General features: G+C 49.9%; 56 protein-coding genes and 1 riboswitch (2 of these 57 cut by a window edge). Of the genes, 11 read left to right on the top strand and 45 right to left on the bottom strand.

What is annotated here, in order from left to right; all coding sequences use genetic code 11:
* The 11 genes from ACEN86_RS16650 to uptA form a co-directional block, all read right to left on the bottom strand.
* Positions 1–1,235: the 5' portion of a glycosyl hydrolase family 18 protein gene (locus ACEN86_RS16650; RefSeq protein ID WP_495634334.1), read on the bottom strand. The gene continues 334 nt to the left of window position 1, outside the view; the window shows 1,235 of its 1,569 coding nt (coding positions 1–1,235); its start codon is at positions 1,233–1,235; its stop codon lies off the left edge, out of view.
* A 255-nt stretch (positions 1,236–1,490) separates the two neighbouring features.
* A complete protein-coding gene (perR, locus tag ACEN86_RS16655) occupies positions 1,491–1,916 on the bottom strand; it encodes a peroxide-responsive transcriptional repressor PerR (protein WP_495631662.1) in 426 nt (141 codons plus the stop codon).
* Between the two features lie 119 nt (positions 1,917–2,035).
* The gene (locus ACEN86_RS16660) at positions 2,036–3,847 is read right to left on the bottom strand and encodes a DUF4097 family beta strand repeat-containing protein (protein WP_495631663.1); all 1,812 of its coding nucleotides are present in this window, start codon (positions 3,845–3,847) and stop codon (positions 2,036–2,038) included.
* Between the two features lie 187 nt (positions 3,848–4,034).
* Positions 4,035–4,493 (bottom strand): GNAT family N-acetyltransferase, encoded by a 459-nt coding sequence (locus ACEN86_RS16665; protein ID WP_495631664.1) that lies wholly within the window; start codon positions 4,491–4,493, stop codon positions 4,035–4,037.
* Between the two features lies 1 nt (position 4,494).
* Positions 4,495–5,934 (bottom strand): Asp-tRNA(Asn)/Glu-tRNA(Gln) amidotransferase subunit GatB, encoded by a 1,440-nt coding sequence (gene gatB / locus ACEN86_RS16670; protein ID WP_495631665.1) that lies wholly within the window; start codon positions 5,932–5,934, stop codon positions 4,495–4,497.
* 24 nt (positions 5,935–5,958) lie between these two features.
* Entirely contained in the window at positions 5,959–7,413 is a 1,455-nt protein-coding gene (gene gatA, locus ACEN86_RS16675) for an Asp-tRNA(Asn)/Glu-tRNA(Gln) amidotransferase subunit GatA (RefSeq protein ID WP_495631666.1), read from the bottom strand.
* A gap of 27 nt (positions 7,414–7,440) precedes the next feature.
* Positions 7,441–7,728, bottom strand: coding sequence for an Asp-tRNA(Asn)/Glu-tRNA(Gln) amidotransferase subunit GatC (gene gatC, locus ACEN86_RS16680; protein WP_495631667.1), 288 nt, complete (start codon positions 7,726–7,728; stop codon positions 7,441–7,443).
* 198 nt (positions 7,729–7,926) lie between these two features.
* Positions 7,927–8,310 carry an ATPase gene (locus ACEN86_RS16685; protein ID WP_495631668.1) on the bottom strand — a complete coding sequence of 128 codons (384 nt, stop codon included), beginning with the start codon at positions 8,308–8,310 and terminating at the stop codon, positions 7,927–7,929.
* A 545-nt stretch (positions 8,311–8,855) separates the two neighbouring features.
* Positions 8,856–9,482 (bottom strand): MBL fold metallo-hydrolase, encoded by a 627-nt coding sequence (locus ACEN86_RS16690; RefSeq protein WP_495631669.1) that lies wholly within the window; start codon positions 9,480–9,482, stop codon positions 8,856–8,858.
* A 3-nt stretch (positions 9,483–9,485) separates the two neighbouring features.
* Positions 9,486–10,055, bottom strand: a complete 570-nt coding sequence (locus ACEN86_RS16695; RefSeq protein WP_495634335.1) for a thioredoxin family protein — start codon at positions 10,053–10,055, stop codon at positions 9,486–9,488.
* A 2-nt stretch (positions 10,056–10,057) separates the two neighbouring features.
* Complete coding sequence (uptA, locus tag ACEN86_RS16700; RefSeq protein WP_495631670.1) at positions 10,058–10,675, bottom strand: undecaprenyl phosphate transporter UptA; 618 nt, start codon at positions 10,673–10,675, stop codon at positions 10,058–10,060.
* Positions 10,676–10,815: 140 nt separating this feature from the next.
* On the opposite strand from uptA, the gene ACEN86_RS16705 reads away from it, so the two are divergent.
* Positions 10,816–11,127, top strand: coding sequence for a dehydrogenase (locus ACEN86_RS16705; RefSeq protein WP_495634336.1), 312 nt, complete (start codon positions 10,816–10,818; stop codon positions 11,125–11,127).
* Here the strand turns inward: ACEN86_RS16705 and ACEN86_RS16710 are convergent.
* The 5 genes from ACEN86_RS16710 to yyaC form a co-directional block, all read right to left on the bottom strand.
* Positions 11,105–14,083: an O-antigen ligase family protein gene (locus ACEN86_RS16710; RefSeq protein ID WP_495631671.1), complete on the bottom strand. Its 2,979-nt coding sequence runs from the start codon at positions 14,081–14,083 to the stop codon at positions 11,105–11,107. The genes ACEN86_RS16705 and ACEN86_RS16710 overlap by 23 nt on opposite strands.
* A gap of 217 nt (positions 14,084–14,300) precedes the next feature.
* Entirely contained in the window at positions 14,301–15,494 is a 1,194-nt protein-coding gene (locus ACEN86_RS16715; RefSeq protein ID WP_495631672.1) for a class I SAM-dependent methyltransferase, read from the bottom strand.
* A 45-nt stretch (positions 15,495–15,539) separates the two neighbouring features.
* Positions 15,540–16,190 (bottom strand): DUF6483 family protein, encoded by a 651-nt coding sequence (locus ACEN86_RS16720; RefSeq protein WP_495631673.1) that lies wholly within the window; start codon positions 16,188–16,190, stop codon positions 15,540–15,542.
* 196 nt (positions 16,191–16,386) lie between these two features.
* Complete coding sequence (locus tag ACEN86_RS16725; RefSeq protein ID WP_495631674.1) at positions 16,387–17,178, bottom strand: alpha/beta fold hydrolase; 792 nt, start codon at positions 17,176–17,178, stop codon at positions 16,387–16,389.
* Between the two features lie 46 nt (positions 17,179–17,224).
* Positions 17,225–17,809 (bottom strand): spore protease YyaC, encoded by a 585-nt coding sequence (yyaC, locus tag ACEN86_RS16730; protein WP_495631675.1) that lies wholly within the window; start codon positions 17,807–17,809, stop codon positions 17,225–17,227.
* Between the two features lie 117 nt (positions 17,810–17,926).
* Here yyaC and ACEN86_RS16735 point away from each other — a divergent pair, with 117 nt between their 5' ends.
* Positions 17,927–18,148 carry a DUF1128 domain-containing protein gene (locus ACEN86_RS16735; RefSeq protein WP_495631676.1) on the top strand — a complete coding sequence of 74 codons (222 nt, stop codon included), beginning with the start codon at positions 17,927–17,929 and terminating at the stop codon, positions 18,146–18,148.
* A gap of 124 nt (positions 18,149–18,272) precedes the next feature.
* On the opposite strand, the gene ACEN86_RS16740 is transcribed toward ACEN86_RS16735, so the two are convergent.
* Both ACEN86_RS16740 and ACEN86_RS16745 read right to left on the bottom strand, forming a co-directional pair.
* Positions 18,273–18,992, bottom strand: coding sequence for a pirin family protein (locus ACEN86_RS16740; protein WP_495631677.1), 720 nt, complete (start codon positions 18,990–18,992; stop codon positions 18,273–18,275).
* Positions 18,993–19,222: 230 nt separating this feature from the next.
* Positions 19,223–20,233 carry an asparaginase gene (locus ACEN86_RS16745; protein WP_495631678.1) on the bottom strand — a complete coding sequence of 337 codons (1,011 nt, stop codon included), beginning with the start codon at positions 20,231–20,233 and terminating at the stop codon, positions 19,223–19,225.
* A gap of 225 nt (positions 20,234–20,458) precedes the next feature.
* Here ACEN86_RS16745 and ACEN86_RS16750 point away from each other — a divergent pair, with 225 nt between their 5' ends.
* The 3 genes from ACEN86_RS16750 (at position 20,459) to ACEN86_RS16760 (ending at position 21,607) form a co-directional block, all read left to right on the top strand.
* Complete coding sequence (locus ACEN86_RS16750; protein WP_495631679.1) at positions 20,459–20,941, top strand: YtxH domain-containing protein; 483 nt, start codon at positions 20,459–20,461, stop codon at positions 20,939–20,941.
* Between the two features lie 90 nt (positions 20,942–21,031).
* Entirely contained in the window at positions 21,032–21,355 is a 324-nt protein-coding gene (locus ACEN86_RS16755; RefSeq protein ID WP_495631680.1) for a DUF5665 domain-containing protein, read from the top strand.
* Between the two features lie 27 nt (positions 21,356–21,382).
* A complete protein-coding gene (locus ACEN86_RS16760; protein ID WP_495631681.1) occupies positions 21,383–21,607 on the top strand; it encodes a hypothetical protein in 225 nt (74 codons plus the stop codon).
* 71 nt (positions 21,608–21,678) lie between these two features.
* Here the strand turns inward: ACEN86_RS16760 and ACEN86_RS16765 are convergent, their stop codons facing one another.
* From ACEN86_RS16765 to ACEN86_RS16815, 11 genes are all read right to left on the bottom strand, one after another.
* Positions 21,679–22,653: a magnesium transporter CorA family protein gene (locus tag ACEN86_RS16765; protein WP_495631682.1), complete on the bottom strand. Its 975-nt coding sequence runs from the start codon at positions 22,651–22,653 to the stop codon at positions 21,679–21,681.
* A gap of 111 nt (positions 22,654–22,764) precedes the next feature.
* Entirely contained in the window at positions 22,765–23,535 is a 771-nt protein-coding gene (locus ACEN86_RS16770) for a sigma-70 family RNA polymerase sigma factor (protein ID WP_127200283.1), read from the bottom strand.
* On the bottom strand, positions 23,532–23,984 hold the full coding sequence (rsbW, locus tag ACEN86_RS16775; protein WP_495631683.1) for an anti-sigma B factor RsbW: 453 nt from the start codon (positions 23,982–23,984) through the stop codon (positions 23,532–23,534). Before rsbW ends, ACEN86_RS16770 begins: the two co-directional genes overlap by 4 nt.
* Positions 23,985–24,002: 18 nt before the next feature.
* The gene (locus ACEN86_RS16780) at positions 24,003–24,341 is read right to left on the bottom strand and encodes an STAS domain-containing protein (protein WP_495631684.1); all 339 of its coding nucleotides are present in this window, start codon (positions 24,339–24,341) and stop codon (positions 24,003–24,005) included.
* A gap of 110 nt (positions 24,342–24,451) precedes the next feature.
* Complete coding sequence (locus ACEN86_RS16785) at positions 24,452–26,122, bottom strand: response regulator (RefSeq protein ID WP_495631685.1); 1,671 nt, start codon at positions 26,120–26,122, stop codon at positions 24,452–24,454.
* A 28-nt stretch (positions 26,123–26,150) separates the two neighbouring features.
* Positions 26,151–27,023 carry a CheR family methyltransferase gene (locus tag ACEN86_RS16790; RefSeq protein ID WP_495631686.1) on the bottom strand — a complete coding sequence of 291 codons (873 nt, stop codon included), beginning with the start codon at positions 27,021–27,023 and terminating at the stop codon, positions 26,151–26,153.
* A 64-nt stretch (positions 27,024–27,087) separates the two neighbouring features.
* Positions 27,088–30,747 carry a response regulator gene (locus ACEN86_RS16795; RefSeq protein ID WP_495631687.1) on the bottom strand — a complete coding sequence of 1,220 codons (3,660 nt, stop codon included), beginning with the start codon at positions 30,745–30,747 and terminating at the stop codon, positions 27,088–27,090.
* Positions 30,731–31,912 (bottom strand): PP2C family protein-serine/threonine phosphatase, encoded by a 1,182-nt coding sequence (locus ACEN86_RS16800; protein ID WP_495631688.1) that lies wholly within the window; start codon positions 31,910–31,912, stop codon positions 30,731–30,733. The genes ACEN86_RS16795 and ACEN86_RS16800 overlap by 17 nt, the downstream gene beginning before the upstream one ends.
* Positions 31,913–32,105: 193 nt before the next feature.
* Positions 32,106–32,447 carry a YflT domain-containing protein gene (locus ACEN86_RS16805; protein ID WP_495631689.1) on the bottom strand — a complete coding sequence of 114 codons (342 nt, stop codon included), beginning with the start codon at positions 32,445–32,447 and terminating at the stop codon, positions 32,106–32,108.
* Between the two features lie 104 nt (positions 32,448–32,551).
* A complete protein-coding gene (locus ACEN86_RS16810) occupies positions 32,552–33,088 on the bottom strand; it encodes a hypothetical protein (RefSeq protein ID WP_495631690.1) in 537 nt (178 codons plus the stop codon).
* A 36-nt stretch (positions 33,089–33,124) separates the two neighbouring features.
* Entirely contained in the window at positions 33,125–33,622 is a 498-nt protein-coding gene (locus ACEN86_RS16815; protein WP_495631691.1) for a DUF948 domain-containing protein, read from the bottom strand.
* A gap of 253 nt (positions 33,623–33,875) precedes the next feature.
* On the opposite strand from ACEN86_RS16815, the gene ACEN86_RS16820 reads away from it, so the two are divergent.
* Positions 33,876–34,049, top strand: a complete 174-nt coding sequence (locus tag ACEN86_RS16820; protein WP_127200292.1) for a DUF1328 domain-containing protein — start codon at positions 33,876–33,878, stop codon at positions 34,047–34,049.
* Positions 34,050–34,336: 287 nt separating this feature from the next.
* Here ACEN86_RS16820 and ACEN86_RS16825 read toward each other — a convergent pair whose 3' ends face one another.
* Positions 34,337–34,897 carry a hypothetical protein gene (locus tag ACEN86_RS16825; RefSeq protein WP_495631692.1) on the bottom strand — a complete coding sequence of 187 codons (561 nt, stop codon included), beginning with the start codon at positions 34,895–34,897 and terminating at the stop codon, positions 34,337–34,339.
* A 153-nt stretch (positions 34,898–35,050) separates the two neighbouring features.
* Between ACEN86_RS16825 and ACEN86_RS16830 the strand changes: the two genes are divergently transcribed.
* On the top strand, positions 35,051–35,419 hold the full coding sequence (locus tag ACEN86_RS16830) for a hypothetical protein (RefSeq protein WP_495631693.1): 369 nt from the start codon (positions 35,051–35,053) through the stop codon (positions 35,417–35,419).
* A gap of 157 nt (positions 35,420–35,576) precedes the next feature.
* Here ACEN86_RS16830 and ACEN86_RS16835 read toward each other — a convergent pair whose 3' ends face one another.
* Both ACEN86_RS16835 and ACEN86_RS16840 read right to left on the bottom strand, forming a co-directional pair.
* Positions 35,577–36,374, bottom strand: coding sequence for a C40 family peptidase (locus tag ACEN86_RS16835; protein WP_495631694.1), 798 nt, complete (start codon positions 36,372–36,374; stop codon positions 35,577–35,579).
* A 240-nt stretch (positions 36,375–36,614) separates the two neighbouring features.
* Positions 36,615–37,535, bottom strand: coding sequence for a cation diffusion facilitator family transporter (locus ACEN86_RS16840; RefSeq protein WP_495631695.1), 921 nt, complete (start codon positions 37,533–37,535; stop codon positions 36,615–36,617).
* 109 nt (positions 37,536–37,644) lie between these two features.
* Here ACEN86_RS16840 and ACEN86_RS16845 point away from each other — a divergent pair, with 109 nt between their 5' ends.
* Entirely contained in the window at positions 37,645–37,833 is a 189-nt protein-coding gene (locus ACEN86_RS16845) for a hypothetical protein (protein WP_127200297.1), read from the top strand.
* 54 nt (positions 37,834–37,887) lie between these two features.
* Here the strand turns inward: ACEN86_RS16845 and ACEN86_RS16850 are convergent, their stop codons facing one another.
* From ACEN86_RS16850 to ACEN86_RS16870, 5 genes are all read right to left on the bottom strand, one after another.
* On the bottom strand, positions 37,888–39,522 hold the full coding sequence (locus tag ACEN86_RS16850) for an ABC-F family ATP-binding cassette domain-containing protein (RefSeq protein WP_495631696.1): 1,635 nt from the start codon (positions 39,520–39,522) through the stop codon (positions 37,888–37,890).
* A gap of 85 nt (positions 39,523–39,607) precedes the next feature.
* Positions 39,608–40,582, bottom strand: a complete 975-nt coding sequence (locus tag ACEN86_RS16855; RefSeq protein ID WP_495631697.1) for an MBL fold metallo-hydrolase — start codon at positions 40,580–40,582, stop codon at positions 39,608–39,610.
* A gap of 133 nt (positions 40,583–40,715) precedes the next feature.
* Positions 40,716–40,820, bottom strand: coding sequence for a cytochrome bd oxidase small subunit CydS family protein (cydS, locus tag ACEN86_RS16860; RefSeq protein ID WP_495631698.1), 105 nt, complete (start codon positions 40,818–40,820; stop codon positions 40,716–40,718).
* A gap of 4 nt (positions 40,821–40,824) precedes the next feature.
* Positions 40,825–41,859 (bottom strand): cytochrome d ubiquinol oxidase subunit II, encoded by a 1,035-nt coding sequence (locus ACEN86_RS16865; protein ID WP_495631699.1) that lies wholly within the window; start codon positions 41,857–41,859, stop codon positions 40,825–40,827.
* Positions 41,856–43,205 carry a cytochrome ubiquinol oxidase subunit I gene (locus ACEN86_RS16870; protein WP_495631700.1) on the bottom strand — a complete coding sequence of 450 codons (1,350 nt, stop codon included), beginning with the start codon at positions 43,203–43,205 and terminating at the stop codon, positions 41,856–41,858. The genes ACEN86_RS16865 and ACEN86_RS16870 overlap by 4 nt, the downstream gene beginning before the upstream one ends.
* 300 nt (positions 43,206–43,505) lie before the next feature.
* Here ACEN86_RS16870 and ACEN86_RS16875 point away from each other — a divergent pair, with 300 nt between their 5' ends.
* Together ACEN86_RS16875 and ACEN86_RS16880 are read left to right on the top strand one after the other, a co-directional pair.
* A complete protein-coding gene (locus ACEN86_RS16875; protein WP_495631701.1) occupies positions 43,506–44,651 on the top strand; it encodes a conserved virulence factor C family protein in 1,146 nt (381 codons plus the stop codon).
* Positions 44,652–44,786: 135 nt separating this feature from the next.
* A riboswitch (Lysine riboswitch) is annotated at positions 44,787–44,983 on the top strand.
* A gap of 108 nt (positions 44,984–45,091) precedes the next feature.
* The gene (locus ACEN86_RS16880) at positions 45,092–46,555 is read left to right on the top strand and encodes an amino acid permease (protein ID WP_495631702.1); all 1,464 of its coding nucleotides are present in this window, start codon (positions 45,092–45,094) and stop codon (positions 46,553–46,555) included.
* Positions 46,556–46,690: 135 nt separating this feature from the next.
* Here ACEN86_RS16880 and ACEN86_RS16885 read toward each other — a convergent pair whose 3' ends face one another.
* Complete coding sequence (locus ACEN86_RS16885) at positions 46,691–47,818, bottom strand: transglutaminase domain-containing protein (protein ID WP_495631703.1); 1,128 nt, start codon at positions 47,816–47,818, stop codon at positions 46,691–46,693.
* A 296-nt stretch (positions 47,819–48,114) separates the two neighbouring features.
* On the opposite strand from ACEN86_RS16885, the gene ACEN86_RS16890 reads away from it, so the two are divergent.
* Positions 48,115–48,312: a hypothetical protein gene (locus ACEN86_RS16890; RefSeq protein WP_127200305.1), complete on the top strand. Its 198-nt coding sequence runs from the start codon at positions 48,115–48,117 to the stop codon at positions 48,310–48,312.
* A 160-nt stretch (positions 48,313–48,472) separates the two neighbouring features.
* Here the strand turns inward: ACEN86_RS16890 and ACEN86_RS16895 are convergent, their stop codons facing one another.
* From ACEN86_RS16895 to ACEN86_RS16925, 7 genes are all read right to left on the bottom strand, one after another.
* Positions 48,473–48,706: a glutaredoxin family protein gene (locus ACEN86_RS16895; protein ID WP_495631704.1), complete on the bottom strand. Its 234-nt coding sequence runs from the start codon at positions 48,704–48,706 to the stop codon at positions 48,473–48,475.
* Positions 48,707–48,757: 51 nt separating this feature from the next.
* Positions 48,758–49,699, bottom strand: coding sequence for a thioredoxin-disulfide reductase (gene trxB, locus ACEN86_RS16900; protein WP_495631705.1), 942 nt, complete (start codon positions 49,697–49,699; stop codon positions 48,758–48,760).
* Between the two features lie 179 nt (positions 49,700–49,878).
* Entirely contained in the window at positions 49,879–51,816 is a 1,938-nt protein-coding gene (locus ACEN86_RS16905) for a heavy metal translocating P-type ATPase (RefSeq protein WP_495631706.1), read from the bottom strand.
* 407 nt (positions 51,817–52,223) lie between these two features.
* Positions 52,224–53,141 carry a fumarylacetoacetate hydrolase family protein gene (locus ACEN86_RS16910; RefSeq protein ID WP_495631707.1) on the bottom strand — a complete coding sequence of 306 codons (918 nt, stop codon included), beginning with the start codon at positions 53,139–53,141 and terminating at the stop codon, positions 52,224–52,226.
* 281 nt (positions 53,142–53,422) lie between these two features.
* Entirely contained in the window at positions 53,423–54,715 is a 1,293-nt protein-coding gene (locus ACEN86_RS16915) for a homocysteine synthase (protein WP_495631708.1), read from the bottom strand.
* Between the two features lie 115 nt (positions 54,716–54,830).
* Positions 54,831–56,879, bottom strand: coding sequence for an ABC transporter ATP-binding protein (locus tag ACEN86_RS16920; protein ID WP_495631709.1), 2,049 nt, complete (start codon positions 56,877–56,879; stop codon positions 54,831–54,833).
* A 73-nt stretch (positions 56,880–56,952) separates the two neighbouring features.
* Positions 56,953–57,671: the 3' portion of an ABC transporter permease gene (locus ACEN86_RS16925; protein ID WP_495631710.1), read on the bottom strand. 166 nt of this gene lie beyond the right edge of the window; 719 of the gene's 885 nt are visible here — the last part of the coding sequence; the start codon falls outside the window, past its right edge; the stop codon is at positions 56,953–56,955.

The following is a 57,671-nucleotide window of genomic DNA, read 5'->3' on the forward strand; positions in this document are numbered from 1 at the left end:
TTGTCCGGAGGGACCTCATCTTCTTCCAACAAGCGCTCGACAGCATTACGCGTCCACGGCAGTGAGGCAACCGATCCTGCTTCCGGACTTGCCGCCCAGTGCTCATCGTATGCCATCAGCATCATGTAATCGACCATCCCCGCCAAGGACTTCCTGTCCATAAATTTGGACCACATCTCACTATTTGACTTGGGGGTAACGTCAATCGAGATGATGAGACCCTGCTCTTTGGCCAGAGGCATGAGTTCCCGCACAAACTGGGTAACATTATCCCCATCCTTGGTATATACATTCTCAAAATCAATATTAATTCCATCCAGCTGATACAGCTTGGCATAATGTAGGATCTGAACAATGGAGCGAAGCCGGCTCTCAAAGCTTGAGAGAGCTTTGGTTGTTCGGTCTGCGTCAAAAGCATTACTGAATAGCGCCCAGACGTGCATCTTGTTCTTATGTGCCCATTTCACGTAGAGATCATCGGCCTTACTTTGAACATTTCCGCTTCCGTCCATGATTTGAAACCAGGTGGGGCTTACAACGTTCACTCCCGGCAGACTCCCAATCGAACCCGGATCAGGCTGCTTATCATACACAGCTTCCCAGGTAAGGTTCACTTTCTTATTGCTCCACTTCTCACGGGCGGTATTCGGAATTGCCTTAACTTCAGGAACCTTTCTTGTGTCGGCGGACGTTAGATTCTTCCCTGACACATATCCAGCATAGCCGTTATCCAGCTGGATGAATGTCCAATCCCCCTTAGTGTTTATCACTCTTACACGAGTGCCCGGAGGGATGTCCTGAAGTATAGGCGAATGAATACTATCCTCTGTTCTAAGCGGAATGGTATCTGAGGATGATCCTCCGCTCACTTTTGCCGATTGAATCTTCTCTCCGGACTTGAACAGCATGACGGCACCCGATGACTTGTCCTCTGTCCACTCGATTCCGTAGATTTGCTTAAGCAAAGAGATAGGCAGATACTGTATTCCTTTCACGGTAACAGGAGCGAACATAAGCTTAATTGGCTTATTGTTAAGCTTGGCATCCTTATGATTTATCTTGAGGTGGACCAGCTCTTTGGAGGTGGTTATGATGACAGATTCCGTCTTCTCTTCATAACGAATATTAGGATCAATCTCCTGCTGGATCACCGGCAGAGGGAGCTTAAGACTGTCTCCAGAGCCTTCCGCTGAATACTTCATGACTTCTCCTTGAACAAAAACAGGCTTCTTCATGGACTTCCACGGCGGATCTGTATGCTGCCAATTGGGAATGATAAAATATAAAGCTGCCAAGGCTATTAAGGCAATGGCCACGATGGACAGAAGCACCCTCGCCTTAGACCTGCCCCTTCTCCTGCCGGGCTTGAAACCTTGTCGATACGGACGATTTCTCAATATGCTGTACCTCCATTAATGGTGTAGCTACTGGAAATAAAAAAACGTGGAGAATTCCTTGTGGAATTCCGCACGTTATATTGGTTACTGCGCTTAGTGGCTCCGGCAATCATCACAAACACCATAGAACTCCATCCGGTGTCCAAACACCCGAAACCCGGTGCTTTCTTCCGCTTTACGTTCTACTTCTGTCAAAGGTTCATACGAGAAATCCTTGATCTTACCGCAAGTCTCGCAGATCACATGATAGTGATCCGAAACATCGGCGTCAAAACGACTGGAATTATCCCCATAAGTGAGCTCTCGTACCATTCCAGCCTCAAGAAACATCTTGAGGTTGTTATACACCGTCGCTACACTCATACTGGGAAACCGCGGCTCCAATGCCCGGTAAATCTCGTCCGCAGTCGGATGTCCCATAGATTCCATCAAAAAAGACAATATGGCGTGACGCTGCGGCGTGATGCGGACACCATTAATTTTCAGTTGGTCTAATGCATTCTGAACGCGCGTAGTCATGAAGTCCACCGCCTTTATCTACTACTTAAGTCCTGCTTAACCTTTTTCGCTATAACTTTATTGTACGTTTACACGAATTCGTTTGTCAACGGAACATGACACATGGTGTAGGCTGCAGTTTAGTTCATAAATTTCCGGACACTCAGGTCACTGTTGCCTTCTACATCGATTTTGTACTTACCTTCTCCAGCCTCGCCCTTAATTGTCTTGTTATCGATATCAAAAGGCAAATTCGTCTTGATCTCGCCGTATCCGCTTGACCCGGAGAGCGAATAATTACCGAGTTCGGGAATCTGCACATTAATCTCTCCCACTGCGCTGTAAATGGTCCAATCACCGCCAATGATGGGTGAGCGAATCCCAATTTGACCGTTAAGCGACTCAGCCTGCAGCTTGTAGTAGGCCCTGTCTATTGAAATGTTGCCGTTCCTCGTATTTACGCTAATATCATTGTCCGCGTGAACGATGGAGATATCACCGATCATCGTATCAAATTTGACGGGGCCAAAAATGCCCATGCCGATCATTTTGCCGCCTAACGTCTCGAGGTCTACCTTCCCCGTTACATTATGAAGCTCTACTCTACCGCTCAAAGTCTTCCCTGTTACATCACCTGTCACGTTATTCAAGTAGAGATTCCCTCTCCCGGTCTGGAGAGTAATATCTGCAACCGCCTGAAGATTCACGAGCGATATCCCGCCATTGGTCGTACTTACATTAAAATCAAACTTGCGACTCTCCGGTACGACAATCGTTAGATTCACACGCGGGTGCCGGCTGCCGGACGCTCCGTAAGTGCGGTCTTTCACTGTAATGCCAACCTTCGCTCCTTCGGTGGTCTGGACTGTGGTGTTCTTGGCAACGGTCTCAGCATCCTTATCCTGAACACCATCGACCCATATCACCGGTTTTACGACAATATCCTGGACAGGACCCCGTTCAATGGCAATCCGTCCATTAATTCCATCGATGACAACCTCAGAGGTTGTGATATCCACCGGAATCAGAATAGGATCACGTACCTCCGTGAATCCTTTCTCATCACTAAATTCCGAGCCTGCGGCCGTAAGGTCAAGGCTGACCCGATTCCACAAATGCAGGTATTGATCTTGCTGGGTTACAGCAAATACGGAGATTCCAAGCACCAGCGAGATCATCAGACCTCTCATATCAAATCGAAGTCTACGATCCGGACCCTGCTGTCCAACCCTTTTCCATAGATAAAGAGCAATATATTCAACCCCGATTAGAACGAGAACAACAGGCCACCACTTCAACAAGGATAGGAGGTAATCCTGCTTGATCCACTGATCCAGAATTAGCAGAACTCCAAGGGCTATAAGAATGAACGAAGCCGTGAAGCGGCCTGTGCGAATGAGTCTGCGGCGCAGCTCCCGTATGCTCAACCATACGCCCGCTATGATTAACACTGCGGCTGTAAAGTATCCCGCATTATATTGAAAGAACCCATTCAGCCAAAGAGGCTTAAGGTGAAAAGCAAATGCCAGCAGACCTCCGCCGATAAGCAAAAGCCCAAACCCCAGGTGACTCAATATTCCCGATTTGGGTTTCACCGTACTCTCACGGGGACTTCTTCCGTTCAGTACATCTGTATTTTGCAGAACGCTGTAGACACTATAGAAATAAACTACCGGAATCAAAAGCGCCAGCAAAATGAGCAGCGGCACATTAACTCCAAAGCGTACGGAAGAGAAATACAGGATTGCGGAGACATCTATCACGATGAAATAAATTAATAGTATGCCTTTACGAAACATTCGCAGATAAAGATGACCCAGTCCCGGAAAAAGCGCGGCAAGCAGTCCTGCAACGAACTTACGCTTACGCCGCCTTGGCTTAAAGCCAGTACTGCTCTTCACAGGTTGGCTTGCCGCTCCTTCTTCAGACGCCGGGGGAAGGTTCAAGGACATGTTACTTCACTCCTCTCCCATGTAATGACTCTCTCTTATTCTCTCCCTATAGATCATACCCGATTGTAATCATGCAAGTAACTTGGAATTCACTGGACAATATAAAAATCCCCGGAGGTGAGCATAACAGGAAGGAATTGGGTTCCTCCTTGTTATATTCCCGCCAGGGAAATTATGAATTACAAGCTTAACCATCCCGCTGCATCAAGATAAGTTCAACGCCCACATCCGCCATATAGGATTCAACAGCAGCAAATCCGAATTTCTGATACAGGGAAATAGCTGGTGTATTAAGAGCACTCGCATTCACCAAAAAATGCTTGATGCGGGAATGATGCTTAAGCACATGCCGCAGCAGTTCACTTCCGATGCCCTCCCGGAGATGCTCCGGCTGAACCATCAGCCTCGTAATCATCAGCTTCTCCGGAGTCTCCTCAGCGACTGCAATTGCGCCCAGCAGTTCTCCGTCCTCCGTCAACAGACCGTAAAATGTCTCAGTTGAATTCGCCAGCGACTCAAAGGTCTCGGGCAGCGGCGGGATTTGACGCAGTCCAATGGCTGAAGCCTCCAGGCGAAAAGCCAAGTGCTGCAGCCGCCAAATCTGCTCCACCATGTCCGGATCCTGCAGCGAGATTAGGGATATCATGTTAGGACTTCAGAACATCCACCAGAAGCTTATTAACCAGCCCCGGGTTGGCTTTGCCTTTACTGCGTTTCATCACTTGTCCTACCAGGAATCCGATTGCTTTATCCTTACCGGCCTTGTAGTCTTCAACAGATGCCGGATTCTCGGCAACGACTTCATTCACAATTGCGAGTATCGCACCTTCATCGCTAATCTGGACAAGTCCTTGCTCCTCAACGATAACCTGCGGCAGCTTGCCGCTTAGGAGCATTTCCTTAAATACGGTCTTCGCGATCTTGCTACTGATTGTCCCTTTCTCAATGAGTCCGATCATTTCGCCCAGCCCTTGACCAGTGAGCTTCACCTCAGACAGCTCTTGTCCTGTACTGTTCAAATGTCCGAGCAGATCACCCATGATCCAGTTGGCTACAGATTTGGCGTCGGAGGTATATTTAAGACTCTCCTCGAACAAATCAGCCACAGGCTTGGAGGAAGTAATTACCCCGGCGTCATAGCTAGGAAGACCAAGCTCAGTCGCGTAACGGGCTTTGCGCGCATCCGGCAGCTCAGGAATAGTCGCACGAATCCGGTCTTTCCAATCCTGATCAATATAAATCTTCACGAGATCCGGGTCCGGGAAATAACGGTAGTCATGAGCCTGCTCCTTACCGCGCATGGACAGCGTCTTGCCCTGGGCTTCGTCCCAGCGGCGGGTCTCCTGAACAATAGTCTCGCCCTCATCCAGAGCCTCAGCCTGGCGGAACTGCTCATATTCAAGACCGCGCTGTACGCCGCGGAAGGAGTTCATGTTCTTGAGCTCGGCCTTGGTGCCAAGCTCCTTCTGCCCATGAGGACGAAGGCTGATGTTCGCGTCACAGCGAAGCGATCCTTCCTCCATTTTGACATCCGATACGTCACAGTACTGCATAATTGCGCGCATCTTCTCAAGATAGGCGCGTGCTTCTTCAGGAGAAGAAATCTCCGGCTCGGATACAATCTCAATCAGCGGAGTACCTACCCGGTTGAAGTCAACCAGGGAAGCATAGCCTCCATCCACATGCGTCAGCTTGCCGGCATCTTCTTCAAGATGCAGACGGGTAATTCCAATGCGTTTGGTAGTTCCGTTCACTTCAATATCGATATAGCCATTCAGGCCGATCGGCTGATCGAACTGCGAGATTTGGTAAGCCTTTGGTGAATCGGGATAAAAGTAGTTCTTCCGGTCAAATTTGCTGACATCGCCGATTTCACAATTCAGCGCCATTGCGGCCTTAATCGCGTAATCTACGGCCTGACGGTTCAGGACAGGCAGCACACCGGGATGTCCGAGACATACGGGACACGTATGGGTGTTAGGGGGAGCGCCGAATTCAGTAGAGCAGCCGCAGAAGATTTTGGACTTCGTATGCAGCTCCACATGGACCTCCAGCCCGATCACCGTTTCATATTTCGATGTTGACATGGGATACCTCCTAATACCTCTGTATTATAGAACCGGGCGCTTCTTGTGGTGCTCGGTGTGAACTTCGTAAGCGTGAGCAGTCCGCAGAATCGTACTCTCATCGAACGCCTTGCCGATAATTTGCAGTCCGACAGGAAGCCCATCTGCAAATCCGCATGGAACACTTAAAGCAGGAACTCCTGCGAGACTCACCGGTATAGTCAAAATATCATTCAGATACATCGTAAGCGGATCATCTACCTGTGATCCGAGCGGGAATGCGGTGGTTGGTGCAGTAGGTCCAATAATAACGTCATACTTCTCGAACGTCTGGTCGAAGTCTCTCTTGATAAGAGTCCGCACCTTCTGGGCTTTCAGATAATAAGCGTCATAGTAACCGGAGCTAAGTGCATAGGTTCCAAGCATAATCCGGCGCTTCACTTCAGGGCCAAAGCCCTGACTTCTGGATTCATGATACAGATCGAGCAGATTGCCGGCATGATCGGCACGAACGCCGTATCTTACCCCGTCGAATCTGGATAGGTTCGATGATGCCTCGGAAGAAGCCAGCAAATAGTAAGCGGCAACCGCATATTCGGTATGCGGCAGGGATACCTCTTCCCATACAGCTCCAAGGCTTTCAAGCACACGCAGAGCTTCAAGAACCGTTTCTTTGACTTTAGGATCGATGCCTTCCAAGTACTCTTTCGGCACGGCAATACGCAGCCCTTTAATATCTCCGGTTAATGCGCTGATATAATCCGCAACCTCTACGTTCGCCGATGTGGAATCCTTGGCATCATAACCTGCGATAGCTTGAAGAACATATGCGGCATCTTCTACATTCTTCGTAACAGGACCAATCTGATCCAGAGAGGATGCAAAAGCAACCAAGCCATACCGGGACACGCGTCCATAAGTCGGCTTAAGGCCAACTACACCGCAATAGGATGCCGGCTGACGAATAGATCCGCCTGTATCCGAGCCTAGTGTGAAGTAAGCTTCACCCGCAGCAACCGCAGCTGCGGACCCGCCGCTCGAACCACCAGGTACACGGCTTAAATCCCAAGGATTGCGCGTAGGCTGGAAGCTGGAGTTCTCATTCGAGCCCCCCATGGCGAATTCGTCCATGTTCAGCTTGCCAATCGTAACAGCATCGGCCTGCTTCAGCTTAAGCACCGAGGTTGCGTCGTAGATCGGATTGTAATTAGACAGAAATTGGCTGGCACAGGTCGTGCGCAGGCCTTCGGTTACCATATTGTCCTTGATTCCAACCGGCAGTCCGAACAGCAGGCCCTTCTCATCCCCGGATACGAGCTTATTGTCAAGACGGGCTGCCGCAGCGCGCGCTCCCGCTTCATCCAGCGTAAGATAAGCTTGAATTCGTTCATCTCTCTCACCAATCGCAGTGAAGGCTTCCCCTACCAGATCGGATACGGACAACTCCTTGGCATGAAGCTTGTTATGTATCTCCTGCAAACGCAAATCAAATAATGACACGTTAAATGCCTCCCTTCATTCTTCCTTCTATTCGAGTACCGCAGGTACTTTAAACTGCCCGTCTTCTTCGTCAGGCGCATTCAGGAATACCTTCTCTTCAGGCAGACTTTCCTTCACGACATCCTCGCGCATCACATTGCTTAGATGCAGGACGTGTGTAGTTGCCTCTACGTTATCGGTATCCAGTTCATTCAATTTCTCAGCATATTGTAAAATGGAGTTCAGCTGCTCTGTGAATGTCTCCTTCTCCTCTTGAGTCAGATTCAATCTTGCCAGCTTGGCTACATGTTCAACATCTTTTGTCGTGATACTCATTTCGGTCGTTCCCTCCTAATGATTTCTGATCGGCCGAGCCTGCTACATATTGTACAGCATGTCCATTCTCAAAGTCTTTAGCGTCACCTTATAATCCGTATAATTATATTGTAGATAAGCTTATATTTCAATTGGAACCATGCTCTGAATGGCCCAGCATAACAAAAAAAGAGCCCGCATCAGCAGGCCCTTCTTAAATTAAATCCAAGCACGCAAATTTACCTGTTTGATAAATTCCGCCTGAGACATAGCTTCCTGTACCGCTTCCTCTTCTTCTTCCGACCGCTCTATCTCCCCATTCATAACCTGAAAGAAAAGCTTCTCATTATGAGTGCTAAGAGCGAAATCAATCAGCGCTTCACGTTCTACGCGATCTACTTCTTGTTGAATCAGATATTGTTCTGACTCAATGTCGCTCGATGGAACGAAATAATTCCGATTGGTCTTTGGAGATCGGACGACATAATCGAATGCGTTATCCGGATTACGATCGTAAGCAATAATATAACCGTATCCTCCGACAGGAAGATTCTGCTCAAAGGCGTCAGCGACGATAACAATTTTCTCTCCTAAACGCAGCATCGTCTACCTCCCTGATATGATGTTCATGTTATTACATTATCCTACTAAAAATAAATAGGAATGTCCACGAAAAAGGAAGAAAGATGTCGGCTAATTTTTGAACGTTATATTAACGTTTATAAGAAGAGGTCCTTCGGCAAACCTCCAGCCTCTCAAACCATGGCTGTGCAATTCCCTTGCTCGTGCCAGCAGCTTGCCTCCACCCGGGCATCCGCTTATCCGGACTGGCTAAATTCTGCCTCTTATTCCTTGTCCGGTCTGTGGCCATTCGCCAATCAAACGAAGATATCCCTTCAAATTCCACAATGACTCCCCCAATAGAATTTAAATCTGTACACGCCTTACCTGCCTGTAAATCTTCAACTAATTCTTATATAGGCAAAAAAAGAACGCAAACCGGGATTGATTCCACAGCTTGCGTGCTTCGCGTAGTTAATAACATTTAATTAATATACATTCTAACAAAGGATGCTAGGGATGTCCACCCCTTTTTCCCTATTTTGACAAATGAAAGGCGTAAACTGACAAACATTCCTTAACTCCTGCTAGGATACATAAGGGTTATTAGACTTCTCAAATCCAATCGTAGTCTTCGGTCCATGACCTGGATAGACCTTAACTTCGTCCGGCATACGGAACAGCTTGCCTTTAATCGAATCATACAGGTCACGCTCACGGCCGCCTGGCAGATCAGTCCGTCCAACGCTCATTTTGAAGAGTACGTCGCCTGAGAACAAGTCGTTCCCCGAGAGAAAGCTAACGCTTCCCGGTGAATGTCCGGGAGTATGATACACAGTGAATTCATGCCCTAGCAGCGTCAGCTTCTGTCCCTCGGCAAGGTCGAACTCCGCAGGGTCCGTCGTTATAGGATCTGTAACCTCTGTCCAGCGCATGGATCCGTTCAGCTTGGCATTAACTAACCATTCGGCTTCCAGCGGGTGAAGGTATACCGGACAGTTCTTCGCTTTGCGGATTTCATCCACACCGCCAATATGATCAAAATGTGCATGGGTTAGCAGAATAGCTTCAATCTCCAGATGCTCAATCCGGCGCACCAGAGCGGCAGGATTCATTCCAGGGTCGATGATAACGGCCTTGTTATCGTCTTCCCCTCGGATTAGGTAGGCATTGGTCTGCAGGGGTCCAAGGGAAAAGCTCTCAATTCTCAGCATGGTCTACAACCCGGATATAAGGTCACGCAGCTCAGATACAATCACAGCATGGACCTCATTGCCTTCCCCGTATTTCTCCAGCATCTGCTTGCGGGCCTGTAAAATATTCTCCTCGTAGGTAGGAGCTTCACGGTCCGGATTCTCCTGCTTGAACTTAATCATGACCTCCTGCACATGCTTAGGCCGGGGACCCCACTGTCCAAGCACATGCCCACCCGTATCCGCAAAGATCACGACTGGCACGGATCGGCCACCCATAGTCAGGAAGTTATCCATAATATCCAGGTTCTCTTCGAGAATCAGCACCTCAACCGGCCATTCCGATACTTCAAGCGCCCGGAACACAACAGGGATATTACGTACCACATCTCCGCACCAATCCGCTGCCAGAATCAGCACCCGGATGTCGTCCCGGTAATTCAGGCTTTCAAAAAACTCTTTGTCCTCTTCACTCGGCCATTCAAACTGGTTATACCCGGATTCAAACGCTTCCTTGTTCTTGGTCATTCCATCCATGAACTGCTGCGGGGTTAAGCCCGTCCGGAATTTGTAGCTTACATTATGTTTATTGATGCTCATACAGCATCCCCTCTCTTCTTCTTATTGGAATACCATTTATATAGTACATACACAATCAGAATCGCAATCGCAACAAGCAGGATTGGCGTTACGTAAGGAGCAGCCTTCTCATGAATATGCTCCCACTGGTTCCCGAGGGCCTTGCCAAGGTATACGAATAAGAACGACCAAGGAATTGAGGCAAGCACGGTTAATATAGAGAATCGGAAAAGTGACATTTTGGCAATACCGGCCGGAATCGAAATGACCTGCCGCATAACAGGAACAAACCTTGCCGTGAATACAATTCCCGATCCGTATTTATTGAACCAGTTCTCTGCGATATCCATATGATGAGGCTTTATCTTAATATACTTACCGAATTTGTCCAGGAAGGGACGCCCCCCGAATCGGCCGATAAAGTACAGAATCCACTGCTGTACCAAAGCCCCTACGGTACCAAAGAACACGGCCCAGTAGAATTTGAGGTCTCCCTGATACACCAGGAATCCTCCATAAGCCAGAACAATTTCACTTGGAATGACTTCAATTGCAAGTCCCAGCACGATTCCAAAGTAACCTAGTCCCCGTATCACTTCAAACAAATGCTGAATTACGTTAGATATGATATCCACTTTCGACCCACTCTCTCAATATTTTCTATATGAAGTTTATTCTATCATAGCGCGGTACATGCATTCTACTTCAGTAAAGCAGGAGAGCGGTATCCATGGGAAAGACGGGCGCATATGCTGTGGGGAGAGGAGTCGATCACATGCCAACTTTCCCGGATAAGCATAAGTCCGCCCTGCCTTCCCCGCGCGGAATACGCCGCGGCTGCAGTAAAGAGTTGTACCGGACCATCAAACGAATGAAGGTCTACATTCCCGAATCCAAAATCAAGGAAGGGGAAGAGATCTATTACCGAAAAGTTATTGGAAACCTGATATGGATCCACGAGAACAGCAGCAACCGCAGGGTGCTGGCCAACTGGTGGGATGAACATGTCAGCCAGGAGCTTGCAGAGCTGTGGGAAGTTGACCGGACAAAGCTGTGCGAGGCGTTCAGGGATGCATTTGGCGGATAGCAGGCTGGCTATTTGAAGTGGGCTCTCTTGAAGAAAAGCCGCTCTCAAGCAGCAAGGCTTGCTGCCTTGCCGCTTCCGTTACATGAAATTTACGGTCATTGCAGACGTTCTTCCTATGTCCAAGTGTACCCGCCAAAAATTGATCCCGGCGGAACAAAGCAAGACCTGCCTGAACCGCATGGGCCAATTCACTGGGACGGCCTGCCTGATCCAGCCTCCATCCCAGCCTATTAAGTTCCCTCAAGACAGCCGTATGCAGATTACTATTGTAACGGTCCAGCAAGGCCGCCTTTTCCATAGCGGTAATGGCGGCGGGGTTGCCCTGCTTCGACTGAATCCGTCCCAATGCCCACCAAAGCTCCGGCTGCACCCTGTTAAATATAGCTCCTTCGCGCAGCACGCTCTCCGCTTCGGCTGAATTCGAGAGGGACGAGAGAACAAGCCTTGGACCAGAACGATAGGGTGCGAGGTGGATAGCTCTCTTCAGCAGGTCACTTGCCTCCGAAGTACGATTCAATCTGATGGAATGAAGGGCCTTGCTGGTTAACAACTCACTCTGCATTAAACTCATGCTTACCATGCTCAGTATTAGAAAGACCCATGCGGCGGCGGCAGCTATAAGTCGGGGTGCGTGACTTAAGGCACGCTTCACCTTTACCTTCTTCTGCTCAGGAAGCCTATGCATGCCCGGCAGGATATGGGACAGGCTGTATCCATTATAGAACCGGGTATCCGGATTAACCCTGCAGGCGGAGGCTGAAGTAATCCGAGTACCCGGATGAATCCGGCAGGTGGAGGCTGGAATAATCCGGGCGACCGGATGAATTCGGCAGGTGGAGGCTGGAGAAAGCTTCGACTGCAAGAAAGCCCGGGCCTCGGTAGATCGAGCTCCCTTCCGCTGATCGGGAATCCCGTTCGTACCAAGTACCGCTATCCAGATCAGGAGCAGCCAAGTGAGAGCATAGCTCATATCAAAATCGATTCCTGCATGCAGGACAAGGACTATAAAAGGTGCGAGCCACGGGCTTCTTCGTCGGAACATTAGCAGCCCTGCCCCTGCAATCCAGGCCAACATGACGAGCAGGCCGATGACTCCTAGACCCAGCAGCATATCGAGATATCCGCTATGTACCTGTGCGCCTACATAAGGCTGGCTCTGGATGCTGCGGTATACAGACCTCCACACCTCACCTCCCCGTCCCCACAGCGGGTTCTCCTCGACCTGTTCCATGGCGTCTCGGTACATCAGCAGCCGGGCCGATACGGTGCTCGTCCCGGTGCGAACGAGCCCTGCTCCGCCGCTGCCCGGCGCAGGAAGGGCTAGCGCAAGTCCCGCCCATGCGCAGCAGACGGCCGAGACTGCCAAGATGCGTAGACGCTGGGGCTCGGGCGAGGCTATGCGCCGCGGAGGCTGCTGCTTGGGCAGGACGATGTGGCGCCGGTGCTCCGGCGCGAGTAGGACGATACGACGCGGGCGCTGGAGCGCGAGTCGGCCATGGCGGCGGGAACGCTGGGGCGCATGGCGGGCATGGCTACGCGGGCGCTGCGGCGCGGGCAGGACGATGTGGTGCCCGTGCTCCGGCGCGAGTAGGACGATACGACGCGGGCGCTGGAGCGCGAGTCGGCCATGGCGGCGGGACCGCTGAAGCGCGAGTGGCACGGGGCGAGGCGGATGCTCCGAGCGCTGCGGCGCGGGCAGGACGATACGACGCGGGCGCTGCGGCGCGGGCAGGACGATGTGGCGCCGGTGCTCCGGCGCGAGTAGGACGATACGACGCGGGCGCTGGAGCACGAGTCGGCCATGGCGGCGGGACCGCTGGGGCGCGAGGGGCACGGGGCGAGGCGGATGCTCCGGGCGCTGCGGCACGGGCGAGGCTATGCGCCGCGCCGCGTAGGACAGCGCCAGCGTGCAGGCGGCTGCGCCCGCCAGCTGCGCAAGCCCCGGCAGCTGCGCCGGGGCAAGGCCAGCTCCGGCGAGCTGGCGGTACACCCACAGACCGCCGCCTCCCAAGATGGCGGTCTGAAGCAGCAGCTGCCGCCGGGCTGCGCGCCCGGCGAGAGCGAGCGCGGCGGCCCAGCCGGCCGCCGTGCACAGCCAAGCGCCGCGCGACTCCGTCAGCAGCAGGCTGGCGGCGCAGCCCAGCGCAAGTGCAGCGCCGAGCGCCTGGCGAAGCGGCGAAGCGCGGTGATCCGCGCGAGCGAGCGAGGCCAGCCGCTCGAGCAGCAGCGCCCCGAACACAGCGCCCAGCGTGTTCGGGTACTCAAGCAGTCCGCCGAGCCGTGCTCCGGCGGCGGACAGCTCTGCACTTGCGGTGCGCAGCACCGCATGCGGCAGCGGCAGCAGGCCGTACACCGCCGCAAGTCCGGCGGCGGTGAGAATGGCGGCGCTGGCCGCCGGGCCGGTGCGCAGCACGGCCCGGGCCTTGGGCAGCTTCACGGCCGAAGTAAGCCCGGCCGCGAAGACCCCATAGAAGGCCCAGCGCAGAGCCTGATCCAGCGTACCCTGCATCGACACCGGAGAGGTCAGCATGTGTGCACCGTACAGGATTGCCAATATAAATGGCACTGCCACGAGCAGAAGCTTGACATACGAAGTCTGCCCGCTTCTAGTGGAGGCGGCAACAGAGCTTCTCTTTAGGTAACAGGAAGCCTTTTCCCAATGATTATCTCTATGCTTTTCTCCATACTTTACTCTAAACTTGACTCCATGTTCTTCCCTAAACTTTTCCCCATGCTTTTCCCTATGCTTTTCGTTATGCTTTTCGTTATGCTTCTCGCACTGCTTTCCTCTCAGCTTTCTCCCCCATTGCACGGTCCCCACTGCCATAATCAGGAATGCCGCGGCCATCCATGGATACATGCCTCTTCCTTCATAGAAACCGGTGCACACACAAGCAGCAATCAAGAGAAGTATATATCCTGCCGCTATGGATACCTGCAGCTGTCTGCCTCCCATCTTACTCCCTCCAGCTTAATCTCAACTGAGCGTTTCCGCTTTGTTATGCCCTCTGTATGTAGTCTTATTTAGAGTGTTGATATCCAACAACACCAAAAAGGCCAACCCTGTCTCCAGTGTTGACCTTAAGCCGGATTCGCAAACGGCGGCTGTTGTTCCATCTTTCCATGTGCAAGGCTTCTACTCTACAATTGTAACTTTGTTGCTTACTGACATTCTACAACTTGATTTCGTTGCCTGCTCCACTTTCCCCAGGCAGCAAATCCCGGCAGGCCTTCTCCAAATACGGGGAGACATGCAGGAAATCACGAAATTCTGTATACTCCGCCCACAGCTTGGCCTTATCTCCAGCCGAGCCCTTCACGGCACGAATCAGGATATTTTTGGGCGTATGCTCCATATCGATAAATTCAAGCAGCTGTGTCTTGTATCCCATAATATCCAGAAGCTTTGCCCGGATTGCATCCGTTGCCAGTGCAGAGAAGCGCTCCTTCAATATTCCATGGGATAGCAGCGGGTTCAGCACCGGAGATTCTACCTGGGCGAACAGCTCATGCTGACAGCAGGGCACCGACAGAATAACAGAGGCATTCCAGCGGATTGCCTTCTCAAGCGCCGCGTCCGTAGCTGTATCACATGCATGAAGCGTCACAACCATATCCACCTGGGACAGCTCGTCATATTCGGCTATATCGCCGACCAGGAAACGCAGATTCGAATAATTCAGCCGGGTAGCCAGGGCACTGCAATGCTCAATCACATCTGCCTTTAGATCAAGCCCGACCACATTCAGGGTTCTCCGCTGCTCTACCGACAGGTAGTGGTATAAGGCAAAGGTCAAATAAGACTTTCCGCAGCCAAAATCGACGATGGTAAGCGGCCTGTCCTCTGGCAGATGAACGATGATATCCTGGACCATCTCCAGAAACCGGTTGATCTGCTTGAATTTATCGTATTTCCTTGCCAGAACTTTGCCTTCCTCATTCATAATTCCGAGCTCTACCAGAAAAGAAACGGGATGCCCTTCCTCAAGAATGTACTGCTTTTTACGATTATGAGACAGCGAAGCGCTCTTCTTGGAAGGGGATTTGGTCAGGATGGAGACTTTGAATTTCTTGCTGATCAGCACCTGATAATCCGCTTCTTCCGTACAGATCAGGCCTTGACGAAACGTCTCCTCAAACATCGTATTTAACCGCTGCTCCAGTTCGGAAGCAGGTATATTCTCATGTGTAACTTTATTCTCGTAATAAAAAGCCAACTGGTAGTGCAGCGACTTCTTAAGCTCAACAGGTTTGATTACGACCTTCGTAAAGGCAACCTCCCCCGCTTTGCGGCGCTGACTGAGCGTAGCAGAAATCAGGCTCTTCTCCTCTGCTAATTGGTGTACAAGTTTCCGCAACGATTCCATTATGTTGACAGCTCACTTTCCCATTATCATTAATTGTAGATCGGTTTATTTCTTAACACGGCTAAGGCCCGCCAGGCCTTCTTGCACCTCGTTCAGCGGCAGGCCTCCCCTGTCCAGCTGCTCCGGGCTAAGCGTAAGCAGGCGTTCATAGAATTCTCTGGCTTCTTCCGGCTGTATTATACTCCGATCGATCAGACGGTACAATGCATTCTCTGCCAGATCGTAGCGTCCCCGCTCTTCTTCATATCGCAGCAGCAGCTTCTCTGTCTCTGACGGAAGCCGGTATCCCTGCACCATGGATTGGAGCTCACTTACCTGAGCGTCCAGGTTCCACAGAGAGCGGTCCGCTCCCTCAAGAGCCGCGAAGAGGAACAGATGAAGGGCCTTGATGGAACGGATAAGGCCTTTATCCTTTTCCTGATTCTCTATGTAGATAAGTGCCTCCTCCTTCATGAGAAGAGCTGCACTCTGCAGCTTGTCCACTTCCAGAATGCCTCCATAACGAAAGATTTCAATAAGATCCCGGATAGACAAAGAATTCATTAGCTCACTGTTCAGCCGGAAATGCTTCTTATATTGTTCATCCAGCTGCCAGAGTAATTCTGTGCGCTTCTTCTGCTGCTTCAGGCCAAGGAATGTGCCCATCACCTCGGACATCTCTTCGATCATCCGAATGAGATAATCTCTTCTTAACATCTCTTTCGTCCGCCTCTCCTGCTCAAGCCAATCTGCCCCAATATTTTATATGATAAAAATTTTAAGTTATTTTCACGCTGATTACCAGTTTCCCGGTTCCTCCCTCCAACAGAAATAAGCCGGGGAACCCTTATGGGCGCCCGGCTGCGTAACATTTAACTACCTATATCATTGAATCTGTAAGTCATTCTCCGGATTAAGCATGTACCTGCTTCATGAAATCCAATATCACCTCGGCCAGCTGCTCGGGAGCTTCGTACATACTCATATGTCCAGAGCCTTGAATCACCGCTTCAACCACATTGCCTCCCTTGGCCGTGAACGTCTTCTCGGAGGGAATCAGACGATCCTTCTCTCCTGCAATCAGAAGGCGCGGCAGTGTCGACGCGGACAGCACATCCGTACGGTCTGGACGTTCGCGCATAGCCAGAGCAGCACCCGCAGCTCCTTGGGGCGGAGTCTTGTAGCCAATTTCTTTGGCCCGGGTCACTTCATTCTTCAGCTTCTCTACATTCTCCTGTGCGAACAAGCCCGGTACAAGACCATCGATAAAAGCAGTGATTCCCTCGCCTTGAATCGTAGAGACTGCCTTCAGCCGCTTCTCCTTGGCCTCATCGCTATCCGGATACGCCGTAGAATGAAGCAGACCAAATGCATTCAGCTTGGAAGCATATCTCTGAGCAAGTGAGAGTGTAACATAACCGCCCAGGGAGTGTCCGATCAGCGTATACTTGCTGACCCCCAGAGATTCAAGCAGCCCTGCAATATCATCCGCCATCTGCTCCATGGTATACGAGCCAAGGGGTGCATCCGAGAAGCCATGTCCCCTCAGATCGGGAGCGATAACCCGGTAAGACTTCGATAAAAGAGGACTCAGACGCTCAAAGTAAGCTGAGCTTCCGCAAAATCCGTGAACCAGGACTACGACTTCGCCTTCTCCGCGGTCATCGTAAGCGATTACCGTTCCATTCACATTTACTTTGTCCATTGTATATACCTTCTTTCGCTTATATGTAGTGGGATTATGATTACTATTAATCTAATACCGCCGACTCTGAACCATGCTTGGTTGCTAAATTGGGAATTATACCGAAAGCGGCCGCCGCAGCACTTGCAATTTCTTCTGCCATGCACATGACCCGGTACAGCGATGTCATCTGCAGGGAAGTGTATGGCTTAGGCCCCTTCACATTTACAATCGCCGCCACACTATAGTCCCCGACTGAAGGCAGTGTACCGCCAACAGATTGAGCAGGCATCAGGGACTGCCGAGCCAGAATATAGTGGCCGACAGAAGGAGCGGTCCCCAGACAAGCATCAATGGCCACAATCCGGTGGTTCTCGGGGATCGTCTTCAGCCGATCAATGAAATTCATTGAATCACAAGGATGTTCCAGGGTGCCGATCACATGACGGAAGCCGTATTCAACCAGCTTGCTTCCTACCAAAGGGCCCAGCGCATCCCCGGATGAACGATCTGTTCCGATACACAGGAAGGTCACCTCATCTCCCTGATTCTGACTCCAGACTTCCATGAAGAACCCGTTCAATTCGCTGGCTGCGGACCATTTCCGGCGAACCAGAGCTTCCTCCAAGGGGCCGCGTTTGTGTGTTCTCATCCTAATGTATTCTCTCCCTAACCTGAGTCACTGTACTGCTATTGTACCTTATCTTCTCTGGATGCCGCAAAAGTGATACAATACCCTGTATGATGCTGCAATGAGAGGATGAGAAGTATGGACTTGACCCAGAAGACCCAAGAGAACGTTGAATATATGATCGAAGCGATCAAGAATAAGCTGAGAATGGCTACAGGTGCTGCCATGCAGGCTTCCGCCTTCTCCGTCCAACGCTACGATGATATTTATGAAGTGTATGAAATTGTAATGAGCAAGGAACGACTCAGCATATCGGAAGTTGAAGCCGTAGCTTCTGAACTGGGTAATCTGAGAGGTTAAGTACGGAAGCTATCTAATGAAGCAAAGAAAAAGAGTCCACTCCGATTGTCTGATCTGACAGGTCCGGAGAGGACTCTTATTCATTACTGAATATTCTTATTAGTGCTAATCTGGAACTCATCTATTAAGGCATATCTACGATCAGCAATTCTGCCGGACCGCTGCTTCCTGTTCCCTTGAAGGCAAGATCGCTGCTTTTCTTGATGCGGGTAGCATCCCCTGGATTCAGCGAAAGTTGTTCATCTCCACACTTCAAATCGATATCCCCATCGATCAGGAATACATGAGTCCTGCGTTCATCCCGGTGAGGAAGACTCACCTCATGCCCCTCTTCAAGCGTGCTCAGGTAAATGGTTACCTCTTGATTAATAGGCAGCGTGCCTTCAGTTCCATTACCAGATACCACGGGCAGCAGCTTGTTCAGCCGATCTTCTGTGTTAAAAGAAAGGGTTCTCCAGGTTGGAGACTCACTCCTCTGATCCGGCAAAAACCACATTTGAATATACCGGACCTCCTCTTGACTTGAAGGGTTCTTCTCCTCGTGTTCAACCCCTGTACCGGCACTCATCACCTGGACATCGCCAGGCCTCAGTTCATGAGAGTTACCCATATCATCGCGATAAGCTAGCGTTCCCGACACTACATAACTTACAATTTCAAGGTCATGATGCGGATGTCTCTTAAATCCCTGCTCCGGCTTCAGTATATTCTCATTATGGGCCAGCAGACATCCGAAATGAGCATTACTTGGATCTTCGTACTCAGAAAATGAAAAGCTGAATTCACTTGTAATCCATCCACGGTCAGAAGTATGGCGTTCATCCGAAGTTATCACTTTTATCATTCGTATCAACCTCCACGGTCCTATATTTGACTTCATATATGAGAATGTGAGCCTTGAAATGCCTATATATCAGCACTTTCTTGCTATTCCTTACCCTTAAGCCTTCAGAACTAATCATGGGCATTTCCAGTCTCATCGCTGATCGAAATCTCTATTACAAAGCAAAAAAGAACTGTCCAAGAGCCACGAATATGGCCGCTTGAAACAGTTCAATCTAGGACACTTCTATCTTAATGGGCAGCTGTTAATTCAAAGTTGGTCTCCGCATATCCCACTTTCCGGCCGGCATCATTGAAGATCTCATTGCTGAATGCCCCCCTCAGCCTCTCCAATGTCTCTTGGCAGCTGTAGCCCAGCTGCTCCAAAATCCTCAGAACAACCAGCCCCCACTCCTCTTCAGATCCATCCAGAATCTTCAAAGCTACGCCAAGCCGTTCCTTCTTCAGGCTGAAGCAGTATACCCCCTTGAATCCGCCTTTCGCCACGATGTTGGAATCCTGCAGCAGGATGGAATCCACTCTGTCTGTTCCGCCGACCAGAACAGGATGGGCGTTCATCGCGCCCGTAATCTGAATGACCGCTTCGCGTGTAGCCTCATCTTTGATTTGATCCGGACAAGCCAGCTTCAAATAAGCCTTGGCTAGCGAGGACAGCGGAAGCGCAAAGACAGGGAACCCGCAACCGTCCGTCCCAAGCCCAATCTCTTCCCTGTCCATCTCGGCAAGTGCTGCCAGTGTGGTTAAGATCTCCTGCTGAACCGGATGTTCAGGCTGATCATAGCCCTGAATCGGATAACCCATCATTTTGGCGTAAGCAAGGACTCCAAAGTGCTTACCTGAACAATTATGGAACAGTCTGCGCCGATGACCGTCCGCACGCAGCAGCTCCTCCTTGGCTGTCTCATCCAGCGGCAGGCTAGGCGCACAGACGAGACAATGTTCTTCTATATCTATTTTGTCGCTTAACCGCTCAAGCGTCTGTACATGTACTTCTTGTGACCGATGGGACGCCGTCATAATCGCCACTTCGTCTGCCGTAAGATGGTAGTGGCCGACCACACCGGCCCGTATGGCGGGAATAGCCTGGAAAGGCTTGGCTGATGAGCGCGTGAAAGCGACAAAATCAGGATCTCCTGCCGAGTAGACCACGTCCCCTTTCTCGTTCACTATACTTATATGACCCTCATGCGCACACTCCAGAATGCCCGCACGGAACTCCTGAACCAGGACAGCTTCTCTCATCTCTGTTCGTCTCCTTATCGTCAACGCATCTTAATTTCAGCTACTACAGTATATTATACCTATTTGTTTCAGCCAAAGGCATGAAGTTTATATACAAAGTAAGCTGAGCAACAATCAGAGCCTGGCAACGCAAAAGCTCTTCAAGATACAGACTGGACTACACCAAATCTGGCTCAGATTATCTAGTTCGGCTGTATAACATAAATCCATTAAGGAGTGATTAGAATGAATAAAGCAGAAACAGATTATCCGGTACAAAGCGGTTCGACTTTCACAAAAGGTTTGATCATTGGCGGTCTTCTTGGTGCAGCTGCAGCTCTTCTGTACGCTCCAAAACCGGGCCGTGAAATGCGCAGCGATCTGTCCGATAAATGGAGTACGGTATGCGACAAATCCAAAGATGTAGCTTCCGTTGTAACGGAAAAGGCTACAGATCTGGCTAAGAATGTTACAGCAAAAACAACAGATTTGGCAAAAACCGTAGGTTCAAGCGCAAGTACGCTTGTATCCAGTGTGAAGACAGCCTCTTCTATGGTTGGCGAAGAAGTGAAGCAAGCAGCTACTAGCGTATCGGAAGATGCTAAAGATTCCGCGAGTGAAGTAGCTAGTGAAGCCAAAGACACTTCGAATGAGCTTTCCAGCGACATTCGCAAGGCTTCCCAGGATACTGCCCGTGAAGTTCATAACAAAACAAGTGCTTCTTTCTAATCTCTAAGAAGATGATCTTGTGAAATAGCCAGCCTTCTTCAGCTGGCTATTTCTTATCCCTACTTTTACAGAAAGGACGTGAATTTCTATATGGGAGAACTGAAGCAATATGACACCAAAGACCATCCTTTTGAGCTCAGGCATGAAGTGAAGCGCCTGAATTCACGCCTGGATGATATTGCGGATGCGCTGGAAAGATCCGACTTCAAGGATATTATTGAGAATTATACAAATCCTAAGAAGCGGCTAATCTCGAATTTCACCGCAGGTCTGGCACGCGGGCTTGGGCTGACGATCGGTACTGCGTTGCTCTTGGCTTTATTCGGTTGGATCACCAGCTTCTTTGTCTCGATGCCGCTGATTGGTGAATTCCTGGCCAACATTCAGCATTATATGGATGCGTATAAGAAGTAACATTACACCCGGAAAGGGGACTTTAGCATGAGCTCCAATAATCCCAAAGATGAACAAGAAAAGTATACCCGTGATCAAATCATTGATGCTGCAGCAGGCAATGTGCCTAAGCACAAGGATATCAACGAGGCCGAGAACGGGTCTATGGTTAATGACATGAAAGATCTGAAGCGCCTGGGTAACGAAATGGATCAAATGGATACGGTCACAGAAGATAAAGAAAAGGGTCTGGAGAATGACCCCAAACAATAAGAAGAGCACCTAACCAGGTGCCCTTTCATGGCCTGAGCAGCTGCGCAGGCTTATTTTATTTGTACTTCTTTTTACAGATTCGATTCCTCATCTTCAACCTCAAGCAAATCCCCTGTCCACCCCTTGGCTTTAAGCCAAATACCCAGAGCTATCGTACTGAGCAAAATGATGGTCGTGATTAAAGCGAACCCCCATACCCCGGTTTTGATCCAGGGCAGATAGTCAAAGTTCATTCCCCAAATCGCGCCAACCACGGTTGCTGGGGTGAATATAGCAGCGATAATCGTAAGTGTCTTCGTGATTTCGTTACCCCGGAATGCTGAAATCGCATCATCAATGGAGATGAGCGTATCGATCTCCCGCTCATAGTGGAAGAACAACTGCTCTACCCTCTCCAGCCTATAATAATACCGCTTGAAATACACACTGTTGTCCATTTCCTCTAAATAGGCTTCGCGTGAGGCGGTGAGGAGCTCCTGAAAGGGGATGAATAAATTGTGCCAATACAGCAGCTCAAACCGGGCGTTGAGAATCCGGTCCATAATGTTCTTCTTATTGCGCTTCCTCATGATATCCTCAACCCGGCGGAGATTGGCCTCAAAGTTATCCATACCGGTATGGAAATAATGAATCAAGGTCCTGCCGAGAATAAACAACCCGTCGCTCGGATGGGAACATCCTTTCATCACTTTCAGGCGTTCATCCGAGGTCATGATGCGGCGAGTATCTTCATCCAGGTTAATGGTTATAAATACGTCATCACTCAGAAAAAAGTGAAATTTACTGCAAGACTTAGAAGAATCAATTTCAAGCTTGACCGAGTACAGCATTGTACCAAATATAATCGGACGGTCATTGTCGCCTAATCGCACGGAAAGATAGCTGGTCTCTACCTTGGGAATCTCATGAAGCCATTCGTCAGCCAAATGATAACTTTCTTCCAGTGCCTTCACCTCTGCCATTTCCCAGTTCTCAATATTCAAATTAATCCACTTCCAGCCTTGGTCCATGGTCCATTCCTGCTGCACTTTTGATTCTTCCTTCATTACCAGGCTCCCCCTTTCTCTGTTCAAAATAAATTCTCTTCAAAAAAGACACGCCTCATTCTTGGAAGAATGGCGTGTCTTCAGGAGTCATTAGAGTTAATAAAGAACATATTAGGAACCCGAGTTCGACATGATCTGCTTAAGCTTCTCGGTGGCACGTTTTTGAATACGGGAGACACTCATTTGAGATACTCCAAGCTTCTGGGCAATCGCACGTTGGGATTGACCATCCTGGAACGCCAGAAGCAGTACACTTTGCTCCTGCTCTTTCAGCTGGCTAAGTGCCTGTTGAAGATCCATTCTTTTCTCAACCGTATCATAATCGTTAGCATCGGAGCTGATTAATTCTCCGAGGGTTGCCGTACTCTCATCCTGCGAGAGCGGTGAATCCAGAGAGACATAATGATAGCATTCCCGGCCGGCGAGCACTTCAATCGTCTCTTCCACCGAAAGATCCAGGAATGAGGCAATCTCCTTCACATCCGGAGACCGTTCGAGCTTGACGGTAAGCTCATCAATCGCCTGCTGAACCAAGGCGCCCTTCTCCTTGATTCGTCGCGGTACCTGGATATACCAGGATTTGTCCCGCAGGAAATTCTTCATGTGACCGATCATGCTCTTCATGGCATAAGGCTCGAAAGGGATACCCAGCTCGATATCGTACTGCTGAAGCAGCCGAATCAGAGCCATCTGTCCCACTTGATACAAGTCCTCATACAAGTCCGGACGGTTGCGGGCAATCTTGCCTGCAGCCATCTTCACCATAGGCTCATATTTCTTGATGAGTACGGTGGCAATTTCATTATCTTTGGTCTGCTGGTATTCCCAGATGAGACCGATTGCTTCATTCATCGACTCGGGGGGAGTCAGTCTATCCGTCATACCTTCTCCTCACTGCGAGCGAGGTTGCGGATGAGGACTACCTTTGTTCCTTTCCCTGCTTCGCTCACAACGCTCACGTCATCCATAAGCGCCTGCATTAAATAGAAGCCGAGACCACCGATTTGGGCATCGTCCAGATTTTTATCATGAAGCGTTACCCGATCGTCTGTTTTGTCCCACGAATCAAAGCTCTCCCCTTCATCTTTGACCGTAATTGACAATGAATCCGGCTTGATATCAAAAGTAACCTCGACCGTGCCATCCTCCTGCTTGTAGGCATAGAGAACCGAGTTGTTACAGGCTTCAGAGACTGCAACCTTCATATCTTCAATGTCCTCATAGGAGAAACCCATCTTGGAAGCAATCCCGTATAAATTCAATCTAACAATATCGACATAATCCGCCGTAGCCGGTAAATGTAATGTAACTCTTTGAACTTCGTCTTTCATTCTAACTTCGATCCTTTCCTATTGGGGATTCTCCTGTGAAGCAAAAAATTTAGCTATTCCGGTCATGTCAAACAACTTTTGAATTTGGGCCGGAACTTCCCGAACAAGAAACTGTGCGCTCATGCCATGTCTGGCCTTCAGTATAGATAACAAAATGCCAATGCCTGTGCTATCAATGTATTTCAAATCCTTGAGGTTAATCACCAAGTCAAGCTCCCCATCCCCTACAAGAGGTTCCATTACCTGTCTAAAGTCCGGAGCCACGGATAAATCCAGTTCTCCTTTTAAATAAACTGTGCAGGTACCGTCTTCTACCTGGGTAGTAGCGTTGAACTTATCATTCTTATTTGTATTCATAGACACTCTCTCCTGAAATATGTTTTCTTTTTCTTTAATGTGAACAGCCCATTCTACATTCATTAACCCAAAAGTGAGCTCGTGAACCAAAGCAATAAATTGCGGCTGGATTAGCTGCCTTTTAACTGCTCCATTTCGTCCATAGTTACCAGGTTCTCCGTATACTTGGTCAATATTTTCTTCAGGCTGCTAAGCTTGACGGGCTTACTGACGTAGTCGACCATCCCGGCCTCCAGACAGCGGCTTCTCGTACCTTCCATGACATTCGCGGTCATGGCAATGATCATCGGCGCCTGGTCCACCTGAGCTTCTGCACAAATCCGCCGGGTAGCTTCCAGTCCGTCCATAACCGGCATCTGCAGATCCATAAAGATATAGTCATAGCCTCCGGGCATTTGAGCCATCTCAATCGCCCGTTCACCATTCTCGGCCACGTCCGCAGTATAGCCGAGCTTGCGAAGCATACTCAGCATCAGCTTCTGATTAATCGGATGATCGTCCACGATCAGAACCCGTCTGGGAGACAGCAATTGAACAATTTCACTCCGATCTTCCAGATTTCCGTTGCTAAAATCCTCGGAGTGATCCTCATACTTTCCCACATTTACCGTAAAAATAAAGGTCGCTCCGTTCTCTTCCATTGATTCTACTCGAATCTCTCCGCCCATCATTTGAACGAGTGTACGGCAGATCGCAAGTCCCAGCCCAGTTCCTCCGTACTTACGGGTCATAGACGAATCAAGCTGGGAGAATGGCTTGAACAGCTTATCGATCTTCTCAGCCTGAATACCGATACCTGTATCTTTTACCGTGAACTCCAGAGACATGCGCTCGGCTTCCACATATTTTGGCGTAACGACCAGATAAATTCCGCCATGGTCTGTAAATTTGATTGCGTTTGAGATCAGATTGATCAAGATTTGACGTATGCGCCCTTGATCTCCGTAGATTACCGAAGGAATCTGTTCATCGATGAAGTAGACCAGCTCCAGATTTTTACGGCCTGCGTCCACCGAGAATAGATTGAACACCTCCTGGATCCCGCTCTGAAGCTCGAACGGAGTCTCTTCAAGCTCCATCTTGCCAGACTCCATCTTGGTGAAATCCAGGATATCGTTAATCACGGTTACCAGCGCGTCCGCACTCTTGCGAATGATATCCGTATATTCCTTCTGTTCGTCCTTAAGCTCCGTCTCCATCAGAAGATCAATCATTCCGATAACCCCGTTCATCGGCGTACGGATCTCATGACTCATCATGGCCAGGAACTCAGTCTTGGCTTTGGCTGCAATCTCCGCAGCCTCTTTGGCCTTGATCAATTCCTCGTTAATTTTCTCCAGTTCAAGGGTCTTCTGATGAAGCAGCATCGACTGTGTCTTATGCTTCTTGTTGGTCAGATACATACTGACGAACCCTTCGATCTTCGATCTTAAAATCTGGGGAATGAACGGCTTCACCATATAATCGATAGCACCTGCTGAGTACCCTGCGAACAGTTGGTCCGCTTCTTTGCTGTTGGCTGAGATGAAAATAATTGGAATGTCCTTCGTCTTGTCACGGGCTTTGATCAGCTTTGCCGTCTCAATCCCATCCATCCCCGGCATCTGCACATCAAGCACGATCACGGCGAATTCATCTTTCAGCAAGTGTCTAAGAGCCTCTTCCCCCGAGGTTGCCTTAACCAGATTGTACTGCTCACTATCGAGCACCGCCTCCAGAGCGAGCAAATTCTCGGGGCGGTCGTCTACCAGCAATATGTGAATTGGTTCGTGATACCCCATGGAATCCTCCTCAAAAATGGTGACAAATTTATTTGATCTTACGATAAATTTTCTCTGTCATGTCCATTGGCTCATAGCAGTCAGCAAAGTCTGTGAAATGAATGGATTCTTTCGAGCCTAACACCAGTACACCAAAGTGATTTAAACTTTCGTGAAACAATTTATGGACATGATTCCGAAGCTTGTCGTCGAAATAGATCATGACATTGCGGCAGAAGATCACATTGAACTCATTAAAGGAACCGTCTGTCGCCAGATTGTGTTCTGCAAACAGCATGTTCTTCCTTAGAAACGGCTGGAAAATTACCGAGTTATATTTCGCTGTATAGTATTCTGAGAACGACCGGGTGCCCCCAGCCGCCAGATAGTTCTTCGTATAGAGCTGCATTTTTTCAATATTGAAAATCCCTTCCTTTGCCTGAGCAAGGGAACGATCGTTCATATCCGTTGCGTAAATCCTCGATTTCTCATAAAGACCCTCTTCATGCAGCATAATGGCCATGGAGTATACTTCTTCTCCAGTTGAACATCCTGCGTGCCAGATCCGGATGTACGGATAGGTTCTGAGGATCGGAATTACCTTCTGGCGAAAAGTTTTGAACAGCTCAGGGTCCCTGAACATTTCCGTTACCGGAATGGATAAGTTATATACCAGTCTATCAAAAGAATCCCGGTCATGCAGCACCTTTTCCTGCAGGCTGGATACGGTCTTCAGATTCTCAGCATGAATACAGTGCCATATGCGGCGCCTGAGAGAGGGCATCGCATAATTCCGGAAATCGTAACCGTAGAGACGATGAATCCCCTCAAGCAGCAGTTCGATTTCGATGCTCTCCCGTTCATGGATATCTACTTCAAGAGGGGAGTGAACATCACCTTCGAATAAATGGTCTGGTGTCATGAATTTCATCCCCTGCCTTCGAATTCATCTTATCAAGTTAATCCTTATTACCCTATAATTCCGCTTACGAATACAACCAAACCCTCATTAATGATAAAAGCTGATCCGTTTGAATCGGCTTCTTCATATAATCCGAGGCTCCAGCTTCGATACATTTAAAGCGGTCATCCTTCATTGCTTTCGCTGTAAGGGCAATAATCGGGAGCTTCTCGAATTGCGGTATCTCACGGATCCGGCGCATCGCTTCATAGCCATCCATCTCCGGCATCATCATATCCATCAGGATCAGATCGAAGTCGCCCTGCTCTTCCAGAAGGTCGATCGCCTCCCTGCCATTCTCGGCAAAGACAACCTCCATTTGATATCCTTCAAGCACGCTGGAGAGCGCGAACACATTGCGGACATCATCATCCACCAGCAGAATCTTCTTGCCTTCGAACAGCTCCTCCTTGTTATGGAGCTTCCGCAGAATCTCCCGCTTCTCCTCAGGAAGATTCGCTTCTACCCGATGCAGGAACAAGGTCGTCTCATCAAGAAGACGTTCTGGCGACTTCACATCTTTGATAATGATAGACTCTGCATATTTCCGCAGCTCTGTCTCTTCCTTGCTGTCAAGTTCCTTCCCTGTGTAGATAATGATCGGCAGATCATGAAGGTTCTCATCATCTCGGATCTGATCAAGCAGAGCAAAGCCGGTCATATCCGTCAGCATCAAATCGAGCACCATACAGTCATAATGCTTGCTATGAAGCTCGCGAATCGCTTCCTCTCCGGAAGAGACGGCCGTAATGATGACATCATCATGTCCGACCAGCTCGATAATCGCCTGCCGCTGTACTTCATCATCTTCTACCACTAACAGGTGTTTCAAACTCTTGTCCATATAAGATTCTATGTGCGAGAACGCCCGCTCAAGACTTTCCCTTGAAGAAGGCTTCTGCAAATAAGCGATGGCCCCCATCTTCATGCCCTGCTTTACATCATCCACAACCGAGATGACGTGAACCGGAATGTGGCGGGTATCCGGGTTGCCCTTAAGCTCACCAAGAATGGACCATCCGTCCATGACAGGCAGCTGGATGTCCAGAATAACAGCATCCGGCAGATACGTTCTTGCCAGCTTCAGCCCCTCGTCACCTTGAGAGGTGGTCAAGGTTTTGAATCCATAGGCTTTCGCCATATCAATGAGGATCTTCGCAAAATTGAGATCATCCTCGACAATGAGCATCACTTTATCCTGCGGAGTAATGCTGTTTCGGTCATCAGGCAGGGTAAAGACTTTATCTCTCTCCTCATCCGTGCTGCTTGAATCCTTCTCTATAGGAGGCTGCTGCATAACTGGAGCCCTCGATGGTTTAGACGCACGTGAGTTCACAATCGGTGTAATCCCGTCCTTGGGAAGATATAGTATGAACTCGCTGCCTTCTCCTTCCTTCGTCTTCAGGGAAATCGCTCCGCCGAGCAGGGAAGCTAGGCCACGGCTGATGGAGAGTCCAAGACCTGTGCCTCCAAATCTGCGGCTGGTCGTGCCGTCCGCCTGCTGGAAGGCTTCAAAGATCAGGTCCGTCTTATCCTTCGGAATGCCAATTCCTGTGTCCTTAATGCTTAGAGCTAGGTATTCTCTGTCATGATCGAGATAGTAAGGAAGATCTTCGGAGCTCGCTGCGGAGACCTTAAAGCTTACTTCCCCCTCACTCGTGAATTTAAAGGCATTGGACAGCAGATTCCGTAGAATCTGCTTCACCCGGTAACCATCCGTTTGGATGGCATCAGGTACGCCCTCCTGGACTTGTGAATGAAGCTTGAGATTCTTCTTCAGCGCTACTTCTCTAAAGTTAGTGTCCACAAATCTCTCTAGTTCAGTAAAGCTTACTGACTCTTCATTAATCTCCATCTTGCCGGCATCCACTTTGGACAAATCAAGAATTTCATCAATCATCTTCAGCAGATCCGCCCCCGACATATAGATAGTCTGGGCATATTCCTTCTGCTTGAGGGTCAGATTCTCTTCCTTATTCTCAGACAGAAGCTGAGAGAGGATCAGCAGACTGTTAAGCGGCGTTCGCAGCTCATGGGACATATTCGCAAGAAATTCAGACTTATATTTGCTGGTAAGCGCAAGCTGGCTGGCCTGCTGCTCAAGCTGAAGCTTAGTCTTCTCGATTTCTTCGTTCTTCTCTTCCACTTCCTGAACCTGCTCCTGCAGGGCATGTGTCTTCGCAAGCAGTTCGGTATTGAAATGCTCCAGCTCTTCCTGCTGGCGCTGCAGCTGCTCTTCCGAACGCTTGAGCGCGAGAGTCTGCTCTTCCAGGTTTTCATTAGAGCGGCGAAGCTCCTCCTGCTGGCTTTGCAGCTCTTCGGACTGACATTGAAGCTCTTCGGCAAGAGTCTGAGACTCCCTAAGCAGTTCTTCAACTCTTAACCGGCCCATAATATTATTAAGAATGATACCCAGACTTACGGCCAGTTCCTTCAAGAGCTGCTTCTGAAGGTCGTTGAAATGCAGGAAATTCGCAATTTCAATAACACCCAGAACCTGATTTTCAAATATAACCGGATAGATCATAACTTCTGCTGGCTCAGCCTCCCCGAGTCCGGAGCGGATCGAGAGATAGCTATCCGGTAGCTTGACAAGTGTCAGCGGTTCTTTCGTGAGAGCTACCTGACCCACAAGCCCCTCTCCCAGCTTAAATGACTTATTGGGACGTCCTGCCTCATCCATGGCATAAGCTGCCGCCAGATGCACTTCATTGGGACTGTGCTCATCACTTTTTGTATACAGCGCCCCGTAGCGGCCGCCAAGTATAGGCGTGAATTCGGTAATGAACATTTGTGCCACTTGTTCAAGTGAATTGACACCCTGGAACAGCTCGGTAATCCGGGCTAAATTCGAATTCACCCAAGCCTGATCCTGCTGGGCCTGCAGATATTTCTTCTCGAGTTCCTGCTTCTCCTCCAGGTCCTCAGATAACTCCTGAAATACCCGGGCAACATCGCCAATCTCATCCTTATTGCTCACCTTAATACGTCTAATCGCCCTGAATTTCCCATTCCCAAAGCTCGTCATCATTTGGGACACGGTATTGAATCCTCTGGTGATACTCGGGATGATCCAGAGCATGATCCCAAGAGCCAGCAGCAGGCCTGCGGCCATTACTGCTACAGTGATCTGCACGGACTGCTCGTAGGCATCCCGGGCCGACCGAACTTCCTCTTCAATCTTCAAATCCTGATACGTGCTCAGCGAGTTAATGCTATCCACAATTTTATTCTGAAGGTCTATTCCCGTAGCATTGCGGAAGTTAATCGCACGGCTTCTGTCATTCTCACTGAATAAGGACAGCTGTTTGTCCAAGTACGCTTTGTACTGGTCCCATGCTCGGCTCACATTCGATATAATAAGCTTCTCTTCCGCACTGGAATTCTTATTCTTCGTTAGTGCGGAGAGACTTTCGTCCGCCTTACTAACATTGCCCATAATCTCAGGTGTTGCACTCTCAACGGAAAGGGATGGGTTAAGCAGCAGATTCGCCAGCTTCTTGGTCACTTCGTTAACCTGCCCGCGCATCTCTCCCGAGCTCCGTATATTCATATATCTCTGCTGATATACTTGATCGATCTGTTTCCGCATGAAATCCATTCGATCGTAACCAATAAAGGTTAAGACAAGCAGGATTGCCATGATTGACCCAAAGCCAATGACCAGCTTACTCTTGATTCTCATTCCGGCCTTCCCCTTTTTTTAGTGATATCCATACCAGACATTTATCATCTTCACGCTCCTGAGGACCGTGATCATCAAAGAACATTTCCTGCATTTTCGGAAGATCCAGTCTATGATCATCTGCTAGATGGGTAACGAGATATTCGATCTGATCATCCTGAGTGCCTTCCACAGCCTCAAGCAGTCCATCCGTATAGAGAACGATGTGTCCGTCCTCCTCATAGGTGATGGAGCGGGTCTCCGCATCTATTTTGTCAAATAGCCCCACTGGAGGACATCCTGTCTCCAACATAGTCACCGATCCATCTTCCATATATAGAAGCCCAGGCGGATGCCCCGCATTCACATAATCAATACGCTTGAACTTGGTGTCCACTACCAGATAGATCGCCGTAAAATAATACTGGACCAGTTGGCTGTCTATATGAAGCTGGCTGAATCTCCGATTGAGCTCCTGAATGACTTTCTCCGGCTCCACATAAGTATTGACTGTGTCCTTCAGAACCGAGGCAATGAACATACAGAATAACGAGGAAGAGATTCCGTGCCCCATCATATCCAGCAAAATAATACCGTATCTGCCTTCTCCCAGCGGATACCACGCATACAAATCCCCGGCAAGCTCGAATGAAGGCTTATACAGGGCATTAACCTCAAAGTAGGGATCATCAATGGGTGCGCTCAGCACCGCATGCTGAACCAGGCCTGCCAGCTTAAGCTCCTCCTGCAGACGCTGATCGCGTTCTTTATGCCAGTCCTTCTCCTGCTTCAAGCGCAGGGCAAGCCGTATGCGGGCCATAAGCTCAACCTTGTTAATCGGCTTGGTGACGTAATCGACAGCACCCGCATCCAGCGCCTCGGCCAGCTTCTTGGAATCTCCTACAGCGGTAACCATAATAATCGGAATATCCCTAAGCTCTTCATACTGCTGTACAATACGGCAAGCCTCTATACCATCCATCTCGGGCATCATCATATCAAGCAGAATCAAATCTATATCAGTGGCTGCGATTACCGCTCCCTGCCCGGTATGATCCAGACCAAGATGCTGGAACATTTCGAACGCGGAGGAGACAGCAACCGTATCCCGGTAATTTTCTTTTTTTAGAATTTCACGGACAATGATGATATTCGTCGGATTATCGTCCACAATTAAAATTTTCATAGCGCTCTCCCTGCATTTTATTCTTTCCCCTGGGACTTCAATCAGTTCAACTATATCATTTTCTTCACAAGCTGCTCAAAAAAATTAACGTTTATTAACATACATCTTCATATATCCCAAAATATAGATAAGGAATGAGGGAAAATCCCCATTCCTTATCTAAAAACCGACAAATTTTTCTTCATGCTCTATCTTATTTCCGGACAGCAATGACAAGCACCTTGCCCAGATCCAATTCTTTTTCGTAGAATTCTGCTTCGGTATCTGTAAAACCAAGAGAGACTATCTTGGAGCGCAGTTCATCCCCACGGGAGCGGAACAAGTTAGCCAGGGAATGAAATACTCCCTCTTCCTTGATTCCTACCTCCTGGGCATTCGTAGCATCCACGATTCGGTCCGTGCGCTCCTGATCATGGGCCAGTACATAAATATTCTCAGCCAGATAACCGGTAGAACCCAGCTCTTTGACAGTTTCCACTGCCTGAACTCCGTTTTGCACCACTTTTGCATAAGATTTAGTACTTTCTATACTCATGATATTTACACACTCCTTTACTAAATGCTGTTCATGCTCTGAATACCTAAATAGCCATTAACCCAATCTGCCGTCCCGTGAATCACCTTGCACCATTTACCAGGTCAGTCAAAAGCTCCAGCATCGAACAAATCAATGCCCTGTACAGCTCCTGCTGCGTCCCTGTATATCTTGATCGCGCTATATCCCCGGGTATATACATCGCCATCCTCGGCGGTATAATCAGCAGGTCCGAAAGCCCGGTTCAAAGAGGAGGGTTGAAGTGCAACCCACTGCTTATTCACCTTCATCTCCTTCGCATCAGCGCCCAGATGAACATAGTATACCTGACCGTCAAACAGTCCGACGGTGACATCCTTATAGTGATATTCCGTATAACCGGTCAGTTTGTCTAGGGTTACCTTATCAGGCTTCCCTTTCTTGCCGATTACATCCTCGGTCTGATCACTAAGCGAAATGTCATTCAAGGTATCCAATTCAGTCACTCGTTCGTGCCTCGTCCCAAAGTGTGCAAGAGAAGCCTGCACTACCCCAGGCGTGAACGAGGCGGCATTCGAATTCATTGCCATGTCATCAGCTGAGGGCGATGAACCGTTAAGGGGAGAAAGTAGTCCGATAAGCAGCAGAATTGCATTCAACATGAAGCTCACCCTTTCTTTATGCTGCCGGCCTTGCGATTAGTGGCGAAATTTCTGCCATGCGCCTGCGGCAAGATCAATCCATTTGGTCCAATTGCCTGAGTTCTTCTTGGAATAGGTTGCCTCATAACTTTGCACGGTCTTCTCCGAAGGCGTCTGCAAAGACATGCGTGCTGCATCCTTCGTGGAGATTCTCGCCTCAGGCGGCTTCTTGAATCTCTCAATTAAAGCTGTGGATACTTGTTTGGCACTAAGTGTGACCTCGTTCAAGATTTCGCCAACATTCTTCACGGTTTCAATGACCGGATCAATTTGCTTCATTTTGTGCTGTACATCCTCGGTAATCCCGTTCGCATGCCTCAGCACTTCTTTCACTTCATACGTAAGTTCATCAATCGTCTTCTGAACCTCCTGAAGCGTTTGGGATGTTTTATCAAGGGAATTCTCTGCTGCCTTCAGCGTTTTAATCAGGAAGATAACCAAGGCTACAAACGCTAAAGCAATAACGGCTACACTGAGCTGCCAAATAAGTGACATCAACATTACCTCTCTTTCTTTCCTCGTAAGCTTGTGTTACCCCATAGTTACCCCGAGCCGTTTTGGACGAAACAAAGGAAAATGCTGCCTAAAGCCTGACGGAGAGCGCGGTTGTTTCATTCCTAAACAGCTCGGTTAAAGATCATTACGAGGCGGGAACAACCCGCACCGAAGCTTTGTCCGAAAGCCCGGTTCTATACCGGATCTTCGGATAGAGGCTTTACTAATCTTCTATGAAAGAAGGTGGATCTTCATGTTAAAATGGTCCCTTATTTTTCTGGTCGTTGCCTTGATTGCAGGTATCTTCGGTTTCTTCAATCTAGTGGTGGCAGCAACAGCTTCTATAGCAAAAATATTGTTCTTCGTCTTCCTGGTTCTGTTCATTATCTCCCTCTTCACAGGTCGTAATGGACGCCGATCGCTTTAACCAGTAAGCTTTACTATTGAATTACTCATAAGGCAACCGCGTGAAATGTTCTTCCGATCGCTGTTGTCCCCAGAGTTCTTGATTAAATTTTCAAGGTAAAAATCCGGTCACAAAGGCGAGCGCTCCGCTTCTCCAGAATCATTTCACACTCTTGCCCAGGGGTAATTCTTAGTTCAACTTCAACGGCATATAACAATGCAAAAAGGCGATAATGACCAAGTGTCCAGTGGACCTTGGTCATTATCGCCTTTTTGTTCTGCTAACATATATTCTTTATTCTTTATTAATTATAAGATCCGCATAATCTCCAGCCAGTTCAAGGACAGTCTCGCTTCAATGGAGTCCTCATGAAAGATCATATCCTTAACCTTAATCATCTCGGGCAGCTCTTTGCCCGGCGGTACACTAACCTGCTTCAGTCCCAGCTGCTCAGGGGTTAACTTGATCCCCTTAATCTGCACTGAAACCGGAGTCAGTACAACAAGTCCCCCGGAGAAGTCCATATTATAGACTGCTTTTGCTCCGAAGGGTATAATTCCCCACTTTCCGTTGATATCCGCATCGATCCGGTTCCCATGCTGCTTAAACTCCGCACCTGTCACATCAACCGGTAGCTCACCTTTAGCTAAGTATTTCACCAGCTTCTGCTTGGCCATTCTGTTGAACTCATCGGCGTTAATATGGATGACCGGTTCACGAGTATCGATCATCTGGGTAATCTTCGCTTTCCAATCTAGTTCAGTGTAATCGAGATTCAGATCTTGTGTCGGACGGATGTATAGAATCACAGCTGTAACTGCCACAATAACTAGGATGAACGGGATGATTAACAACCATTTTTTCCTCATACTCTCCACTCTTTCTCTACTTAATCTTTTACACTTCGTTAATAAAAACACCTTAGGCCCAAAATAATTTTCCATAATTTGATTCTGAGGTCGCTTGGCTGGTTATTTAAAATATACAAAGCAACACCAAACATATCCTAGGGAGGAAATACAATGAAAAAACTAGCAGCAATCACAGCATCACTTGCTTTATCCGCAGCTTTCGCTACAGCGGCATCTGCAGACACAGCTCCAGTGACCACTACAAATTCGACAGGAACGACGACAACTACGTCCACCCCTGTAGTTACCTCAACAACAGTAAGCTCTCCCATTATCATCAATGATCTTATTGTAGCTAATCCTCCTAAAAAATGGGAAATCATGAAAGTAACTACATTCTATAAAGACCCTAACGGCAAAGCATGGGGCAAGCTCGATCCGCAAGTGCTGGAGCCAACCGGCCAAATTATCGGAGATTGGGTTGAAATCTACACTTGGCTGGGCAAAGGCTGGGTATGGGCACCAGAATATACTAAATAATATAACATAAAGCCAAGACCAACCAAAAACAGCCTTCCGGCGTTTACATAACTGAAACTAACCGGCCGGCTCCTATACAAATAACGCCCTACTCTGGCAAGAGACTTGATCTCTATGCTGAAGCAGGGCGTTTTGTATGAACTGCGAATGTAACGAATTATTGAAGCACACTTCCCCCAAATAAGAACCGCTTGGCCCATGAGCCGGTTAACGTATCTATGCGCACGCCTCCCGAGCTTACAGAATAAGTCTGGATCATTTGTCCGTTGCCGAGGTATACCCCCACATGATTAATCCGTTCGGTATCCTTATTAATCCCTTGGTATGCCGCATCCGAGGAACCCTTATAACTCATGAAGAAGATCAGATCGCCTGGTCGCAGTTCATTCAGATTATATACAGCTTTGCTGTTATCCTTAATCCACTGGCCCTGTGCTCTTGAATCGGCTGGTAGGATGATATTCAGAGCTTCCCGGTAGATTTGCCTTGAGAAGTCGGAGCAGTCGAAGGTATTCGTCGTATTTCGGTCTGAACCGAATTCATAGGGTGTACCCAGATACTTCTTGGCTGTTTGGAAAAGAAGCTCCAGCTTCTGCTCCCGCTCAATCTGAGCATCCGATTGCTGGGTATTCTCCGATTTGACTACCGTTCCGGAGTTCAGCTTGATGTACTTCTCCGATTTACTGACATATCCCGCCTGACCGCTGGACGTAAGCACTTTATAGAAATAAGGATTGTCCTTCGCCGTGATGCTGACAGTCTCTCCTGTCTCCAGCATTTTAATGATGCGGGCAGAAGTGGACGGACCGACCCGAAGGTTAACACCATATTGAATGGTTCCCGTAAGTCCGGCCTTCTGAACAGAAGCCGCAGCCTGTACGTGAGATGATGCAAGTATACCTGAGTTACCTAATAAAAGGGTGGTAATGAGTCCAATCGCCAAGCTCTTTTTCATGTTGAATCCTCCCTGGGATGTTCTAAGTTGTAAGTTGTCCGCCTAAAAAGGCACTTGTCCCATTTATCGGCATCACCAAGAGAACTCAACATATGTCTTTCTGCGCAAAATACACGGTAATGCTAACTACCTAACTTTTGCTTATGAACAGGCCTTAATGCCTACCTGACCACGAAAAAAGCTATTCCCTGGCCCAATGGCCCTGAAATAGCTGCTGATAATTCGGCATGTATTATTTCACTACCCCTGCTCGGCTTTCGTTATCTTCCGCGGGGTCTCTTCCGGCTCAGCGCCCTCCTGCTTCGGTTCTACGTGAACATGAACATTCATGACATTATGGCGCTCCACCATCTGCGCTTCGATGAGATCGCTGATCTCATGGCTTTCCGTAACGTTAAGTCGCGGGTCTACCTCAATAACGACATCGACCAGCACATGATTCCCATGGACCCGCGCCTTCACATCCTTAAGGCCTTCCACACCCGGAATCCGGGCAATAGAGCTACGCAGATCCTGCAGCTCATTCTCGTCGAAGCCGTCTGTAAGTCGGTATGTGGCATCCTTAAAGATCTCCCAGGCTGTCTTGCAGATAAGCAGCCCTACGGCGATAGCCGCTACGGTATCCAGCCAAGGCAAGCCGAACTGGGCGCCGAAGATTCCTATGGCCGCTCCGATACTTACAAATGCATCCGACAGGCTGTCCTTGGCGGTTGCCATCAGCGCCTGATTGTTAATTCTCTTGGCCAGTCTCCGGTTATACACATAGACTCCGAACATGCCGGCTGCACTCACAAGCGCGATAACCGCTGACAAAGGATCGGGAGCTGCCTTTCTTCCTTCGAACAACCCTCTCCCCGCTTCAATCAGCACCTGAATCCCTACCGTAGCCATAATGAAGGAAGCGAGCAGCACAGCTACGGTCTCGGCCCGGAAATGTCCATAGGCATGGTCTGAATCCGGCGGTTTCCTGGAAATACGAAGCCCGATCAGAATGGCCGTCGACGCAATGATATCCGTAACATTGTTGAACCCGTCTGCAAGCAGGGCGCTGGAATGAAATAAATATCCACTGATCAGCTTTAACGCGGACAGCAGCAGGTAGGCGGCAATACTGATGATGGCGCCGCGCTCTCCCTGTTTGATCTCTTTGTATGTATCCATTCCAAATGGCACCTCCAAAATCCAATATAACCATTATTCCCGTTGTCCAATGTTTTAAAAACGTATAAAATGAGATCAGCGCTCCCATCACGCAAAGGAGATGATAACGATGACAGAAGAGAATAAAGAGCCTAAAAAAATCGACCTCGCCGAAGCCATGAGGCTGAAATTACAGCAAAAGAAGCAGAATCAGGCTTCCAATAAACAAGGCCAAAGCGGAATGAATACCACCAAAACACTCAAAAGCCAAAACAACAAAAAACCGAACAACCAGCGCCGCCGCACCGGCGGATCTTAGGAGCCTCTAAAGAAAATGCTGTCCCTTAAACCCAAGGGACAGCATTTTTTATACTTATGAATTCAGAGTTCCTGCCGGGTACATTTCCTTGCGCAGCTGCTGAATTTCCTCATTCTCCAAATACTCGTCATAAGACATTTGGCGATCAATTACGCCATTCGGCGTAATCTCAATAATCCGGTTGGCAATGGTCTGAATGAACTGATGGTCATGAGAGTCGAACAGGATCGTGCCGTCAAAGTCAATCAGGCCGTTATTGAGGGCCGTAATGGATTCGAGGTCCAAGTGGTTCGTAGGCTCATCGAAGATCAGCACGTTCGCACCGTTGAGCATCATCTTCGCCAGCATGCAGCGAACCTTCTCTCCACCGGAGAGTACGCTTGCCTTCTTCAAGGCTTCCTCGCCGGCGAACAGCATACGTCCAAGGAATCCGCGCAGGAAGGTCTCATCCTGGTCATTGGAATATTGGCGCAGCCACTCGACAAGGTTCAGATCCACCCCGTCAAAGTAAGCCGAGTTGTCCTTAGGGAAATACGCCTGGGAAGTGGTAACGCCCCAGTTATACTCACCTGCGTCCGCCTCAGTCTCACCCATGATGACTTGGTATAAAGTCGTCTTCGCAAGGCCATCCGGGCCCACGAAAGCGATCTTGTCGCCTTTGTTCACCACAAAGCTGACATTGTTCAGTACCGTTTCACCTTCAAGAGTCTTGGTGATGCTGTCTACCGTCAGAAGCTGCTTACCTGCTTCACGCTCGGCTTTGAAGTGAAGGAACGGATATTTCCGGTTGGAAGGACGAATATCATCCAGTGTAATCTTGTCGAGCTGCTTCTTACGGGAAGTTGCCTGCTTCGACTTGGAAGCGTTGGCCGAGAACCGCTGAATGAACGCCTGCAGTTCCTTGATCTTCTCTTCCTTCTTCTTGTTGGCATCCCGAGTTAATCTAAGGGCCAGCTGGCTGGACTCATACCAGAAATCGTAGTTACCCACATACAGCTGGATTTTGCCGAAATCGATATCCGCAATATGTGTACATACCTTGTTCAGGAAGTGACGGTCATGGGATACCACAATAACAGTGCCTTCATAATCAAGCAGGAAGTTCTCCAGCCAAGCGATAGAATCAATGTCCAAGTGGTTGGTAGGCTCATCGAGCAGCAGGTTGTTCGGAGTACCGAACAGCGCTTGGGCAAGCAGGACACGGACCTTCTCGTTACCGCTAAGCTCGCTCATCTTCTTATCATGCAGGTCCTTCTCGATACCAAGACCAATCAAGAGTGAAGCCGCGTCGGATTCCGCATTCCAGCCGTCCATTTCCGCAAATTCGCCTTCCAGCTCACCAGCACGAAGACCGTCCGCCTCGGAGAAGTCGGCTTTGGCATACAGCGCATCCTTCTCTTTCATGATGCTGTACAGACGGGCATGACCCATAATCACCGTCTCAAGAACCGGAAATTCATCATATTCGTAGTGATTCTGCTTCAGAACCGCCATACGTTCGCCCGGAGTCATATGAACATCACCTGTGTTAGGCTCAATTTCTCCAGACAGAATCTTCAGGAACGTAGATTTGCCGGCGCCGTTCGCACCGATCAGACCATAGCAGTTCCCAGGCGTAAACTTTATATTTACATCTTCGAAAAGTGCTCGTTTTCCGTAACGGAGCGTTACACCACTTGTACTGATCATTAATCATTACCATCCTTTATCTGCTTAGTTCGTTCCATCTAGCTCATCATTATAGCATAGAAATCCCCTGCACAGGGAACTAACCTCAGCGGGATGGTGTTTCGGATGGCTTAAGCTTCGGATACCGAAGGGTCTCCCCGTACAGCAGCACACGAATCGCCTCTTCCGGTATGCCCCGTTTCTTGCGTTCGGCTTCCATGCGGTCCAGCGCTTCCCGCGCCGTATCATCAGCCAGCTTGAAGGTACCGTAATGCATCGGCACCATCGTCTTGGCCTTGACATCCAGGAAAGCCTGGATGGCCTCTTCGGGATTCACATGCTGTGAGGTCATGAACCATTCCGGCTCATAGGCCCCGATCGGCATCAGCGCAACATCGATATTGTAGCGCTCCCCGATATCCTTGAATCCTTTGAAATAACCGCTGTCTCCCGCAAAATAAATCACAGGATCTGACTGCCCCTGCTGCTGCGGAGAATCTATCTCCATAACAAAACCTCCCCAATGGGAAGTATTCGTATCGAAAGGGGTACGCCGTGTCCAGTGCTGAGTCGGGACGAAGGAGAATTTCACATTCTTCACCGTCACATCCTCCCACCATTTCATCTCCTCGCAGCGGCTGAAGCCTTTGCGTTCCATCTTGCGCTTCAGTCCTACGGGGACCAGAATGGTCGTACGGGCTCCATATAATTTGCGGATCGATGACACATGCATATGATCATAATGAGAGTGGGAGATCAGGATGATGTCCACTTCCGGAATTTCTTCAATCGGGATGCCCGGAGATCCAAGCCGGCGCTGAAAAGCCATTCTTGGGGCCCATACCGGGTCGGTCACAATGTTGAGTCCCTGATACTGAATCAGGAAGGTTGAATGCCCGATCCAGGTAATCGTGGTATCTACCCGGTTATTTTTCAAATATTCAATTTCTGGTTCCGAGTTAGGAATAACATAGGAGTAATCCTTTTTCTTCCTGCGGCGCTCTTCGCGCCATTGGCTGAACTGTTTGAGTGTTTTATCTGTACTTACATTATCGATATTGTTAAAGCGGTGTCTGGGCATGAAGAGGGCTCCTCCCTTCCTATTTCCCTGTATAGTCTGATAAAAGGTTTCCCTGTTCCATCGCCTTTCTTTCATCTTAACCTACTATTACCCCGAATTCCAAATTCCCTAGCAGGTGACTTTCAGCTTCTAATTATTCCCCGGAATCCTTGTATTTCACTGCGTACACAAACAAGAATAGAATCGCTCCGGCCACCACCAGCTGGGGAGCATACATCATCATAAAATGCTCAATCATATGTCTATGACCCTTTCTTCGGTGAATTCCCGCGAATATACCGGGCATCGAACAGGAACAGTCTCATCAGCAGAACCAGGGAAGGGACGAGCAGGATGAACCCGGCAATGAACGCGGCAAGCAAGGCCGTAGCCATAGCTTCATTCGTGAAATTCTGATAGATGTTGACATACTTGTAGAGGACGTATGGCAGATGTGATTGTCCATACCCATACCAGGCAAAGGCGAACTGAAGCAGAACCAGGATAAAGGACCAGCCGAGGCTTCGTCTCCGCCATACCAGATATACTGCGCCCAGGAAGCACACCAGAGAAGCCACGAACATCCATGCGATGTGGAGCATGTTCTGAAAGTGCTCCGGGTTCTGCCTGTTAATCTGGAAGAAAGCGAACACACTGGCCAAAATGGTAGGTCCGCTCCAGAAGAGCGCATACCTCCGCAGAATTTCAAAAGCTATCATATCCTCTGCCTTGGAGGCATAATAGCTGAGGAACATCGCCGAGATATACAGCACCGAGACGATGGCCAGCAGAACGACCGACCAGGTATACGGATTCGAGAAGAACGCTCCCCAATTGAGCAGCACCAGCCCTCTCTGCTCCTCAATGATTCCTCCTTCCGATAAGGCCAGAACGGTAGACAGTGCCGCCGGAATCAATAGACCCGTGGCCCCATACAGCGCCATGTATACCCTATTCCCATTATTTGAAATGCCGTAAGTGTTATAGGCATAATAGACAGCGCGGATCGCCAGCAAAATAATCACAATACTTCCCGGTACAAGCAGCGCAGTCCCATAATAATAGGCAGACTCCGGAAAGAAACCGATCAACCCGATTTCAAAAAATATCAGAAATACATTCGTGACCTCCCATACCGGAGACAGATACCTCTGAACAACCCGGTGCACCTTGTTCTTATGCCCGGTCGATACACTGTAGAAGCTGAAGAACCCTGCCCCAAAGTCGATGGAAGCCACAATCAAATACCCATACAGAAAGGTCCACAGCACCGTAATGCCAAGAATCTCATAGCTCATTTCAACCCACCGCCTTCCGGATAAAGCTCCCGCAGTTCTTCTTCCACATTTTTGTTACGGAACATCTTCCCCAGCACCTTGAGACAAGAGACACACAGGACCAGATACAGCAGCACGAACAGCACCAGCATCCAAGGCACGTTCGTTGAGGTGGTTGCCCCTTCAGATACCCGCATGTAGCCGCGTAGAATCCAGGGCTGACGGCCAACCTCGGCAAAAAACCATCCTAGCTCGACAGCCACAAATGCAAGCGGAGCGAGAGCAACGATTCCGATCAGCAGCCATTTAGGCACGGACCCTCGCATTCCGGGGATTCTTTTGCGCAGCATATAGATGAAAGGAATGAGAATCAGCATGATCCCATTCGTAACCTTAAGATCGAACATATAGTGGATACTGAGCGGAGGAATGTTCTCCTTAGGGAATTCATTAAGCCCGATCACGGTCATATTCGGCGAACTGCCAGCCAGGATGCTCAGCGCATAAGGGATCTTGATCGCATATTTGACCTGATTGTTCTTATCCAGAATCCCTCCATAAATAAGCGGTGCCTTATCTCTTGTATCAAAGTGCCACTCCGCTGCCGCAAGCTTCTCGGGCTGATACCTGGCCAGATACTTGCCTGAGAAATCACCAATCACGGCTGTCGCCAAAGCAAATACAAAAGAAGACACGACCGTGAGCTTAAGCGCCTTTTTGAAATAGACATGCCTCCGCCCTTTAAGCAGACTGAAGGCAGCAATAGCGGCCAGCAGACAGGCACTGACGGTATAGGAAGAAGCGATAACATGTGATACTTTCGTGGGTGTAGCGGGGTTGAACATCGCCATCAGCGGGTTCACATCGGTGAACACTCCGTTCTTCAGGGTGAACCCCTGGGGCATGTTCATGAAGGCATTCATGGACGTAATGAAGAAGGCCGAGGCGGTAGAGCCAATAGCCGTTGGAATCAGCAGCAGCAGATGCAGATATTTGTTGCGGAACCGGTCCCAGGTATACAAATAGATGCCCAGGAAGATAGCTTCAATAAAGAACGCGAACGTCTCCATGAACATCGGGAGAGCAATGGCCCTTCCGGCAACGCGCATAAATGTTGGCCAGAGCAGGCTGAGCTGCAGTCCGATCGCCGTACCTGTAACCACCCCTACGGCAACCGAGATTACGAAACCCCGCGCCCATCTGCGCGCGAGCAGGATATAATGAGGGTCCCCGGTACGAATTCCCCTCCATTCGGCCAAGGCCATCATGACAGGCAGCCCAACCCCAACCGCTGCCAGATTAATATGAACGAACAAGGTGAGTCCGGTCAGAATCCGGCTCATCATTACCGGGTCATTGAGTGACATCAACATTCATCTCCTGTTAACTTAGTGGTAATGCAGGTACCTGATAAAACTGCGAATCGTTCCAGCGAGCATAATTATCGTGACGATGAGACATACCAGGACCAGCTTTCTCTCCTGCTTCAAGAACACTTTCCCATCCACCCTTCACGTTCCATTCGGCTTGTTTCAGTTTTCCGCCGGCATCTCCTATTTATTCCACAAAGTTCAAGGTTTTACGCGGAGTCTCGGTCTATACTTAGGAATACTTCGGCAATTGTTGTAAAATAGACACAACACCCCAAAAGGAGATGTCATTCGTCTATGAAAATCAAATTTATCGAACCGACCCCAAGTCCCAATACGATGAAGCTTCATCTAGATGAGACACTGGCCCCGGGCCAGCGCAAAACATATACGTCTGATAACGAACGCTCTGCTCCAGCCTGGATTCAGCAGATGCTGCATATTCCCGGCGTGAAGAGCATCTTTCATACCGCGGACTTCATCGCCCTAGACCGTAAAGGCAATGCCGACTGGTCCGCCATTCTAGCCAGCGTGCAGGAACAGTTCGGCCAGGAAGGCATGGAATCTGCCTGGAAGCCGGATGAAGAAGCCACGAACACAGGCTACGGCGAAGCCCAGGTGTTCGTTCAGTTCTTCCGCGGCATTCCGATGCAGGTGCGCGTGAAATCCGGCTCCCTTGAGGAGCGGATCTCGCTGCCTGAACGCTTCGTGAATGCGGTGACTGAGGTCGCCAGCGCGACCCTGATCAAAGAGCGCAAGCTCGTAGATTATGGCGTCCGTTATGGCGAGCTTGCAGATATTGCCCGCGAGATCGAGCAAGAGATCGAAGCGGCCTTCCCTCCAGAGCGGCTTGCAGATGTGATCCGCCAGGCCATTGCCCATGGCCGCAGCGAGAGCGAATTCGTTGAGGAGCGCCGCGAGCTCAGCCTCCAAGAGGTGCAGGAGCGCATGCAGAGCGGCGACTGGCGCGTGCGCTACGCCGCGCTCGATGCGCTGCAGCCGAGCGAAGAGGCGCTGCCGCTGCTGGCGGAAGCGCTGCGCGACCCGCAGATGCAGCTGCGGCGGCTCGCCGTGGTCTACCTCGGCGACATCCGGACGCCGGACGCCATGGCGCTGCTCTTCGAAGCGCTGCGCGACAGCTCCGCCGCCGTGCGCCGGACGGCAGGCGACACGCTCTCGGACATCGGCGACCCGGCCGCTACCGGGCCGATGACCGAGGCCTTGTCCGACCGCAGCAAGCTGGTGCGCTGGCGGGCCGCGCGCTTCCTGTACGAAGTCGGGACGGACGACGCTAGGGAAGCGCTGGAAGCGGCAGCAGATGACCCCGAATTCGAGGTCAGTCTGCAGGCGCGGATGGCGCTGGAGCGTATCGAGTCCGGCGAGCAGGCAGCGGGTACGGTCTGGCAGCAGATGGCCCGCCGCGGCGAGGGCGGAGTGTCATAAATACGTCTTTATTTTGCATAAATTGTCTGTTGCTGTTCAGTTTTTGTTGATTTATACTGAATGAAGTTTCAGATTCAGATGATGATAGTTGATGGAAGATACAATTGAATATTACCTCATCATTTCCTAGTTTCAGGGTGAGGTAGAGGTCGCGGCAGTTGAAGAGTAGACCGGGGAAGGCGTATAAGGACGCTGTTGATCCCGGGGTGAAAGGCAGTGCCGCCGAAGCAGAGTTGTTCCTCTATACCATTTCTGCTGGGGCTGTTACCGAAAGGGACAGAACTGTCACGTTCGTCTATACCAACGGATGAACGTGTTGAGCTATCTTTATTTTGAAGGTATGATGCGGGTATTAGATACGAAGCCGCGGAAATTTCTTCCGTGGCTTCTTCGTGCTTCCTTGAGACTTATCTCTTCACTCTATATTAAGGAGAATTTTTATGAGCAACCGTAAAGTAGATACTGTATCGCTCAAGGCTGGACTTAAAGCCCGCCATATGACGATGATTGCCCTCGGGGGTTCCATCGGAACAGGGCTGTTCCTGGCAAGCGGCGGAGCCATTGCCTCCGCAGGTCCCGGAGGCGCCCTGCTCGCTTATGCCGCAGTCGGCATCATGGTCTATTTCCTGATGACCAGTCTTGGTGAGATGGCCACTTATATGCCGGATTCCGGATCGTTCGGCACCTATGCCACCCGCTTTGTAGATCCTTCGCTTGGCTTTGCGCTGGGCTGGAACTTCTGGTATAACTGGGCGATTACCATCGCGGCCGAGCTTTCTGCGGCGACCTTGATTATCAAATACTGGTTCCCGGACAGCAACTCGTTCTGGTGGAGCTTGCTGTTCCTGGCCGTGATCTTCGCCCTGAACATCCTGTCAGTCAAAGGCTATGGGGAGTCCGAATACTGGTTCGCCATCATCAAGATTGCTGTCGTTATTATTTTCCTCGCAGTCGGCGTATTGATGATCATTGGGATTATCGGCGGCGAGACCGTTGGATTCAAGAACTTTACGATTGGAGATGCTCCATTCCATGGCGGATTCTTCGCCTTCCTCGGCGTGTTCATGGCTGCGGGCTTCTCCTTCCAGGGTACGGAGCTGATCGGGGTTGCCGCCGGAGAAAGTGAGAACCCTCGTCAAAATGTACCCAAAGCGATTCGCCAGGTGTTCTGGCGCATTCTGATCTTCTACATTCTGGCGATCACTGTTATCAGCTTGATCATCCCTTACACCAATCCGGACCTGCTGAAGAGCGGTGTGGATAACATCGGAGTCAGCCCGTTCACGCTGGTATTCGAGAAGGCAGGACTTGCTTTTGCGGCTTCGGTCATGAACGCGGTTATCCTCTCTTCCGTGCTGTCAGCCGGTAACTCGGGTATGTATGCTTCCTCCCGCGTCCTGTATGGTCTTGCCAAGGAGGGAAAGGCTCCGAAATTCCTGGCCAAGCTGAATCACCGAGGAATTCCGGTGAATGCGCTGCTGCTGACAACGCTGGTCGGCATGGTCGCATTCCTGGCATCCCTGTTCGGTGACGGAGTAGTGTACTCCTGGCTGCTGAATGCCTCCGGGATGTGCGGCTTTATTACCTGGCTCGGCATCGCCATCTGTCATTACCGCTTCCGGCGGGCCTATGTGGCTCAGGGACGGGATCTGAACAAGCTGCCTTATAAAGCACGCTGGTTCCCATTTGGCCCGCTGTTTGCTTTTGTACTCTGCTTTATCGTTATTATCGGTCAGAGCTACACCGCCATCTCGGAGAACGGGATCGACTGGTACGGCATTCTTGTCTCCTATGTCAGCATACCGCTGTTCCTGATCGTATGGCTCGGGTACAAATGGACCAAGCGCACCAAAGTCATTCCGCTGGAGCAGTGTGATGTGACCACAGGTGCCCATATAGATTAACGAACTCTTTATACACACCGCACAACACAAAGGGAATGTCCACCGGCTGTATGGCCCGTAGACATTCCCTTTTTTCCACTCATAATAATATTATTCCTGCCTCATTACTGAGGACAGCAGCCGCTGTCCAGGGCGTTAATCTTTCCAGTCTATTCTCACCTTGAGGTCTGGGGTCTCTTCAAGAGGTTCATTGTAGTAGGTTATATGGCTGATGTTCAATTCATACAGATATGGAAGATCATTTAGCAGCTGATCAACAGTACCCGAATATCGAAGAGTTATCGTATGCTTCTCCTGCTTGATGGCCTGCTGTACCTTCAGCTTCATTCCCTCCGCCGAGTTCACAGCCATTCCTGGCTGATACAGAGTATATCCTAGCTCCTCCTGAAGGGATTCCAAGACCGCTTTGCCTACTCCACCTGCAGATTTCGAGAGCGAGAGCAGGGTATCCTTGTATGCGGTCACGGCACCCGGATAAGAACGAGTCCAGCTATGATCCTGCTTCATCTGCTTATCTGTGCGGAGGTAATAGTTGTAGTGCACCTCTCCGGCCCGATCCGGTGTCGGATCATCCCAAGTCGTATCCATGTGGTACCACTTTCCCTGAAGCTTCAGCAGGTTCCAGGCATGCAGCTGGCCTCCGGCTGTCCCCTCCACAATAAGATTCGGAATTCCCGCTTCAAGCAGTAATTTATAAGCCAGGAGAGAATATCCCTGACAGACTGCCGCTCCGCTCTTAAGTCCTTCATAGGCCGTATATTTACGCAGGGTTTTGTCATATTGAAGATGCAGAACAATCCAATCGTGCAGGGCTTTTACCTTCTGGTGATCATTCATCCCGGGCTTGACCACACTTTGGACAATCTGCTTCACACGGCTGTTCACATAATTCGTCTGCGCAGCTGATTCCCGGTATACGAATCTCACCGTTACGGCCGCCGAAGTCGCGGTGCCTCGCCAGCTGAACGAGTAGCTGTCAGTAACATACTTGGTGTACACATCCGAATCAAGAGCCCCGGTAAGAGCCTTGCTCAGCAGTGAACGAAGGGCGGAAGTCTTGCCTTTATAGGTAAAAGTAACACTGCTGAGGCGAGCCTTCGCTGCATTCGTCAGCTTGTCCTGAATCTGGTCAGCAGTGACTACCGTACCCTGTTCAGAACCTGCATATACGACGGTTCCAAAGTCGGCTGCTGAGGGAACAAATCCAAGAAGAAGAGAGCCTGCTAACACAATTACTGCACATTCCATCCAGCGTTTCTTCATTGCCGCTTCCGCCCTTCTTCAGACTGCTGTCTCCAGGGGTTCCATCCTGATTCTATACCCTCCGAGACCTCTGTTAGGCATTATTGTATCATAGCTTGGCTGGTCAAAGGCCTTCTACTTTTGTCGATTGTTCGGGACAGGCACAGGTAAATTTGTTCATACAATAGACGTATTTCAGCCCATTTTAACCGTGAAAAACCGTCCCAAAAAACTTGATTTTCGTTATAATAAAGTTAAAAGTGTGATTTATCTCATTGCGCAAGTCTTATACTTGTAGAAATGGAGCGAGGAGAGCTATGACGATCCCGAATATTTCCGACATTTCCGTGCAAATGTTCGTTACTGTATTTTTCTTTCTGCTGATTATAGCCCCACTCTTCAGCCTGGGTGCTCTTCGTCTGTTCCAATCCAGAAAGAAGGCCGGATTCACCTTGATCGGAGCCGGTGTAGTAGGCTATTTGATCTTTATGCTTGTTATCAATCTCATAACCTGAATGCGTTTGCAGCAGGTATACCTGTTATGACACAAAGGGGATAACTCCACCATCCATCCTGGATCTGTGAGCTATCCCCTTCTTGCCTCTATTCTCAAATAAAAAGGGCCCTTCCAGCAGAAAAGTCATGATCTGCATGGGAAGTGCCCTTTTCTAGTTGTTAATTAGCGGCTAACGCCTTATCGAATTGCAGCTTGTTCATCCCTACAATTTTGAAATCACCGATCAAAGTAACCGGAACCGCCCGCATGCCCATATCATAAACCTGCTGCGCGAATTCCTCATTTGTCTCCACATTTCGTTCCTCAAAGGATATGCCCTTCTCGGTCAAAAAGCTCTTTACCTGCTTGCAGTGAGGGCAATTCGTACTTGTATATACAATCGCTTGTTCCACGTTCATTCACTCCTGTTCATTTTCTAATATCGTTATGGCTATAAGCTTCTCTTACAGAACTGCAGCTTCATGCTCCAGACTCTCAATATATTTCTCCGCGTCCATCGCAGCCATACATCCGCTGCCAGCTGCAGTGATCGCTTGACGGTAACGGGTATCCTGAACGTCACCACAAGCGAATACGCCTTTGACATTGGTCTCGGTGGTTCCTGGATTTACAACGATATATCCGTTCTCATCGGTAGTAATCTGGCCGCCAAGGAAGCCCGTATTCGGATGATGCCCGATAGCTACGAATACCCCGCTGGCTTCGATAATCTCTTCTTCGCCAGTTACGTTATTCAGCACTTTCAGACCTGTTACCCCACGGTCTCCGGCAATCACTTCAAGCGGAGTGCGGTTCAGTGCCCATTCTACCTTCTCATTCGAGCGTACGCGGTCCTGCATAATCTTCGAGGCGCGCAGCTCCTCGCGGCGGTGTACCAATGTCACCTTGGAGGCAAAGCGGGTCAGGAAGCCTGCTTCTTCAAGCGCCGAATCCCCGCCTCCTACGACAATGATCTCTTTGCCGCGGAAGAAGAAACCGTCACAGGTTGCGCATGTGCTGACTCCGCGTCCCACATTGTCCTGCTCACCTGGAATGCCCAGGTATTTCGCAGTAGCCCCTGTAGACAGGATCAGAGTTTCTGTTACCAGTTCTCCAAGGCCCTCTACCTGAAGCTTGAATGGACGGCTGCTGGTGTCCACACTGTTCACCCATCCGGTCCGGAATTCAGCCCCGAATCGTTCAGCCTGCTTGCGCATGTTGTCCATGAGTTCAGGACCCATAATCCCTTCAGGGAATCCTGGGAAATTCTCCACTTCTGTAGTGGTCGTAAGCTGACCGCCCGGTTGAGGCCCTTCAATAATGAGTGGGCTAAGATTCGCACGTGCCAAATAGATAGCGGCAGTCAAACCAGCAGGTCCTGTTCCAACAATAATAGATTTATACATAAGAATCGTCTCCTTCATATCGCTTCAATCTAAGTACGTATCCAGCTAGGTTTGTATGAGAAATCAGAGTAATTATAAGCTGCTTACTTTATATCATAATTATCTTAAATCCCCCATGGATCGTCAACATTCCTAGCGGACACGTTCAGTGAAGGTTAAATGAAGGAATGATGAAGATGTTATCTCAGCAGCCTTAGACCATTCAGAATCACCAGAATTGTGCTTCCCTCATGACCGATAACCCCCAGCGGGAGCGGGATACCCTCTATAAAGTTTCCGGCAATCAGGAGCAGAATCACACTGATCGCAAACACTATATTCTGTTTCACAATCCTCCGCGCACGGCGAGACAAGGTGATGGCGTAAGCAATCCGCTCCAGATCATCATTCATCAGAACCACATCCGCAACTTCCAGGGCAGTGCCGCTTCCGCTTGCCCCCATCGCTACGCCTACCGAAGCCGTGGCGAGGGCTGGGGCGTCATTGACGCCGTCACCGACCATAACGACATGGCCATACTTCTCACGGAGCGTTTTAACATGTTCCACTTTATCTGAAGGAAGCAGATCTCCATAGATTTGATCCACACCCGCTTCACGGCCAATGGCTTCAGCCGTTGTGTTATGGTCCCCTGTAAGCATGGCAGACTGTATACCCAGCTTGTGCAGTCTTGCGACAGCTTCCTTGGCCTGCGGGCGGATATTGTCTCTTAGCGCAAGAAGACCGATTGGGTTCTCCCGGTGCACAATTACAGATACGGTCTTCCCTTCCGACTCCAGCTTGCGTATCTCTTCCTCGCACCACTGAGGCAGCTCCCCTTCCATAGCTGAAGGCTTGCCGATCTTCCAGACGTCTCCGCCGATCCGTGCCTCGATTCCCCAGCCGGCAATACTCTTCATTTCTTCAGCAGGTAACAAGTCCAGCCCTTTCACGCCAGCTTCCTTCACTATCGCCCGAGCCAGCGGATGATCGGATAAATTCTCTGCCGAAGCGCAGTAGCGCAGAACTTCATCCGGCTCATACCCTTCTGCCACGATCAGATCCGTCACTTCAGGATTCCCCATCGTCAGCGTCCCCGTCTTGTCGAAAGCCACAACGGAGGCATAGCCCAGATTCTCCAGGTGGGCACCGCCCTTGAACAGCATCCCCTTACGGGCTCCGTTCGATATGGCAGACAGCATGGCCGGCATGATGGAAGAGACAAGCGCACAAGGAGAAGCGACAACAAGGAAGACCATGGATTTATAAAAGGTCATCTCCCACGACCAGCCCAGCACTAGCGGTGCCAATACAATCATGCACAAGGTAGCCCCTACGACAATCCGGGCGTAAATGCCTTCGAACCGCTGAATGAACCTTTGGGTCTTGGGGACTTCGCTCTGAGCTTCTTCAACTAATGTAATAATCTTGGAGAACAAGGAGCCTTCTGCAGGGCTAGTTACCTCGATGTATAGAGCCCCCTCCCCGTTCAGGGTTCCAGCATAGACTCCTTCACCGGCCATCTTATCTACCGGAATCGATTCACCGGTAATAGAAGCCTGGTTCACCGCTGAGCTGCCGCTCTCAATGACTCCATCTGCCGGGATGACTTCACCTGGCTTAACCAGCAGGAGATCACCGACCGCAAGCTCCGATACAGGCACCAGCTTCATGCCGCCCTCTTCAATACGAAGAGCCGTCTCCGGCTTTAGGGAGATTAAGGCCGAAATATCCTTGCGGCTGCGCTCTGAAGCGAACGACTCCAGCGCCCCGCTGAGGGCAAAGATAAAGATCAGCATCGCCCCTTCGTTCCAATAACCAATTGCCGCAGCCCCCATTGCAGCTGCAATCATAAGCAAATTAACATCCAGATCCCGATCTTTCACCAGTGTCTCAATCCCGTCCCTGGCCTTGCCCCAGCCGCCAACCGCATATGCCGTAACATAGACCATGATAGACAGCAGGGGAATCCAGTTATGCATCCCCCAGGCGATTAGCATCAGCGCTCCGCTTCCAAGCGCTTGAAGCATTTCCTTGTGGCGAAGCAGACTCAACAGAGTCTGGCGTTTGTTACGCCGAGGGTTGGGCTTATTGGCCATTTTGTCCGCAGCGGGCATGGATTTGTGAATAGCTTGCATAAGAATCACGTTCCTTTCTAAATTGTTGAGACTGTTCTCTTCTAATTGAGAATGAGAGCCGTTATTAATACCCTTAAAACAGCACATGCTGCTTCGGGGAAACCCCGAAAGCAGCATGCTCATTGAGAATGATAATCATTTTTGTATTGGTACAATATTGTTTCCTAGTTGCAACTTTAATTTCATAGTAATCCTTTCCTCTTAATTTGTAAAGGGCATTGATCACGGGGGTCTGTATCCTAACATTAAGCAGGCTGAAAGTTAAAAATACCCCGGGAGGTTATTCCCGGGGCACTCTCTTTATTGATCAATCTTTTTAAAGCGAAAGGCTTCGCTTCTCCTAAATCCTTCACATTCTTGACCATTGTGATTCTTAAGTTCAATTTATATAAAAACATCTCAAGGTCCTAGTTCTTATCCTCAGCTACCATACGGTTAATCAGCGAACCTAATTTCTCAATCTCGATGGTCACTTGATCCCCATCCTTCAAATACACCTGCTGCTCCGGCGGATACCCCAGCACGACGCCCTCCGGTGTGCCGGTCAGAATAATATCACCCGGCACCAGCGTCATGTGCTGTGAGATGTAGCTGACAATTTCTTCGATTCCAAAGATCATATCCGACGTGTTCGAATGCTGGCGGATCTCTCCGTTCACTGTACACTTAATGTCGAGACTGTTCGGATTACCAACCTCATCGGCTGTAACAAGGTAAGGTCCAAGCGGGGCGAACTTGTCACAGGATTTGCCCAGCAGCCACTGCGGGGTCCGCATCTGCAGATCACGTGCAGATAAGTCGTTGGCCGCACAATAACCGAATACATAATCCAATGCCTGCTCCTTGGGAACATATTTGGCTTCCCTGCCGATCACAACGGCAAGTTCTGCCTCGTAATCGACCTTGGCCGTTACTTTGGGAAGAGGAATGTCCTCGCCGCTCGCAGCTAATGCATTGTTGAACTTATTGAATAGTATCGGATATTCCGGTACTTGGGCATGAGTCTCCTCAGCATGCTTACGGTAATTCAGCCCCACACAGATGATTTTGTTCGGATTCGTCACACTGGGAGCCCACTTTAGGCCCTTCTCCTCAAGCCACAAGGCGGAATGATCGGCTCCTGAGGCAGTCAGTTGTTCTATGTAATCTTTCAGAACCTGGACCGCCTCCTGACCACCTTCAATGACTTCGGGAACGGAGACCGGAACAGGAGCCCCCGATTCTGGGGCAACCGTATCTAATGCCCTGGCTATATCCAGCACTCCACGTTCTGTCAGAATTCCTAGCCGTACGCCGCTTTCTTTTGTGAAATTTAGCAGCTTCATTTTGATTTGCCTCCTTATGTCTGATGCCGGGCAAATCCCGCCCATCACCGATAATTAAAATGGTGTGTATCATGTAGGATGACTGTAGCGCTTTCTCTGGTAAAAGACAAGCCGAAGCTGCCGCCGCTATCCCTCAATCATACGGATATATACTCCAAGCTGTACCAACCAGCCTTCTATGGGTTAATACATGCGCTTTAGCAGCAATAAACCAAAAAACGCTGCTCTCCTATTAGGAGCAGCAGCGTTTCGCGCATAGTTATATGAGCCCAGCCTGTACCTTAAGCCTGGCTGGCCTTGATAGCCTGCTCCAGGTCATACAGGATATCATCAATCGACTCGGTGCCGATCGATAACCGGATTAAGCCTGGCGTTACCCCTGCACTTGCCTGCTCTTCTTCTGTAAGCTGCAGGTGAGTTGTACTTGCCGGATGAATAATCAAGGATTTGGAATCGCCGACATTAGCCAGGTGGGAGAACAGCTTCACACTGTGAATCAGCTTACGTCCAGATTCAATGCCGCCCTTAATTCCAAAGGTGAGAATCGCCCCTTGGCCTTTAGGGAGATATTTCTTGGCAAGCTCGTAAGATGCATGACTTGGCAGGCCTGCGTAGCTGACCCATTCCACATCTTCATGCGCCTCCAGATATTGCGCAACCTTGAGCGCATTCTGACTGTGACGTTCCACTCTTAGGTGAAGGGTCTCCAGTCCCTGCAGCAGCAGCCATGAGTTGAACGGAGATAATGAAGCTCCGAGATCGCGTTGAAGCTGTACACGCGCTTTGATAATGTAAGCAAGTGGTCCTACCGCATCGCTGTAGACAACCCCATTGTAGCTTGGATCCGGTTCAGTCAGACCTGGGAATTTGCCGCTTGCCTTCCAGTCGAACTTGCCGCTGTCTACAATGACACCGCCAATTGTCGTTCCATGACCGCCAATGAATTTAGTGGCGGAGTGAACAACGATATCAGCCCCAAATTCAATCGGGCGCAGCAGATAAGGGCTTGGGAACGTATTATCCACGATTAGCGGAAGGCCGTTCTCATGAGCGATAGCGGCAACCGCTTCAATATCCAGCACATCACCCTTCGGATTACCGAGGGTCTCCGCATATAATGCCTTGGTCTTATCGGTAATCGCTGCCCGGAAATTCTCCGGATTGGAGGCATCCACGAAAGTAACTTTAATGCCGAGCTTCGCCAGCGTAGTGGAGAATAAGTTATAAGTTCCGCCGTAGAGTGTCGATGAAGATACAATCTCATCTCCCGCACCGGCAATGTTCAGAATGGAGAATGTAATCGCAGCCTGTCCAGAAGAGGTCGCAAGAGCTCCTACCCCGCCCTCAAGCTCGGCAATCCGTTTCTCAAATACATCATTCGTCGGATTCATAATACGCGAATAAATATTGCCGAATTCTTTGAGCCCGAACAGATTGGCAGCATGCTCGGTATCACGGAAACCATAAGAGGTTGTCTGATAGATCGGTACCGCACGCGATTGCGTCGTTGGATCAATTTCTTGTCCACCGTGAATGGCCAAGGTTTCAAAGCCGAATTTGCGTTCTTCTGACATGAATAAAATCCTCCTTATCAAGTAACAAAAACCGCAGAATAAATTGCATTTTCCATATTCTCTCACACAATTTGTTATTTGAAAAGACTATTCCGACAAAAATGGTGTGTTTTTTCTATAAAGGATAATGACAAGCCGCGAAGTGCCCGCTCCCAATCTCAACCAACTTGGGCGCCTGTTCCCGGCATAGGGCTGTTGCAGCCGGACAGCGGGTATGGAACCGGCACCCTTTGGGCGGGTTAGCAGGGGATGGGATCTCCCCTTGTATCGCTGAGAACTCCCTTTTCCTTGTGGGATCTGGCCATGGAATGGAGGAGATTAATGCTGCGGTATAATGGTGTGCAGGATGGCGAAATAATTCTTCGGCAGGAGCAATCTCTACCAGATTACCGAGGTACATGACACCAATACGCGAGGATACGTGTCTGACAATATTCAGACCGTGCCCAATGAATACATAAGTCAGTCCCAGCCGGGCCTGCAGCTCCTGCATCAGATTCACGATCTGGGCCTGCACGGATACATCCAGCGCCGAGACCGCTTCATCCGCAAGGATAAAGCTTGGTTGAAGCGCTATAGCCCGGGCAATGCCAATCCGCTGGCGTTGCCCGCCGGAGAACTCATGCGGGTAGCGGCTCGCCCATGCCGGATTGAGGCCAACCCAGCCAAGCAACTCATCCACCCGGCTCTTGCGCTCTGCGGCGCTTAGCTTCTGATGTACTTCCAGCGGCTCTGCAATGGTATCTCCAATCGTCCAGCGGGGATTAACCGACCCATAGGGGTCCTGGAAGATCATCTGCATGTCTCGCCTGAGCATTTTGCGGCGGGCGGGCTTCATAGCCGTAAGCTCTTCTCCCTGGAAAAAAATCTCTCCGCCCGTCGCCTTCTCCAGCTGGATCAGGACACGCCCGAGCGTGGACTTGCCGCTGCCGGATTCGCCGACAAGGCCGAACGTCTCTCCTTTGTGAATGGAGAACGTCACGTCATCCACGGCGTGGATGACGGCCTTCGTCAAGCCTAACGCGTTCTTGACAGGATAATGCTTGGTAAGCCCCACCACATCGAACAGCAATCCTTGTTCAGCCCCAGGCAGTTTCGGCTTGGACTCACCGGCAACCGGTTGAATACCGATATTCTGCGGATCTGGATTGATCTTCCCTAATTGAGGAAATGGACGCGACATTTCCTTAAGCAGTTCGTCCGTATGCCAGCATGCAGCTTCATGACCGTCACTACCCAGCAGAGGAGGAGCCTCCTCCCTGCACTTGGCTGTAGCCAGCGGGCAGCGCGGATGAAACCGGCAGCCTGACGGAAATTCCGTCACATTCGGCGGGGCGCCTTCAATCGTGTACAGCGGAGCGCTGCGATCGCTGTCCATGGCCGTGATGGAGCGCAGCAGTCCTGCGGAATAAGGATGCCTTGGCTGTGCGAAGAGGCGATCCGCCGGAGCCTGTTCGGCAATTCTGCCGGCATACATGACGATCATGCGATCTGCGATCTCGGCTGCTATGCCGAGATCGTGGGTAATGAGCAAAATTGACATGCCGAGCTCGGTCTTGAGCTCCTCTAGCAGGCGCAGAATCTGAGCCTGAATGGTGACATCGAGCGCTGTGGTAGGCTCATCAGCAATAAGCAGCTCCGGACCACAGGCAAGAGCCATCGCGATCATGGCACGCTGAAGCATGCCGCCTGACAGTTCACTTGGATACTGGTCCATCCGAAGCTTCGGTTCAGGCAGTCCCACACGCTGCAGCAGATGCACGGCATGGGCCCGTGCTTCCCCGAGGGTTCGCCTGTCATGACGGCGAATCGTCTCCACTAGCTGGGCACCTATTGTGAATACAGGGTCGAAGGCTGCCATGGGCTCCTGGAAGATCATGGATATTCCTTTGCCCCGAATGGACCTAAGCAGGCTGGCCGGAAGAGTCGTCAGCTCTTCACCATCCAGCTTGACGCTGCCTGATTTGATACGGCCGCGTTCGAAATCAATCAACCGCATAATGGCTTTGGAAGTGATTGTCTTCCCGCTGCCCGATTCTCCCACAAGGCAGACGGTCTCACCCCGGCCAATGTAAAAAGACACGTCCGATACCGGTTCAAGAAAACTCCCGGATTTCTCAAATTCCACCGACAAGCCCTGGGTGGCCAATAAGGGTTCTGTCATAGGCTGCCTCCTGCCAATAATACGGAATGTTCTAAAGATGCACCTTATCTCATGCAGTCTAACTCATATCTACTTAACCGCCGCTTTTTCTCGGATCCAGAGCGTCGCGGACCCTATCGCCGATCACATTCACAGATAGCACAAATAGCGCAATGGCTGCGCCAGGAAAGGTACATATCCACCAGGCTACCGTCAAGTAACCTCTCCCCTGTGAGAGGACGGTTCCCCAATCGGGAATCTCCTTGATCACCCCAAGCCCCAGAAAGCTAAGACCTGAGCTCGTCAGAATGGACGTGCCAATACCGACTGTAGCCATAACCAGGAACGGGGAGAGCGAGTTGGGAAGGACATGCTTCAGGAAGATACTCAGCCCCGAGCTTCCGATCGAACGTGAAGCCAGCACATAGGGCTTATTCTTCACCGTCAGGACCTGACTTCTCATCACTCTTGCGTAATTAGGGATAACGCCCGCTGAGACCGCCAGTACAATATTGAACAGACTAGGCCCCACTGCGGCTGCAATGGCAAGCGCAAGCAGAATGCCCGGAATGGACATCAGGATCTCGATCAGCCTCATCACCAGGACGTCCACCCATCCCCCGGCATATCCGGATAGAGCGCCGATAGCGCCCCCAAGTCCGCCTCCCACAAGAACGGAAGCGACTCCGATAAGCAGCGAATCCCGGGCGCCATATACCACCAGGCTGAAGACATCTCTTCCAAAGTAATCCGTTCCGAGCAGATGGGCCGCCCCTGGAGGCTGCAGCAGCTGATTGGGATCCATAACCTCAG

This window comes from Paenibacillus sp. Paensp111, assembly GCF_059492195.1.

Coding starts and splice junctions, on each gene's coding strand:
- ACEN86_RS16805 (WP_495631689.1), bottom strand. CDS start 32,447: ATGAGTATAGAAAGTACTAAATCTTATGCAAAAGTGGTGCAAAACGGA.
- ACEN86_RS16745 (WP_495631678.1), bottom strand. CDS start 20,233: ATGAGAGAAGCTGTCCTGGTTCAGGAGTTCCGTGCGGGCATTCTGGAG.
- ACEN86_RS16740 (WP_495631677.1), bottom strand. CDS start 18,992: ATGATAAAAGTGATAACTTCGGATGAACGCCATACTTCTGACCGTGGA.
- ACEN86_RS16795 (WP_495631687.1), bottom strand. CDS start 30,747: ATGAGAATCAAGAGTAAGCTGGTCATTGGCTTTGGGTCAATCATGGCA.
- ACEN86_RS16885 (WP_495631703.1), bottom strand. CDS start 47,818: ATGAAGAAACGCTGGATGGAATGTGCAGTAATTGTGTTAGCAGGCTCT.
- ACEN86_RS16845 (WP_127200297.1), top strand. CDS start 37,645: ATGACAGAAGAGAATAAAGAGCCTAAAAAAATCGACCTCGCCGAAGCC.
- ACEN86_RS16725 (WP_495631674.1), bottom strand. CDS start 17,178: ATGGACAAAGTAAATGTGAATGGAACGGTAATCGCTTACGATGACCGC.
- ACEN86_RS16825 (WP_495631692.1), bottom strand. CDS start 34,897: ATGAGGAAAAAATGGTTGTTAATCATCCCGTTCATCCTAGTTATTGTG.
- ACEN86_RS16785 (WP_495631685.1), bottom strand. CDS start 26,122: ATGGGGTATCACGAACCAATTCACATATTGCTGGTAGACGACCGCCCC.
- ACEN86_RS16820 (WP_127200292.1), top strand. CDS start 33,876: ATGTTAAAATGGTCCCTTATTTTTCTGGTCGTTGCCTTGATTGCAGGT.
- ACEN86_RS16810 (WP_495631690.1), bottom strand. CDS start 33,088: ATGTTGAATGCAATTCTGCTGCTTATCGGACTACTTTCTCCCCTTAAC.
- ACEN86_RS16850 (WP_495631696.1), bottom strand. CDS start 39,522: ATGATCAGTACAAGTGGTGTAACGCTCCGTTACGGAAAACGAGCACTT.
- ACEN86_RS16815 (WP_495631691.1), bottom strand. CDS start 33,622: ATGTCACTTATTTGGCAGCTCAGTGTAGCCGTTATTGCTTTAGCGTTT.
- ACEN86_RS16660 (WP_495631663.1), bottom strand. CDS start 3,847: ATGTCCTTGAACCTTCCCCCGGCGTCTGAAGAAGGAGCGGCAAGCCAA.
- ACEN86_RS16720 (WP_495631673.1), bottom strand. CDS start 16,190: ATGTTAAGAAGAGATTATCTCATTCGGATGATCGAAGAGATGTCCGAG.
- ACEN86_RS16800 (WP_495631688.1), bottom strand. CDS start 31,912: ATGAAAATTTTAATTGTGGACGATAATCCGACGAATATCATCATTGTC.
- ACEN86_RS16665 (WP_495631664.1), bottom strand. CDS start 4,493: ATGATATCCCTAATCTCGCTGCAGGATCCGGACATGGTGGAGCAGATT.
- ACEN86_RS16750 (WP_495631679.1), top strand. CDS start 20,459: ATGAATAAAGCAGAAACAGATTATCCGGTACAAAGCGGTTCGACTTTC.
- rsbW (WP_495631683.1), bottom strand. CDS start 23,984: ATGAAAGACGAAGTTCAAAGAGTTACATTACATTTACCGGCTACGGCG.
- gatB (WP_495631665.1), bottom strand. CDS start 5,934: ATGTCAACATCGAAATATGAAACGGTGATCGGGCTGGAGGTCCATGTG.
- ACEN86_RS16705 (WP_495634336.1), top strand. CDS start 10,816: ATGCCAACTTTCCCGGATAAGCATAAGTCCGCCCTGCCTTCCCCGCGC.
- gatC (WP_495631667.1), bottom strand. CDS start 7,728: ATGAGTATCACGACAAAAGATGTTGAACATGTAGCCAAGCTGGCAAGA.
- ACEN86_RS16790 (WP_495631686.1), bottom strand. CDS start 27,023: ATGACACCAGACCATTTATTCGAAGGTGATGTTCACTCCCCTCTTGAA.
- perR (WP_495631662.1), bottom strand. CDS start 1,916: ATGACTACGCGCGTTCAGAATGCATTAGACCAACTGAAAATTAATGGT.
- ACEN86_RS16835 (WP_495631694.1), bottom strand. CDS start 36,374: ATGAAAAAGAGCTTGGCGATTGGACTCATTACCACCCTTTTATTAGGT.
- ACEN86_RS16765 (WP_495631682.1), bottom strand. CDS start 22,653: ATGAAGGAAGAATCAAAAGTGCAGCAGGAATGGACCATGGACCAAGGC.
- ACEN86_RS16770 (WP_127200283.1), bottom strand. CDS start 23,535: ATGACGGATAGACTGACTCCCCCCGAGTCGATGAATGAAGCAATCGGT.
- ACEN86_RS16880 (WP_495631702.1), top strand. CDS start 45,092: ATGAGCAACCGTAAAGTAGATACTGTATCGCTCAAGGCTGGACTTAAA.
- ACEN86_RS16890 (WP_127200305.1), top strand. CDS start 48,115: ATGACGATCCCGAATATTTCCGACATTTCCGTGCAAATGTTCGTTACT.
- ACEN86_RS16685 (WP_495631668.1), bottom strand. CDS start 8,310: ATGCTGCGTTTAGGAGAGAAAATTGTTATCGTCGCTGACGCCTTTGAG.
- ACEN86_RS16855 (WP_495631697.1), bottom strand. CDS start 40,582: ATGCCCAGACACCGCTTTAACAATATCGATAATGTAAGTACAGATAAA.
- cydS (WP_495631698.1), bottom strand. CDS start 40,820: ATGATTGAGCATTTTATGATGATGTATGCTCCCCAGCTGGTGGTGGCC.
- trxB (WP_495631705.1), bottom strand. CDS start 49,699: ATGTATAAATCTATTATTGTTGGAACAGGACCTGCTGGTTTGACTGCC.
- ACEN86_RS16715 (WP_495631672.1), bottom strand. CDS start 15,494: ATGGAATCGTTGCGGAAACTTGTACACCAATTAGCAGAGGAGAAGAGC.
- ACEN86_RS16915 (WP_495631708.1), bottom strand. CDS start 54,715: ATGTCAGAAGAACGCAAATTCGGCTTTGAAACCTTGGCCATTCACGGT.
- ACEN86_RS16865 (WP_495631699.1), bottom strand. CDS start 41,859: ATGAGCTATGAGATTCTTGGCATTACGGTGCTGTGGACCTTTCTGTAT.
- ACEN86_RS16875 (WP_495631701.1), top strand. CDS start 43,506: ATGAAAATCAAATTTATCGAACCGACCCCAAGTCCCAATACGATGAAG.
- ACEN86_RS16830 (WP_495631693.1), top strand. CDS start 35,051: ATGAAAAAACTAGCAGCAATCACAGCATCACTTGCTTTATCCGCAGCT.
- yyaC (WP_495631675.1), bottom strand. CDS start 17,809: ATGAGAACACACAAACGCGGCCCCTTGGAGGAAGCTCTGGTTCGCCGG.
- ACEN86_RS16910 (WP_495631707.1), bottom strand. CDS start 53,141: ATGAAGCTGCTAAATTTCACAAAAGAAAGCGGCGTACGGCTAGGAATT.
- ACEN86_RS16710 (WP_495631671.1), bottom strand. CDS start 14,083: ATGGGAGGCAGACAGCTGCAGGTATCCATAGCGGCAGGATATATACTT.
- ACEN86_RS16840 (WP_495631695.1), bottom strand. CDS start 37,535: ATGGATACATACAAAGAGATCAAACAGGGAGAGCGCGGCGCCATCATC.
- ACEN86_RS16870 (WP_495631700.1), bottom strand. CDS start 43,205: ATGTCACTCAATGACCCGGTAATGATGAGCCGGATTCTGACCGGACTC.
- ACEN86_RS16755 (WP_495631680.1), top strand. CDS start 21,032: ATGGGAGAACTGAAGCAATATGACACCAAAGACCATCCTTTTGAGCTC.
- ACEN86_RS16780 (WP_495631684.1), bottom strand. CDS start 24,341: ATGAATACAAATAAGAATGATAAGTTCAACGCTACTACCCAGGTAGAA.
- ACEN86_RS16920 (WP_495631709.1), bottom strand. CDS start 56,879: ATGACAGAACCCTTATTGGCCACCCAGGGCTTGTCGGTGGAATTTGAG.
- ACEN86_RS16760 (WP_495631681.1), top strand. CDS start 21,383: ATGAGCTCCAATAATCCCAAAGATGAACAAGAAAAGTATACCCGTGAT.
- ACEN86_RS16905 (WP_495631706.1), bottom strand. CDS start 51,816: ATGCAAGCTATTCACAAATCCATGCCCGCTGCGGACAAAATGGCCAAT.
- ACEN86_RS16690 (WP_495631669.1), bottom strand. CDS start 9,482: ATGCTGAGAATTGAGAGCTTTTCCCTTGGACCCCTGCAGACCAATGCC.
- ACEN86_RS16735 (WP_495631676.1), top strand. CDS start 17,927: ATGGACTTGACCCAGAAGACCCAAGAGAACGTTGAATATATGATCGAA.